Origin of the sequence: Nostoc sp. (assembly GCF_036917465.1) — a bacterium.
In the GTDB taxonomy this organism is placed as follows: Bacteria; Cyanobacteriota; Cyanobacteriia; order Cyanobacteriales; family Nostocaceae; genus Nostoc.
Genome location: NZ_JBALDL010000074.1, coordinates 1 through 57,671 on the forward strand (window position 1 = coordinate 1; position 57,671 = coordinate 57,671).

Annotated in this window: 47 protein-coding genes, 1 tRNA gene and 2 pseudogenes (1 of these 50 running past the window's edge); 20 read left to right on the forward strand and 30 right to left on the reverse strand. The window is 40.6% G+C overall.

The genetic code is table 11. The features are described 5' to 3' along the window. Positions 1-935: 935 nt before the first annotated feature. Positions 936-1,613, forward strand: coding sequence for a potassium channel family protein (locus tag V7K38_RS17635; protein WP_114084009.1), 678 nt, complete (start codon positions 936-938; stop codon positions 1,611-1,613). A 76-nt stretch (positions 1,614-1,689) separates the two neighbouring features. Beyond that, positions 1,690-2,247: a DUF3124 domain-containing protein gene (locus tag V7K38_RS17640; protein WP_334859686.1), complete on the forward strand. Its 558-nt coding sequence runs from the start codon at positions 1,690-1,692 to the stop codon at positions 2,245-2,247. 141 nt (positions 2,248-2,388) lie between these two features. On the opposite strand, the gene V7K38_RS17645 is transcribed toward V7K38_RS17640, so the two are convergent. The 3 genes and pseudogenes from V7K38_RS17645 to V7K38_RS17655 form a co-directional block, all read right to left on the reverse strand. After that, the gene (locus V7K38_RS17645) at positions 2,389-2,742 is read right to left on the reverse strand and encodes a hypothetical protein (protein WP_334859687.1); all 354 of its coding nucleotides are present in this window, start codon (positions 2,740-2,742) and stop codon (positions 2,389-2,391) included. Beyond that, complete coding sequence (locus V7K38_RS17650) at positions 2,732-4,285, reverse strand: cation:proton antiporter (protein WP_334859689.1); 1,554 nt, start codon at positions 4,283-4,285, stop codon at positions 2,732-2,734. The genes V7K38_RS17645 and V7K38_RS17650 overlap by 11 nt, the downstream gene beginning before the upstream one ends. A gap of 330 nt (positions 4,286-4,615) precedes the next feature. Beyond that, positions 4,616-5,143, reverse strand: a pseudogene (locus tag V7K38_RS17655) (DUF389 domain-containing protein); the annotation flags it as partial. A 377-nt stretch (positions 5,144-5,520) separates the two neighbouring features. On the opposite strand from V7K38_RS17655, the gene V7K38_RS17660 reads away from it, so the two are divergent. Beyond that, on the forward strand, positions 5,521-7,080 hold the full coding sequence (locus V7K38_RS17660) for a hypothetical protein (RefSeq protein WP_334859691.1): 1,560 nt from the start codon (positions 5,521-5,523) through the stop codon (positions 7,078-7,080). Between the two features lie 832 nt (positions 7,081-7,912). On the opposite strand, the gene radC is transcribed toward V7K38_RS17660, so the two are convergent. From radC to V7K38_RS17675, 3 genes are all read right to left on the reverse strand, one after another. Next, the gene (gene radC / locus V7K38_RS17665) at positions 7,913-8,644 is read right to left on the reverse strand and encodes a RadC family protein (RefSeq protein ID WP_334859693.1); all 732 of its coding nucleotides are present in this window, start codon (positions 8,642-8,644) and stop codon (positions 7,913-7,915) included. Between the two features lie 300 nt (positions 8,645-8,944). Continuing rightward, positions 8,945-9,883: a phosphoribulokinase gene (locus V7K38_RS17670; protein WP_334859746.1), complete on the reverse strand. Its 939-nt coding sequence runs from the start codon at positions 9,881-9,883 to the stop codon at positions 8,945-8,947. Between the two features lie 274 nt (positions 9,884-10,157). Then, positions 10,158-12,149, reverse strand: a complete 1,992-nt coding sequence (locus V7K38_RS17675; RefSeq protein WP_334859695.1) for an alpha-amylase family glycosyl hydrolase — start codon at positions 12,147-12,149, stop codon at positions 10,158-10,160. A gap of 971 nt (positions 12,150-13,120) precedes the next feature. Here V7K38_RS17675 and V7K38_RS17680 point away from each other — a divergent pair. From V7K38_RS17680 to V7K38_RS17690, 3 genes are all read left to right on the forward strand, one after another. Beyond that, on the forward strand, positions 13,121-13,783 hold the full coding sequence (locus V7K38_RS17680) for a class I SAM-dependent methyltransferase (RefSeq protein WP_334859696.1): 663 nt from the start codon (positions 13,121-13,123) through the stop codon (positions 13,781-13,783). 196 nt (positions 13,784-13,979) lie between these two features. Continuing rightward, positions 13,980-15,359, forward strand: coding sequence for an AAA-like domain-containing protein (locus V7K38_RS17685; RefSeq protein ID WP_334859697.1), 1,380 nt, complete (start codon positions 13,980-13,982; stop codon positions 15,357-15,359). 263 nt (positions 15,360-15,622) lie between these two features. Then, positions 15,623-17,185 (forward strand): AAA-like domain-containing protein, encoded by a 1,563-nt coding sequence (locus V7K38_RS17690; protein WP_334859698.1) that lies wholly within the window; start codon positions 15,623-15,625, stop codon positions 17,183-17,185. Positions 17,186-17,205: 20 nt separating this feature from the next. On the opposite strand, the gene V7K38_RS17695 is transcribed toward V7K38_RS17690, so the two are convergent. From V7K38_RS17695 to V7K38_RS17705, 3 genes are read right to left on the reverse strand one after another with little or no spacing between them, the layout of a single operon-like run. Beyond that, the gene (locus V7K38_RS17695) at positions 17,206-17,622 is read right to left on the reverse strand and encodes a helix-turn-helix domain-containing protein (RefSeq protein WP_334859700.1); all 417 of its coding nucleotides are present in this window, start codon (positions 17,620-17,622) and stop codon (positions 17,206-17,208) included. Next, positions 17,606-17,905, reverse strand: coding sequence for a type II toxin-antitoxin system HigB family toxin (locus tag V7K38_RS17700; protein ID WP_334859701.1), 300 nt, complete (start codon positions 17,903-17,905; stop codon positions 17,606-17,608). Before V7K38_RS17700 ends, V7K38_RS17695 begins: the two co-directional genes overlap by 17 nt. A gap of 39 nt (positions 17,906-17,944) precedes the next feature. Next, positions 17,945-18,184: a type II toxin-antitoxin system HicB family antitoxin gene (locus V7K38_RS17705; RefSeq protein WP_292759850.1), complete on the reverse strand. Its 240-nt coding sequence runs from the start codon at positions 18,182-18,184 to the stop codon at positions 17,945-17,947. A 235-nt stretch (positions 18,185-18,419) separates the two neighbouring features. Here V7K38_RS17705 and recQ point away from each other — a divergent pair, with 235 nt between their 5' ends. The 3 genes from recQ to V7K38_RS17720 all read left to right on the forward strand — a co-directional run bounded on the left by recQ (position 18,420) and on the right by V7K38_RS17720 (position 22,454). Then, positions 18,420-20,582, forward strand: a complete 2,163-nt coding sequence (recQ, locus tag V7K38_RS17710; RefSeq protein ID WP_334859703.1) for a DNA helicase RecQ — start codon at positions 18,420-18,422, stop codon at positions 20,580-20,582. A 93-nt stretch (positions 20,583-20,675) separates the two neighbouring features. Further along, positions 20,676-21,248 (forward strand): Uma2 family endonuclease, encoded by a 573-nt coding sequence (locus tag V7K38_RS17715; RefSeq protein ID WP_334859705.1) that lies wholly within the window; start codon positions 20,676-20,678, stop codon positions 21,246-21,248. A 12-nt stretch (positions 21,249-21,260) separates the two neighbouring features. After that, complete coding sequence (locus tag V7K38_RS17720) at positions 21,261-22,454, forward strand: MFS transporter (protein ID WP_334859706.1); 1,194 nt, start codon at positions 21,261-21,263, stop codon at positions 22,452-22,454. Between the two features lie 43 nt (positions 22,455-22,497). Here the strand turns inward: V7K38_RS17720 and V7K38_RS17725 are convergent, their stop codons facing one another. The 6 genes from V7K38_RS17725 to V7K38_RS17750 all read right to left on the reverse strand — a co-directional run bounded on the left by V7K38_RS17725 (position 22,498) and on the right by V7K38_RS17750 (position 29,985). Continuing rightward, positions 22,498-24,015 (reverse strand): radical SAM/SPASM domain-containing protein, encoded by a 1,518-nt coding sequence (locus tag V7K38_RS17725; protein WP_334859707.1) that lies wholly within the window; start codon positions 24,013-24,015, stop codon positions 22,498-22,500. Further along, on the reverse strand, positions 23,984-26,776 hold the full coding sequence (locus V7K38_RS17730; protein WP_334859708.1) for a tetratricopeptide repeat protein: 2,793 nt from the start codon (positions 26,774-26,776) through the stop codon (positions 23,984-23,986). The genes V7K38_RS17725 and V7K38_RS17730 overlap by 32 nt, the downstream gene beginning before the upstream one ends. 48 nt (positions 26,777-26,824) lie before the next feature. Continuing rightward, positions 26,825-28,483, reverse strand: a complete 1,659-nt coding sequence (locus V7K38_RS17735) for a hypothetical protein (RefSeq protein ID WP_334859709.1) — start codon at positions 28,481-28,483, stop codon at positions 26,825-26,827. Positions 28,484-28,488: 5 nt separating this feature from the next. After that, positions 28,489-29,376 (reverse strand): trypsin-like peptidase domain-containing protein, encoded by an 888-nt coding sequence (locus tag V7K38_RS17740; protein WP_334859710.1) that lies wholly within the window; start codon positions 29,374-29,376, stop codon positions 28,489-28,491. A gap of 6 nt (positions 29,377-29,382) precedes the next feature. Further along, on the reverse strand, positions 29,383-29,724 hold the full coding sequence (locus V7K38_RS17745; protein WP_334859711.1) for a CU044_2847 family protein: 342 nt from the start codon (positions 29,722-29,724) through the stop codon (positions 29,383-29,385). 96 nt (positions 29,725-29,820) lie between these two features. Next, positions 29,821-29,985 (reverse strand): hypothetical protein, encoded by a 165-nt coding sequence (locus tag V7K38_RS17750; protein WP_334859712.1) that lies wholly within the window; start codon positions 29,983-29,985, stop codon positions 29,821-29,823. 517 nt (positions 29,986-30,502) lie between these two features. Between V7K38_RS17750 and V7K38_RS17755 the strand changes: the two genes are divergently transcribed. The 3 genes from V7K38_RS17755 to V7K38_RS17765 all read left to right on the forward strand — a co-directional run bounded on the left by V7K38_RS17755 (position 30,503) and on the right by V7K38_RS17765 (position 33,368). Beyond that, positions 30,503-30,721, forward strand: coding sequence for a hypothetical protein (locus tag V7K38_RS17755; RefSeq protein ID WP_334859713.1), 219 nt, complete (start codon positions 30,503-30,505; stop codon positions 30,719-30,721). Between the two features lie 205 nt (positions 30,722-30,926). After that, a complete protein-coding gene (locus V7K38_RS17760; RefSeq protein WP_334859714.1) occupies positions 30,927-32,876 on the forward strand; it encodes an AMP-dependent synthetase/ligase in 1,950 nt (649 codons plus the stop codon). A 42-nt stretch (positions 32,877-32,918) separates the two neighbouring features. Then, complete coding sequence (locus V7K38_RS17765) at positions 32,919-33,368, forward strand: YlqD family protein (protein ID WP_012412623.1); 450 nt, start codon at positions 32,919-32,921, stop codon at positions 33,366-33,368. Positions 33,369-33,423: 55 nt separating this feature from the next. Here V7K38_RS17765 and V7K38_RS17770 read toward each other — a convergent pair whose 3' ends face one another. Both V7K38_RS17770 and V7K38_RS17775 read right to left on the reverse strand, forming a co-directional pair. Further along, the gene (locus V7K38_RS17770) at positions 33,424-33,948 is read right to left on the reverse strand and encodes a hypothetical protein (RefSeq protein WP_334859715.1); all 525 of its coding nucleotides are present in this window, start codon (positions 33,946-33,948) and stop codon (positions 33,424-33,426) included. A 396-nt stretch (positions 33,949-34,344) separates the two neighbouring features. Further along, positions 34,345-34,485: a hypothetical protein gene (locus tag V7K38_RS17775; protein ID WP_334859716.1), complete on the reverse strand. Its 141-nt coding sequence runs from the start codon at positions 34,483-34,485 to the stop codon at positions 34,345-34,347. Positions 34,486-34,527: 42 nt separating this feature from the next. Between V7K38_RS17775 and V7K38_RS17780 the strand changes: the two genes are divergently transcribed. Continuing rightward, complete coding sequence (locus V7K38_RS17780) at positions 34,528-35,829, forward strand: dihydrolipoamide acetyltransferase family protein (protein WP_334859717.1); 1,302 nt, start codon at positions 34,528-34,530, stop codon at positions 35,827-35,829. A gap of 538 nt (positions 35,830-36,367) precedes the next feature. Here the strand turns inward: V7K38_RS17780 and V7K38_RS17785 are convergent. Then, positions 36,368-37,252 (reverse strand): hypothetical protein, encoded by an 885-nt coding sequence (locus V7K38_RS17785; protein WP_334859718.1) that lies wholly within the window; start codon positions 37,250-37,252, stop codon positions 36,368-36,370. A gap of 50 nt (positions 37,253-37,302) precedes the next feature. Continuing rightward, entirely contained in the window at positions 37,303-38,484 is a 1,182-nt protein-coding gene (locus V7K38_RS17790) for an RtcB family protein (protein ID WP_334859719.1), read from the reverse strand. 450 nt (positions 38,485-38,934) lie between these two features. Here V7K38_RS17790 and V7K38_RS17795 point away from each other — a divergent pair, with 450 nt between their 5' ends. The 4 genes and pseudogenes from V7K38_RS17795 to V7K38_RS17810 all read left to right on the forward strand — a co-directional run. Further along, positions 38,935-39,822 carry a class I SAM-dependent methyltransferase gene (locus V7K38_RS17795; protein WP_334859720.1) on the forward strand — a complete coding sequence of 296 codons (888 nt, stop codon included), beginning with the start codon at positions 38,935-38,937 and terminating at the stop codon, positions 39,820-39,822. Continuing rightward, entirely contained in the window at positions 39,819-40,547 is a 729-nt protein-coding gene (locus V7K38_RS17800; protein WP_334859721.1) for an HAD family hydrolase, read from the forward strand. Before V7K38_RS17795 ends, V7K38_RS17800 begins: the two co-directional genes overlap by 4 nt. Before the next feature lie 65 nt (positions 40,548-40,612). After that, positions 40,613-40,685: transfer RNA gene (locus V7K38_RS17805), tRNA-Ala, on the forward strand. A 670-nt stretch (positions 40,686-41,355) separates the two neighbouring features. Next, positions 41,356-41,640 (forward strand): annotated as a pseudogene (locus V7K38_RS17810) (IS1634 family transposase); the annotation flags it as partial. A 102-nt stretch (positions 41,641-41,742) separates the two neighbouring features. On the opposite strand, the gene V7K38_RS17815 reads toward V7K38_RS17810, so the two are convergent. Both V7K38_RS17815 and V7K38_RS17820 read right to left on the reverse strand, forming a co-directional pair. Then, positions 41,743-42,480, reverse strand: a complete 738-nt coding sequence (locus tag V7K38_RS17815; RefSeq protein ID WP_334859723.1) for a DUF2232 domain-containing protein — start codon at positions 42,478-42,480, stop codon at positions 41,743-41,745. 13 nt (positions 42,481-42,493) lie between these two features. Then, positions 42,494-43,195, reverse strand: a complete 702-nt coding sequence (locus tag V7K38_RS17820; RefSeq protein ID WP_334859747.1) for a Crp/Fnr family transcriptional regulator — start codon at positions 43,193-43,195, stop codon at positions 42,494-42,496. A gap of 682 nt (positions 43,196-43,877) precedes the next feature. On the opposite strand from V7K38_RS17820, the gene V7K38_RS17825 reads away from it, so the two are divergent. Both V7K38_RS17825 and V7K38_RS17830 read left to right on the forward strand, forming a co-directional pair. Beyond that, entirely contained in the window at positions 43,878-48,068 is a 4,191-nt protein-coding gene (locus tag V7K38_RS17825; protein ID WP_334859724.1) for a hypothetical protein, read from the forward strand. A 313-nt stretch (positions 48,069-48,381) separates the two neighbouring features. Beyond that, positions 48,382-49,035 carry a sugar transferase gene (locus V7K38_RS17830; RefSeq protein WP_334859725.1) on the forward strand — a complete coding sequence of 218 codons (654 nt, stop codon included), beginning with the start codon at positions 48,382-48,384 and terminating at the stop codon, positions 49,033-49,035. Between the two features lie 54 nt (positions 49,036-49,089). Here V7K38_RS17830 and V7K38_RS17835 read toward each other — a convergent pair whose 3' ends face one another. The 9 genes from V7K38_RS17835 to V7K38_RS17875 form a co-directional block, all read right to left on the reverse strand. Next, a complete protein-coding gene (locus tag V7K38_RS17835) occupies positions 49,090-49,926 on the reverse strand; it encodes a carbohydrate ABC transporter permease (RefSeq protein ID WP_322640708.1) in 837 nt (278 codons plus the stop codon). A gap of 4 nt (positions 49,927-49,930) precedes the next feature. Next, entirely contained in the window at positions 49,931-50,275 is a 345-nt protein-coding gene (locus V7K38_RS17840; protein WP_334859727.1) for a hypothetical protein, read from the reverse strand. 186 nt (positions 50,276-50,461) lie between these two features. Further along, a complete protein-coding gene (locus V7K38_RS17845; protein ID WP_334859728.1) occupies positions 50,462-50,650 on the reverse strand; it encodes a hypothetical protein in 189 nt (62 codons plus the stop codon). A gap of 228 nt (positions 50,651-50,878) precedes the next feature. Further along, entirely contained in the window at positions 50,879-51,889 is a 1,011-nt protein-coding gene (locus V7K38_RS17850) for a catalase family protein (protein WP_334859729.1), read from the reverse strand. Between the two features lie 36 nt (positions 51,890-51,925). Further along, positions 51,926-52,501 (reverse strand): 5-formyltetrahydrofolate cyclo-ligase, encoded by a 576-nt coding sequence (locus V7K38_RS17855; RefSeq protein ID WP_334859730.1) that lies wholly within the window; start codon positions 52,499-52,501, stop codon positions 51,926-51,928. A 73-nt stretch (positions 52,502-52,574) separates the two neighbouring features. Further along, a complete protein-coding gene (locus V7K38_RS17860; protein ID WP_334859731.1) occupies positions 52,575-53,519 on the reverse strand; it encodes a GDP-L-fucose synthase family protein in 945 nt (314 codons plus the stop codon). Positions 53,520-53,542: 23 nt separating this feature from the next. Next, positions 53,543-54,622 (reverse strand): GDP-mannose 4,6-dehydratase, encoded by a 1,080-nt coding sequence (gene gmd, locus V7K38_RS17865; protein ID WP_334859732.1) that lies wholly within the window; start codon positions 54,620-54,622, stop codon positions 53,543-53,545. A gap of 369 nt (positions 54,623-54,991) precedes the next feature. Then, entirely contained in the window at positions 54,992-55,750 is a 759-nt protein-coding gene (locus V7K38_RS17870) for a sugar transferase (protein ID WP_334859748.1), read from the reverse strand. 99 nt (positions 55,751-55,849) lie between these two features. Then, the gene (locus V7K38_RS17875; RefSeq protein ID WP_334859733.1) at positions 55,850-57,004 is read right to left on the reverse strand and encodes a glycosyltransferase; all 1,155 of its coding nucleotides are present in this window, start codon (positions 57,002-57,004) and stop codon (positions 55,850-55,852) included. A 273-nt stretch (positions 57,005-57,277) separates the two neighbouring features. Between V7K38_RS17875 and V7K38_RS17880 the strand changes: the two genes are divergently transcribed. Further along, positions 57,278-57,671, forward strand: partial view of an NAD-dependent epimerase/dehydratase family protein gene (locus V7K38_RS17880; protein ID WP_334859734.1) — the beginning only. 545 nt of this gene lie beyond the right edge of the window; the window shows 394 of its 939 coding nt (coding positions 1-394); it begins with the start codon at positions 57,278-57,280; its stop codon lies off the right edge, out of view.

A 57,671-nucleotide genomic window follows, 5' to 3' on the forward strand; every position in this document is an offset into this window, starting at 1 on the left:
GTTTGAGGAGATGATGTTATGTTGACTAATTTAGGTCTTTTAGAGTTAGTGTGACTATCTATGTAAAGTTTTGTATCAGCATTCAACATTTCTGGGTTAGCACCTACTCAAGTATTCGACCACCTGAGAGCATACGAGAGGTTATCTCGTTCCGAATGACCATACTATGTACCTTTAGAGTGATGCTATTCGCCGGGTTTATTGGAAGTGCTTGTTGGTCAAATACCCACTTGCCAACTCCTTATCCTTTGCCTTTTGGCTCCAGCGCATTAAGCCTTATTTCGCTGGTTCTTAGTAACGACGATTCAATCACATCTTCAAGCCGAGGCTTTACTCATGGGTACTTTTGCTCGATGCTTACCAACTTAGGCTGTCAGTAATAACACCTTTTCACCCCGCTTCAGGCGTTGATGGCTAGTCTCAAACCTGGGGGTGATGCTTTCACCGTTGCACCTACGGGGTAGGATTTGAGGATAACTACCTCTCACCTACATGGTCATTCAGTTGTCAAGGTTCATACCCTGCGGCTAATCCCCCTAATCCTTAGAGGATTGGTTTCTAGCCAACGATTCGCACGAGTACTATTAAGTCAACGCCACATGCTCCACTTGGGGAGACCCCAAGCAAGACCGCAGTGGCTCCCCTTAAAAAGGGGGACTTTGATTCCGATTCCCCCCTTTTTAAGGGGGGTTAGGGGGGATCTAAGAGTGCCTAAAATCACAGCAAAATACTTGTTCATTCAACCTCTAAGGGGATGGGAGGTTTTGCGTCAGCAAAGCCAGGGTGGGGTGACGCGGATCGTGATGGTAAGTGAGTGAACTCAAGATCGTTTCTTCACAAGGATTTCACGTAAAGTTGACACCAATGACAGTTGTACGCCCCTACTTGCTAACCTATAAAGTGAGGTAAAAAGTCAAAGAGCATTAAGAGTAGCAATGTACGTACTAATAGGTGGAGCCGGCTTAGTGGGCTTAAGTTTAGCCCAAAAACTGGTAGAGCTAGGACATACTGTTGCCGTAATTGACATCGATCCGATCGCTTGTCGCTACGCCCGCGAACAAGTTGGAGCGATGGCTTTTGAAGGCAGTGCTGTAAGTACAGAAGTATTGTTAGAAGCTGGGATTCGCAAAGCAGGTTCCTTGGCAGCTGTCCTCAGAAGTGATGCCTTAAACTTGGCAATGGTAACTCTTGCTAAACACTACGGTGTCACCCATATTTTGAGTCGGATGCGCCACCCCGACTTTGCCGAACCATTGCGGATAGCTGGAGCCAATCATATCATCAGTACTGTTGAATTATCAGTTTCAACAATGGTGAATGCCATTGAGTATCCCCAAGTGGAATCAATGATGCATTTTGAGCAAGGACAGATTGAAGTTTTGAAACTTGCCATCCCAAATAATTGCTATGTTGCTGGGCGTAGCGTTGCCGAAATCGCTCAAGATGCTCGATTCCCTAGTGGTTCGCTAATTATTGGTTATCAATCCCATCCCCACGAAGACTTGATGATTCCTAACGGCAGTACAATACTGGAACCTCATTCAACAGTTTTGATTGTGACTAAACCAGGATCTTTACATCAAGTCATTGATTTTATTGAACAAAGATGTTGAGCGCAATCCCTATCGAAACACTTTATTCGGTGGGATTAGCTACATACGGATAAAAAATGGGGTGTAAATAGTTTTGATGAAACCGTATCTATATATTTTAGCGATCGCTGTTATTTTTCTTACATCTTGTCAATCAACAAATATTCCACCCAAGTCACAACCCGATGCAGTTCAAGCAACCCCTGTTCAAAAAGTAGTGACGCTAGATAAAAATTTTAAGATAGCAAGCGGTCAAACTATTTATGTCCCTGTTTATTCCCATATCTATCATCACAATAAGCAGGAGATTTTCGAGTTAGCAGTTACACTCAGTATTCGGAATACAGATATGACCAATCCGATCGTTATTACTGCTGTGCGCTACTACAACTCAGAGGGGAAATTAATTAAAAAGTATTTAGAGCGCCCTATTCAACTTGATGCCCTAGCTTCTACAGATTTTTTTATAAATAGAAATGATACCAGTGGAGGTTTAGGCGCAAACTTCATTGTCGAGTGGGTAGCTCAAACAGAAATATCCGAACCTATAGTGGAGGCAGTCATGATTGGTACTGACTTTCAACAAGGAATTTCTTTTATCAGTCCTGGTAGAGTGATTAAAAGTCAAAATAATGATAAGCGATCGCCTTCGTAATTTGTAATTCGTAATGACGCTCTCTACGAGACGCTAACGTAATTCGTAATTAAGTTTTTTCTCGTTCCCATGCTCTGTATGAGAATGCATTCATTGAGTCTCTGACTTAATGTTTAACAGGAGGCAGCAGATTTTAATCAATCAGCAAAAGCTCAGAGGTTCACTCACAAAACTCAGAGGTTCACTCACAAAGTTCAGAAGTTCACTCACAAAGCTCAGAGGTTCACTCACAAAGCTCAGAGGTTCATCGACAAAGCTCAGAGGTTCATTCACAAAGCTCAGAGGTTCATCGACAAAGCTCTGAGGTTCACTCACAAAGTTCAGAGGTTCACTCACAAAGCTCAGAGGTTCATTAACAAAGCTCAGAGGTTCATTCACAAAGCTCAGAGGTTCATCGACAAAGCTCAGAGGTTCATTCACAAAGCTCAGAGGTTCATCGACAAAGCCCATACTATTCCCAATGCCCAATGCCCAATGCCCAATATTAATCATCATCTAACTTCAGCAATTGTTCATCAAGATTTTGTACCCGTCCGCGTACAATTTCTTCTGAGAGAATTCGCTTCCGCATCGCCTCATTAAGCGCTCCTTTTTCTGCCAAGAGTAAACGGCGGCGAATGGCATCAAGTTTAGCGCTCTTGCCACTTCCACCTTCCACATCATCAGGACGACGATTATAAAGTTCCCGCAGTATCTTTTCTGCACCGGCAATTCGCACTTGATAAGCTGAACGCATCTCTTCATAAACAGCTTTTGGTAATACCCCTGATTTCAGCAAGCTATCTAATTCATCTTGTGCTGCCTTACCCGTCATCAACTGGGCTTGTAACTCTTCAACCTGTTGTTGAACTTCAGAAAATTTAGATAATTTTAAGCGTTTTACCACCCAAGGCAAACTTAAACCCTGTCCAACTAACGATATCAGTACACTACCGAAAACTAAAGCGATGAGGACATCTCGCCCTGGCAATGTTGCAGGTAAACTCAACGCCAGAGCCATCGATAGCGAACCTTTGATGTTACCGAAAAAGAGTAAATGTTGCCAGCGCAACGGAATTGGACGGTCAATCCAACGAATTCCTGCTAGCAACGGATAGACTGTCAGAACTCGCCCAACTTGATAAGCCAAAACTGCAAATAGAATTGCAGGTAAAGTTCTCCACAGCGTTACCAAGTTTATTTCTACACCAATCAGCAGAAAAATAAAGGTGTTAACAGTAAAACTGGCATATTCCCAGAAACTTAACAAGGTGATGCGACTAGAAGCAGAAGTATTCTGAGAAAGCCCTAGATTCCCGAAAATTAATCCCGCGACAACTACAGCCACCGCACCCGATACCCCAAGAAATTGCCCAACCTGAAAAGTTCCTAATGCAACTGCAACTGTCAGTAACAAGCTGCTAAGGGCATCATCTAAACGGGCGAATACAGGTATACTTAAGTAGCCCAAGACTAACCCTACCAGGCAGCCTCCTAGAGAGATAAATAGCAGTTGTTGGATTCCCTCAACGAAGGTAAGTGAACCTGTGGAATATACTTGCAAAATCAGGTTGAAGGAAACTAGAGCAGCTGCATCATTAAATAAAGTTTCTCCTTCAACGATGGTGGAAAGCCGCGAGGGTACTGGTATTTCCTTAAAGACGGCAATCATGGAAACTGTATCAGTGTTTGCTAGAATTACACCGGCAAATAAGGCAGGTATCCAACTCAGTCCTAGCCCAAATTTCAATAGAGCGGCAATAATCCCACTGGAAAGCACAGCCCCAGGCCCAGCTAGCAGGGCAATTGGTTTAAAGGTGCTGCGTAGACGGCTAACATCTGTATTAATGCCAGCTTCAAAGATGAGAATTGGTAAGAAAAGATTTAAAACTAAGGTTGGATTTAAACCAATCGGACGAGATAACAATTCAGTGATTGGTAAACCTGCCAATACTAAACCCGTCACATAAGGGATTCGCAACCGCCGAGATAGCAGAGCTACACCTGTAGCAACGAGCAAGAGAATAATTGAAACTTTGACTAATTCGGTAACATCCACTATTACAATCTAAAGCGATTTGGACTTCACTGATAGATTCTCACGTTACTGCTGCCAAATTAGCAAGTTTAGGGAACTCCAAAAAATAAATTCTCCAATTTCTGAATTTCACTACAACTTTCCCTCCCCGTAGCGTCCCGTAGGGATGAGATATTTTTTTATTTGGAAGTTCCTTAGAGGATGTTTGAAAAGTTTTTGGCTGTGATTTTAGGCGCTTGTTGATCCCCCCTAACCCCCCTTCTTAAGGGGGGTTAGGGGGGATCAAAGTCCCCCTTTTTAAGGTGGATCTAAAACTTTTTATACCAACAATAGGACTTTTAAAACATCCTCTAAGCCAATCACGCAGATGGGAGGCATGAGGGCAACAGCGATCGCAGTTCCTGCTAAACTACCAGAGATTTTCGTCTCTATTTTGGCGTAACCACTGATACCACCAGCTGCTACCGCAATTCCCAAATCTAACAATGTTGGTCTGGAACGAGCCAGCACTTCACTACCATAACTAGGCAACCCCACCAGCAAACCCAGAGTCGAGGCGATCGCTATTGCTAATACTGCGCCCACTGCTACAGCAACTACTCCCTTGCGAAACAAAGTAATATCTGCTTGCAAAGCACCAAAAGCTAACCCACGAATCGGCAACATGAGAGGGGCAATAATCATTGCGCCGATAATCACGGCCGCACTGTTGGATAATAAACCCAAAGTTGCGATCGCACAGGAGCTAATAATCAAAATTATGTAAGCTGAGTCTAAGGCTGATTCAGCCAGCAACTCTGTTTGTAGCTGTTGGAGTTGTTCTGGCTGCGAACCCCGGCGGCGGAAATTTTTAAATCGGTCTCGAATGTTATTACCCAAGACCTTCCTCCTAAATGCTTGGTTAACTGTAAAATCTTCATTTTCTGCTAACTAAAGTCTTACGTTGAGCCGATGTCATCTGAAAATAGTCAGACGAGAATCAATGCAAAATTATACCAGGAATATGTTTATGGTGTTTGAATCAGCGATCGCCCAGGAAGTCATTATAGCGGTTCTCGTTTACGTGAGGTACACCCGTAAGGACACGGCAGTGCCGTGCCCCTACACCTCGCAATATAATCTTGTACCGCATCTGAATCGGAACCGCTATATAAATAATCTCAAGCAGTTTCTGTTCGTCCTTTCGGTGTCTCTAGGTGTGGCAACATTACTAAGAATTTGTCAAGTCTTGTAGGGTAAATAAGGAACTAGGATCTATGCTTCATCTAACCATGATAAACAAAAACATCATCAAATATACTTCGAGAATCCCTTTGCATTCTCCTTGGCTTATTATCATTATTTTTTCTTTTCTTGGTTTAATAGGTATTCTCAACCATTCGATGTGGCGAGATGAACTAAATCCCTGGCTGATTGTCAGAGATAGTAAATCTTTTGAAGATTTAATTGCAAATATTCATTATGAAGGTCATCCAGTTTTATGGTATTTTTCTTTGGCAATTCTGAGAAAAATACTAGATAATCCTATTATTATGCAAATCTTTCATTTAGCAATTACAGTTACTTCAGTTGCTGTATTTTGTCTACATAGCCCCTTTAATTATAAACAAAAAATCTTGTTTTCATTTGGGTTTTTCCCTTTTTATGAATATCTTTTAATCTCTCGAAATTATGCCTTTAGTATGTTGTTCGTTTTTACATTCTGTAAAGTTTTTTCATCCAGAACAAAAACTTATGCTTATCTGGCAATTTTATTAGGTTTACTAGCCAATAGTAGCGCTTATGGTTTACTTGTATCATTTTCTTTATCATTGACTTTGCTAGCTGAATTTTGTTTTGATAGCGAACATCGCCAGCAGTATTTTAGTCAAAGCCAAAAATACGATTTATTTTTTAGTATTGCAATAATCATATTTTCTTTTATTTTATCTGTTTATATTCTGACTCCTCCAATAGATAGTTATCTTCATGGCGGGTTAAATAATGGTTGGATAGTTCAATTAGATATCCGTCATTTCTTGAGAAGTGTAGGTAGGATATTTGGTAGTTATTTATTAATTATTCCTGCACACAAAAAATGGATAGATTTAATTGTTTGTGCGGTAATTACTTTATTTATTGTAGTTTTAACTTTGCTTAAATTGTCTAAAAAGCCAATTCCTCTCTTTTTCTATATTGTAGGTACTTTTGTCATATTTGCCTTTACATACTTGAGATTTCTGGGTATGCCTCGGCATTTTGGACATTTCTATTTAGTTTTGATAGCGGCTCTGTGGCTGGGAAGTTATTATCAAGACTCTCCAGTTTTACTCAACAAGTTTTCTATTCGTCCAAATTCAATTATATTTGTTCACCAATGGCATCATGTAGTTTTAATGCTAATTCTATATATCCAGTTTGCAGGAGGTATTTATAGTTTTTCTAGAGATTTAATTGTACCATTTTCTGCTAGCCGAGAAACAGCACAATATATTCATAAATCTGGATTAAATAATGAGTTAATTGTTGCCAGCAGAGATGCAAACATGGCTCCTTTGTCGGGTTATTTACATCGAAAGTTTTACTATCCTCAGCTTAAAGGGATGGGAAGCTTTACACTTTTTAAAAAAGGTCGTAAAGATGTCGAACAGGATGAAATATTAAGCCAAATTAATTATCTACTCAAAAATCAAGATGAGCAAAAGAAAATTTTGCTGATTTTAAATAAAAAACTGAATGTCAAGCGCAATGATTTGAAAATTGTTCAGATCAAAGATTTTAAGAGAAGCTGGGTAGATGATGAACGATATTATCTTTATTGGGTAGATGAAGCATAAACTACAGATAGACAAATATCTTTTAGATGTTAAGGATCTCCATCAGGAAAAATGCATCTAAATTAGGACTTACGCAAAACTAGACACTGTAGGGGCAATTCATGAATTGCCCCTACCGGAAAATTTACGGTTAAGTCTCAGAGCCACTGAGAAACCTCACCCTGGTTTTACGACGTAAAACCTGTCCCTCTCCTTAGTAAGGCTACGGTGTACACACATCTCTGTACAAACCAAAAATCCTTGGAGATCCCCCTAAATCCCCCTTAAAAAGGGGGACTTTAAGAGATTTTGCCCCCCCTTTTTAAGGGGGGTTGGGGGGATCAAAAGGCTCTGGGGCAACTCTAGAAGACTTGTGTATACACCGTAGCCAATACATACGGGGAGGGTTAGGGTGGGGTAAAACCTGTCTTCTTGAGCTATTTTCAGACTTATGTGTACACCGTAGCCTTTATAAGGAGAGGGATTGAGGGTGAGGTAAGCCAGAAACATAAACTGTATGTTATTTAATTCTTATTCCTTAGTAAGGCTACGGTGTACACACATCTCTGTACAAACCAAAAATCCTTGGAGATCCCCCTAAATCCCCCTTAAAAAGGGGGACTTTAAGAGATTTTTGCCCCCCCTTTTTAAGGGGGGTTGGGTGGATCAAAAGCCGATGAAGCCACTCTCAAAGACTTGTGTGTACACCATAGCCTTAGTAAGGAGAGGGATTAAAGATAGGAAAGAGTGAGGTTTTTCTTTTGTTTTGGGTAATTCGATGACTTGTGTGTACACGATAGACTAGAAAATAAAGGTTTGGGCTATTTTTTGCGTAAGTCCTGATTGATAATGATTAATCCCCTTGCGGATGTTCATCCCACAAGGTTGTAATTTCGCGTAAACTCTGATGATTGCCATTACCTAAAATTAGATGATCTAGTACCGGAATGCCCAAAAGCTGCGCCCCTGCTAACAACTGGCGCGTTAATTCTATATCTTCCTGGCTAGGTTCAAGGTTCCCAGAAGGATGGTTGTGGGCAACTATTACCCGCGTTGCGCCTTGACGAATAACTTCCCGAAAAATATCACGGGGAGAAGCTAAGGTTTCGGTTGCTGTGCCAATGGTAATTACTTGTGTACCCAGTAAGCGATTTTTGACATCTAATAGCACCACTGCAAAACGTTCTTGTGTCTGCCACATCAAATCTTGACTGAGGGTAGCAGCAGCAGCAAGTGGGCTATCAATTAATGTGCCATCATTGGGTCGAGATAGAAAGGCGCGTTTGCCCAATTCAATTGCTGCTAAGATACTTGTTGCTTTTGCCGGGCCGACACCAGAAATTTGCATCAACTCTGCGGGGCTAACTTCTCGCAAAACTGCCAAAGGATCGCGTTGATGTTTGCCTAATTCGCTCAAGATATATTGTCCCAAACCCACAGCAGACAGTTTCCCTGGCCCTTGACCAGTGCCTAGAAGAATTGCGATTAACTCGGCTGTAGCTAAAATTTTGGCTCCATGCGTCATTAATCGCTCACGCGGACGCTCATTTGTAGGTAGGTCAGCAATTCTGAGGCAATAGGTCATAAACTAAGAAAATCGTCACCACACATCTAACTATCCTTAGTTATCCCTCGTTTGCTGTCAAAATCACCTTTATTTGAGAAAATCTTTAATTTTGGAGAATTTTATCTCTAATTACTCTGTAGACACACCTTTGATAACACCATCTTCTTAAATATTTGCCACAAGATTTGTATAAAATTGGATTTAGTCTACTAATCGACAAATCAAAAAATAACCTATCGCTGAATTATGCGATCGCACAATTCAGCAGCCCAACACTACACGCGATCGCAAACCCATTAAACCCTTCATCTTCGCTGATTATTGATAAATTTGCGTTGCTTTCAGCATGTGGTAGGTAATAATTAGCTGGGTGAGAGCAAGAGGGTAACTTTGCAAAGTCTCCCCAGTTGTACCAGCAATTTTACCCAGTTCGGGATTACTTTCGCGATCGCAAATATTTCGCAGATGCGGCATATCAGAACAAATAATATGCTCTAGCTTATTCACTTGTTCTAAGGTGGCATGACCATCAACTTCTAACACATCTACCGGCTTACTCATATCCCTGTCTAGCCCCAAGCGAATGGCTGAGTCAGAATTACCATCGCTAGAATTGGTAATTACGGTGAAATCTGGATGGGGAATTGTCGGACGCAGTAGCAGTCGGACATTCAGGTGTCCATTGGTTTCATCATCTTCCTCAATGGGTGGATAGAAACTAATGACTATATCAGACCATTGTCGTTGTGGACGGATGAATTGGGCTGAGTCTGGTTCGCGCTTTTCTAGTTCCGCTAGCACCTGTTCAGGTGTGTAGCCACGCTTTTGCGTATCTCGCTTGACTTTCCACTTAGCCCGTACTTGTTCGGGAGGCGCAAGATAGACTTTAACATCGTAAGAATCACGGGCGGCACGAGTAGAATAACCGAGTAATCCTTCAATAATCACAAATTTACTGGGCTTGATATACTGCGGTGGCTCGAATGTGCCTGTTTTATGGCTGTAAACTGGCTTAAGAATTGGCTGTCCTGTGCGTAGCAGCGACAGGTGTTGCTGCATAATATCTAAGTAGTTGCAATCCGGGTGAAGGGCAGTGATGCCAATTTCTGCACGTTGTTGGCGATCGTAACGGTGGTAATCATCTGTGCAAATGATTGTGACATTTTCTGGGCCGAGTGCCTGAGCGATTCCTCGCGTTAGTGTCGTTTTACCAGCAGCGCTGTCGCCGACAATACCAAGAATTATTGGACGGCTCATCATACCTCCCAGAATATAAGTAATGTTTATTAATAGAATTTCCCTACAATAGTTTTTATTCTAGAAGGGTTTAGGCCAGTAACTCAAGCAAAGCCTTGGTATGCAATATCTCTACATATAAAGATACTGTGCGCTGGTTTATTGCATAATCATTGCAATCTAACTAAATCTACATAACTGATAGAGTCATCTAGTTTCACCCTAGCAATAAAAATAGGTCAGGTTGACGTACCATACCTGACCTAGCATCATCTTTCACTAAGCGGTATCAAGATTAAACTAGAGCGTACACTTTCGCTTCCCAAGGGAAGATACCTTCTCTGCCTACCCATTCTGATGGAACTATCCGCTCTTGAGTAATTTCCTTCCACTGCTTCCCAACTGGGGTTGCAGGCCAATTCGCAACTCTGTACTCAGAAGCAGGAGGAGTACCGTAGTCAGAGAAATTCGCTACTACAACTACTAATTGATCGGCTTTATTACCACGCTGCCAGACTAGAACTCGTTTACCATCATTAAAGTCAACATGAATAAATTGAGTATCATTCACAGCTAAAGCTTCGGAAGTCTTACGCAAGCGAACCAATCTTGCAACGTATTGGAAAATGCGTTGCCGCCAATCATCTTTGACACGGCTGTAGTTAACTGGGTCAATTTGTTTATGGTCATCTGTTGGAGGCAAATCTTGCTGATCGGCAAATTCGTCTCCGGCAAGGATCATGGGAATTCCAACAGAGGTAAGCAGGGATACAAATGCTAACTTAATGCGCGGTTCAGTATTAGCAATTCCATTACTAACCAGGTAGTTGAAGAAACGCTCGTTACCATAACCGCCAACATCATGGGAAGTTATATAGTTGATCGCCTGAGAGCCATCTGTAAAGCCTAAGTTTCGGCAATCAATTAGTTTGCGGATACTCCATTCAAAGCTGGGTTCATCCCAGGCATTCTTACCTAAAATTACTTGTCGGATGATTTGCTTGAACTTTTCATTCCAAAGTCCATCCAGACGATTTTGTTTAATGAGAGATAGGGGTACACTCAACTCTTCGCCAACTACGAGGAAGCGATCGCTACTTCCGCCTCTTTTATCCCAAAGGGTGCGGGCAAAATCCTTAAATTCTTGCAAAAAGTCATAGTTGGCAATATTGTTGACGCTATCTAACCGCAGACCATCAACCCGATAGTATTCTAACCAGTGGGCAATGTGGGCTTTTAAGTATTCACGGGCTGGGACAAGCCGGGATTTTTGCCCAGTAATGGGGTTATAGCCCTCTACCCAATTGTTGTACTTAAATAAATCCCCACCAAAGCCATCTCTTGAACCTTGTTCTGGATCGCCACTAGCCCATTTGATATAAAATTCCAAAAAATTAACGTTATGGTAAGGATTATTCCGCGAGAATGCCATCACTACATCCACAAAAAAGCGTAACCCTTGCTGATGGCAGGCTTTAATTAGATTAGCTAAATCAGTTGAAGCAGTTGGGGCTGACTGGCTATCTGGACGGCCTAAGTCAAAATCTGCGGCAAAATAATTTGCTGTACCATAGCCCCAATTGAGATTATCATCACTGTCTTCTGGTGGCAGAAGTTCTAGGGCATTAATTCCCAGTTCCGCAAGATGAGCGCGGTTCTTCAAGGCGGTGATCATGGGGAAAGTCGGAGCGATCGCTCCTGGTATCAACAGTGCCAGTACATCACGAAATGTCCCAACTCCTTCTTCAATCAATCCATTTGAGTTAATCTTTGTCCAGCGAGTTGGTAATTCGTAAATCACCAATTGATTATTAGTTGGCAGTGTCTCTAAAGGAGCATCGCCTTCCCAATTTACAGTTTGCCCTTGGGGATCGCAGGGAATCAGCGTCCCATTTTGATAAAGGACGACACTTGCCGGATCGGAGCTAGTAACGCCTCCCGACTCTGACGGCGTTGGTGCAGGAAAGCGTCGATCTACAGTGGTCGCTGTTGGATCTGTGCAGTAGAGAGTTTGGTTAATATTAGCAGAACTGTAGGGGTCAGAGTTGCGGACTTTAAACCAGTAAAAGTAAACCTGTCCTTCAGTCAAACCAGACTCTTGAGCCGAAACTTCCCACAATTCTGGGAATTCTGCTGATTGACGAAGTGGAATTTCTTTGAGTTGTGCTAATCTATCTGGGTTTTCGGGAGTCGTGTTGCCAATGTAGAGAGTAGGATCTGTTTCTGAAGCACCGACACGCCACAAGACAAAATGAGTCTTTTTGCGGGTTAATAGATCGATAGGCATTACAAAAACCTCTAGGTCATGAAAGTTTAGCTATGAAGTTCTTACACAATAGTCGAGGCTTATTCCAGACGACAGGTTGAATAGACCTCTTGCATGGAATCAATTGCCCTCACCCTAAATCCCTTTTCCATCCTTGGGCTACGGTGTACACACAAGCCTGAAATAGCTTACTCATCTGGGTTTGAGCGTTAGTTTGACCACACCCTAACCCTCCCCTTTCCAAGGGGAGGGAACTAGATTTCCTGTTTGTCCCCTTTCCAAGGCTACGGTGTACACACAAGTCTTTGAGAGTTGCCTCATAAGCTTTTGATCCCCCCAACCCCCCTTAAAAAGGGGGGCAAAAAGCTCTCAAAGTCCCCCTTTTTAAGGGGGATTTAGGGGGATCTCCAACGATTTTGGGTTTGTACAAAGATGTGTGTACACCGTAGCCTTGGAAAGGGGAGGGAACTAGATTTCCTGTTTCCCCCTTTCCAAGGGGGGATTAAGGGGGGTAATTTGACTTGTGTGTCGTAGCCCATCCTTGGAAGAGGGACTTTGAAATTGCCTCCTTTTCTCCCAATTTTGGGCTACGGGGTACACACAAGTATGACTAGTATAGGTTTCAACTCTTCTAATAGTTTCGTAGGGTGCGTTATGGACACGCCGAAATAACAAATGAGTTCGCCGAAATAACAAATGGGTTCGCCGAAATAACAAATGGGTTCGCCGAAATAACAAATGGGTTCGCCGAAATAACAAATGAGTTCGCCGAAATAACAAATAGGTTCGCTGAAATAACAAATGGGTTCGCCGAAATAACAAATAGGTTCGCTGAAATAACAAATGCGTTCGCTGAAATAACAAATGCGTTGGGATAGCCAAGAGGTCTAATATTTTACTGGTAAGTTTAGAGAAGAGTCTTTGAGAAGCCCACACTTACCCTAAAAGTGGAGTGTGTGGAAGTATCTCACCAAAAATAAAAAACGAACGTTATGACAACTCAAACACTAGGATTGGAACAAAACCTCTATGACTATTTACTATCGGTATCTCTTCGAGAACCAGAGATTTTAAGCCAACTAAGGCAAGAAACAGCCCAGCATCCAGTCGGGAGAATGCAGATAGCCCCCGAACAGGGGCAATTTTTAGCGTTACTAGTGCAGTTGCTAGGAGCTAAGAAAACTTTGGAAATTGGGGTATTTACAGGTTATAGTTCTCTGGTGGTGGCATTGGCGTTACCAAGTGACGGTAAGGTGGTAGCCTGTGATGTGAGTGAGGAATTTACAGCGATCGCTCGGCGTTATTGGCAGCAAGCAGGAGTGACTGATAAAATTCAACTGCACATTGCCCCAGCTTTGGAGACTTTAGATGGTTTACTGGCAACAGGAGAGGCGGGAAGCTTTGATTTTGCTTTCATCGATGCAGACAAGAGTAACTATGATGCTTATTATGAGCGATCGCTGCAATTAGTGCGGTCGGGGGGACTGATTGCGATCGATAATGTTCTCTGGTCAGGTAGGGTTGGCGACCCCCAAGTGCAGGATAATAGAACTAAAAGGATTCGGGCTTTTAATCAAAAGCTCCATCAAGACCAGCGAGTTAGTCTTAGTTTAGTTGCGATCGCAGATGGCTTGACTCTGGCACTGAAAAAGTGATGTCTTTCTCCAGTTTTCTCAAACCCAATCTGCTTAGGTTAATACTTGACCGAGCAAGCTTTTTTAAGTAAGCAGTATCAGAGTCCAAAAAATTTTATCTGTAAAAATTTATTTTTCTTTTTTTAAGTATTTATTCGGTTGTATATTATTAATAGGTCAAAATGGATAAATACATCTCCTAATTGTTTAACCTTTAATGTCAGTAGAAGATATTCTGCAAGCAGTAGAAAGAATTCTGCAAGACAAGCCTCTTGCTTCTATTCAGTGCTTTGTACTCTCTCAATCGTGGTTGGGTAAAACTTACGGTGAAATGGCAGAGGAATCAGGCTACCGTGACAATTATATCAAGGAAGTTGGCTCTGAGTTGTGGCAAGACCTTTCCACAGCGCTGGGAAAAAAAATAACGAAAAAAAATCTGCATTTAGCGTTGAAGAAATACGTGCAAGACAGGATAGACGATCGGGATAATCAGAATCAACAAGAGTTCAGTGAAGAATCTAGCTTAGAAATGGTTTCTCGAAACTTATTTTCAGCTAGTAAGATTGAATTTCCTAGCGGCCCCGTACCACTGGCTTCTCCTCTTTACATCAATCGCCCTCCACTGGAAGAACTTGTTTGTAACGAGATTTTATACCCTGGTTGTTTAATCCGAATTAAAGCACCTAGAAAGACAGGAAAAAGTTCACTGCTCAACCGGATGATTGCTTCTGCTAGAGAGCAAGGTTATCAAATTGTTTATCTGGACTTTCAAGAAGCCGATGAAGACATTTTTGCTTCTCTTGATAAATTTTTGCGTTGGTTTTGTGTCAATGTCAGCAGACAGTTAAATCTCCTTCCCTGTCTAGACGATTTTTGGGATATAGAAATGGGTAGCAAGGTAAGCTGCAAAATCTATTTTGAAGCGTATCTGCTGCAATATATAGATCATAATCCTCTAGTTTTGGCTTTGAATGAAGTTCATCGAGTTTTTGAACATCCCAACATTGCCCAAGACTTTTTGCCAATGCTGCGATTTTGGCACGAACAAGCAAAGCAGGATGAAATCTGGCAAAAACTACGGATGGTGGTAGTTCACACCACAGAAATCTATATTCCACTCAAACTCAATCAATCGCCTTTCAATGTCGGGATAACAATTACGCTGCCACCGTTTACTCTGAATCAGGTACAGAATTTAGCATTGCGTTATGGACTAAATTGGGCAGCAGGCTCCGAAGGGGCAAAACGCCTTGCACCCTTACAAGCAATGGTAGGAGGACATCCCTATTTGGTGAACCTGGCGCTATATCATCTCTGTCAGCAGGAAACGACATTAGAGGTATTACTAGAAACTGCATCTACACCAGTAGGAATTTACAGCCAGCATTTACGAGAACTGTTGAGCTTACTGCAAAAAGAACCAGAATTAATGTCAGCGATGCAACAGGTAATTGCAACCGATGAAAAAGTAGAACTAGACGCGATCGCTGCTTACAAATTAGAAAGTATGGGTTTGGTTAAACTCAACGGTAATCAAGCTCAAGTTATGTGTGAGTTATATCGCCTTTATTTTAGCCAACAACTTGGAAAGCACTAGGATAGTAATGATTCTGGTAAACTATTGAAAGACAAATAATCCAAATAAGTAATTCTCGTTCTTAATATGAATTTTATCAATTGTCTCGATCCCAATTCATTTATTAATACCAATTCGCTATGAAGATGCACTTAATTATTAAGCGAACCGCCAAGTACGCCATCGCGTAGCGTCTCGTAGAGAAGAGAGAAGGAGTAAGAATTAAGTGCAAGCTTACGGAGAATCGGTATAAGAACGAGAACTAATTTAAAATTTTAAATCAAATGAACAATTATCGATACCAAGTTGGCGGCACTTTAACCAGTGATGCTCCTAGCTATGTTGAGCGCAAAGCGGATGTGGAACTTTACGAAGCCTTAAAACACGGTGAATTTTGCTACATCCTGAGCAGTAGGCAAATGGGCAAATCTTCACTTATGGTAAAAACAAAGCATCGTTTGCAACAAGAAGGTTTTAAATGTGTCACCATTGATATGACTAATATTGGTTGCGAAAATATAACTCCAGAGCAGTGGTATAAGGGAGTTGTAGGCGATTTATGGTTGGGTTTTAAACTGTTAGGAAAAGTCAATTTAAAAACATGGTGGCAAGAACAAAATGATATTTCTTTGATTCAGAAACTCAGTCGGTTTATTTCCGAAATTCTGTTAGTTCAGTTTCCTAACGAAAAACTATTTATTTTCGTTGATGAAATTGATAGTATTCTCGGACTCGATTTCTCTGTTGATGATTTTTTTAGCTTGATTCGGTTCTGTTATAATCAACGAGCAATTGATCCAGAGTATGAACGGATTACATTTGCAATTTTTGGTGTTGCTACACCTTCAGACTTAATTTTATATCAAAATCACATTACACCGTTTAATTTTGGTAAAGCCATACGAGTAAATGGTTTTACATTTGAAGAATCTCAACCACTATCGTTAGGATTAGATATTAAAGACAATCATCCCCAGAAAGTTTTGAAAGAAGTATTAGCTTGGACAAAAGGGCAACCATTTCTTACTCAAAAGCTGTGTGGGCTACTTGTCAGTTTATCTCAAGATGATATAGGTAGAACGCTAAAAATTCCCCCTGGCACAGAAGAATTTTGGATAGAAAATGTGGTGCGATCGCATATCATCGAGCAATGGGAATCACAAGATGAACCAGAGCATTTACGGACAATTCGCGATCGCATTCTCAGAAATGAACAAATTGCCGCCAGATTGCTAGGAATTTATCAGCAAATCCTCCAAGGGGTTGAAGTACCAGCCGACGATAGTCGAGAACAAGTAGAATTGTTGCTATCTGGTTTGGTAGTCAAAAAGCAAGGTTTTCTTCAAATCAAAAACCGAATTTATCAAGAAGTTTTCAATTTAGAATGGGTTGGGAAAAAATTAGCTTACTTGCGCCCCTACTACGAAACCTTCAATGCATGGATAGCCTCAAAGGAAAAAGATCAATCTCGTTTATTACGCGGACAAGCCTTAATTGATGCCCAAACCTGGACACATGGCAAAAGCTTGAGCAACTTAGATTATCGATTTCTAGCTGCTAGTGAAGAATTAGATCGGCGAGAAATGCAGCAAGTATTAGAAGCTGAACGCGCGAAAGAAGTTGAAGCACGACTTGCAGAACAACAAAAAAGGCTGGCTCAACAAAAGAAAGCTGCAACAATTGTGACACTTTTACTTGTAGGTATGACAATCAAGTTGGTGATTTCTATAGTGTGGGGAGTGTCGCTTTTACGAAAAATTGATGCTTTAGAATCACAGTTAAAATGTAACCAGCTACAGCATCACGAAAGAGTAATAAATGCAAATTCTCAGTTAGATAGATGCTGAGGCACATTTTGGATTTTAGATTAAATAAAATCAAAAGGCGTTACAGCAAGTCCAGAATAATGGTAATTAAAAAACTTAGCTAGGGACTCGGCTTGAGATTGATTAACTTTCCGTTTTCCATTAACCACTTCTGTAACAATCTCAACAGTTCCAAAAACCCCGATTAAAGAATTTGGTTCCACATCAAACTCATGCATAAGGGATTCCAAAGTAGCCACAGGTTTTGATTCACCCATCGAATAATGACGTTCTTCGTAATTCTCAATCAGAAGAACCAACAACTCAAAAAGCATAGTTTCTGCCTCTGTCAACTCGCCAGACATCATAGCCTCTACTACTGTTAAGGCTCTTTTATACTCCTGTTCTGTTTTAATTGGCTTAGGCTGATACTGAATCAGTAACTCAGGGTAGGTTTGTTGACTAGAAATAGGGGTCATCTTTCCACTTTTCCTTATCGTATTCAGGATGGGTAAGAACGTATTTAATAAAAATTGTCTGGCTAGAATATCTAATGTCTACTATCAAACGATAGTTATTACCTTTGATGTTAAATACTGTAAAGTTACCAACCGCTTCCGCTTTCGGATATCTTTTCTGAACATCTACTAAATTAGACCAGTTCACAGTAGATGCAAACTTATACCAGTCATTGAGAGCATCTTCAGAATCAGCGTGTTGAACCCAGAATTCCCGCAATTTCACTTTGCTGATTACGTGCATCCTTGATAAATTATTTAGCTTTGATACTGGGAAAATTACTCATGCCAAGATACTTAATGGCTTAACAATTAAATCATCTCTAGGAATTGACTGATTATCAGCCCTTAAACTTTCAATATATAATTCAATAGCTTCTGTAATATTCTCGATGGCCTCTTCAAAAGAATCTCCTTGAGAATGACAACCTTTTAGGATTGGACAAAAAGCATGATAACCTCCATCTGATTCTTTTTCCAGAAGAACTGTGTAATTGTAAATTTGTTTATTGTTGTTGTCCATATATTTTCAACTTGTTTGCGATCTTCCTACTTTTACCTCAGCATAATTTCATAATAAAGGCTTTTAAGTTATGTTGCTGAATGCAGTGCGATCGCTGATTTTGCAGCAACTGTCTTGAAAGTTAAGCGATCGCCAACAGAAACGCAAGTCTGACGAAAGCTGCCGAAGATGTGAGTTAAAATGCTGATATCTTTAATAACTACTCACGCAGACAGCCCCGGAAAAAGCGATCGCTATGCTTCAGTATCCCCATCTCGAACAAGCGCTAAAATATCACTTCGGTTACGACCAATTCCGCCCCGGACAACGGCAAATTATCGAAGATGCGCTGCAAAATCGAGATTTAATGGTTGTGATGCCGACTGGTGGGGGAAAATCTTTGTGTTTTCAGCTACCAGCGTTGTTAAAAAATGGACTAACTGTGGTAGTGTCGCCGTTAATTGCTTTGATGCAAGACCAAGTAGAAGCACTGCGAAATAATAATATTAACGCGACATTTCTCAATAGCAGTTTGAATGCTTATCAAGTGCGATCGCGCGAAGAAGCAATCCTCAGTGGTAAAGTCAAATTACTCTACGTCGCCCCGGAACGTCTCCTCAGTGAAAGGTTTCTACCATTTATTGATTTAGTTAAAGAAAAAATCGGTATTTCTAGCTTTGCTATTGATGAAGCGCATTGTGTTTCGGAATGGGGACACGATTTTCGTCCAGAATATCGCCAGTTAAAATCTCTGCGGAAACGCTATCCTGATGTGCCTACCGTCGCTCTCACCGCCACAGCAACCGATCGCGTCCGTAGTGATATCATTCAACAATTAGGGCTAAAGCAACCAAGCATCCATCTTGCCAGTTTTAATCGTGAAAATCTTTATTACGATGTTCGTCCTAAAACTAAATATGCTTACGCTGAATTATTAGAACTAATTCGAGAAACTGAAGGTTCGACAATTATTTATTCTTTAACTCGTAAAAAAGTCGATGAACTCACTTTTAAACTACAAAATGATAAGATTGGTGTTCTGCCTTATCACGCCGGATTAACTGATGAGGAACGTAGTAGTAATCAAACGCGATTTATTCGAGATGATGTCCGAGTGATGGTGGCAACCGTCGCCTTTGGTATGGGAATTAATAAACCCGATGTGCGGCTGGTAGTTCATTTTGATATGCCCAGAAATATCGAAAGTTATTATCAAGAATCGGGTAGAGCCGGGAGAGACGGAGAACCATCTCGGTGTACAATATTTTTCAGTTTTGGTGATGTTAAAACAATTGAATGGAGCATCGATCAAAAAACTGACCCTCAAGAACAGTTGATTGCTAAACAACAATTGCGGCAGATGATCGATTACGCTGAAGGCACTGATTGTCGGCGAACGATTCAACTGGGTTATTTTGGCGAAAGGTTTCCTGGGAATTGCGGTAACTGTGACAATTGTCGTCATCCCAAACCCATGCAAGACTGGACAGTTGAAGCTATGAAGTTTTTATCTTGTGTGGCGCGTTGCAAAGAAAGATTTGGGATGCTACACATAATTGATGTGTTGCGGGGAGCAAAAAAAGACAAAATTATCCAGTACGAACACGATAAACTTTCTACTTATGGTATTGGTAAAGATAGAACTCTAGATGAATGGCGAATGTTGGGGCGATCGCTGTTACATCAAGGGTTAATAGAACAGACTAGCGATGGTTACTCAGTTTTAAAACTAAATGCCTTAAGTTGGCAAGTAATGCGAAAACAACGTACAGTTTCGCTAGCTGTAACCACAGTCCAAAAAATTACCTGGGAACAGGGGAGTGAAAAAGCAGAAGAAGCAGAAGTATTATTACAGAAGTTGCGATCGCTACGCAAACAATTAGCTGATGAGCAATCTGTACCACCTTACGTCATCTTCCACGATTCCACTTTAAAATTGATGGTACAGGTGCAACCCCAAAACTTAGGTGAATTTGCCAAACTTTCTGGTGTAGGTAGTCATAAACTCGCTCAATATGGCGAAAAGTTTATTACAGAAATTTGTGCCTACCGTCAAGAAAAAGGTTTACAAAATAAATCGGCTAAGAATAATTATCTATCCTCTCCCAACTCATCTTCTTACACTGAATTACAGACATTACAATTACATCAACAAGGTTTAAATATCGCTCAAATTGCCCAAAAACGCAACCTTAGTCCGGCAACAGTTAGCAATCATCTAGAAAAACTAATTGGTTTAAATCAGCCAGTTGATTTAAATCGATTAATACCTCTAGAACATCAACAAAAAATTTGGCAAGTTTTAGAAGTACTCGGTGATATTTCCCTCACTCCCATCAAAGAACAGCTAGGTGAAAGCTACACCTTTGATGAAATTCGCTTAGTACGGAGTAAATGGCGGCGGGAAAATCGTAAGTGATAATTTCAGAAAAATGCAAAATTCAGAATCAATTAGTATGAATCCTGAATTCTACTTTTTAAAATGTAAAAGCAAGATTAAAGGAGTTAGCGGATGAGTCAGATGCTTAATACAGGAGTACGTTGGACAACTCAGGATGTGGAACTCTTCCCAGAAAATGAAGGCACACGCTACGAGATAGTTGATGGGGAATTATTTATGACTAGGGCACCTCACTTTAAACATCAGCAAACTTGTGGCAAGATTTTTCGACAACTTGATGTTTGGTCGGAGTCTACTGGTTTAGGAGAAGCTGTAATCAACCCTGGCGTTTTGTTTTCAGAATCAGATAATGTGATTCCTGATGTAGTTTGGGCTACTAAAGAAACCTTGACGCTAACATTGGATGAAGCGGGACATTTAACTGGCGCACCAGATTTAGTAGTCGAAGTATTGTCTGCTAGCAAGGAAGACCTAAGACGAGATAAGGAAGCTAAACTTAAACTTTATTCTTCCAGAGGAGTAAAAGAATATTGGATAGCTGATTGGCGATCGCGTAAACTAGAGGTCTATCGACGCGAACAAAGTCAACTTAACTTGGTAGCAACCTTATTTAGTAATGATAATATAATTTCTCCGCTATTACCTGGTTTTAGCTGTACCGTAGACCAGTTTTTTCCTGTATAAATTTTAGGTTGAATGGAAAAACCAATACCAACTAACACATTAACTAAAGTCCAGGTACTGATTATGGCGATCGCAGCTGGTGTCTGTGTTGCTAACATTTATTATAATCAGCCAATCCTCAAAGATATTGCATCTTCTTTTGGAGTCAGTGAAGGCGAAGCGGGTAGCATATCCGTGCTTTCCCAAGTTGGTTACGGTTTTGGGCTTTTCTTTTTAATCCCCTTGGGCGATAAAATCAACAAGAAAAAATTAATTCTTTCCTTACTGGGATGTTTGTTTTGTTTGTTGATACTCATGACATTTTCACAAAACATCATCGAAGTTTGGATCTTAAGCGTAGCAATTGGAATTACGACAGTCTCAGCTCAGGTTATTCTTCCCTTAGCAGCAAGTATAGATAGAGTAACTACAGGCAAAACTGTAGGCAACATTTTTACTGGTATATTAATTGGAGTTTTAGGAGCAAGAGTTTTTAGTGGATATATTACTCAATGGTTGAGTTGGCGTTATGTGTATGGATTTTCCGCAGTAATGGTTTTGATTGTTACTGTCTTACTAAGTATATATTTACCTAATATCAAAAATGAATTTAACGGTTATTACTTGGAATTATTAAGCTCAACAATTCAACAATTTAAACGTTTTTCTTTGTTAAGAGAAGCGTCTTTAATTGGCGGGTTATTGTTTGGTGTATTTTGCTCATTTTGGACGACACTAACTTTTCATTTAAGCGGAGCGCCTTTTAATTTTCAATCTGACACAATTGGGATGTATGGCTTTGTGGCGATCGCAGGTGCATTGATGGCACCAGTTTTTGGTAAACTAGCCGATCGAGGTAACTCGCAACGTTCCCTAACTATTGCTGTATCGTTGGTGATTGCAAGTTTAGTAATTGCTAAAATTGCAGCTAATTCTGCACTGGCGATCGCTGTTGCTGTATTGTTACTAGATATAGGTGTACAGGCAATTCAAGTCACCAATGTAGCGAGGATATACACTCTTGATGCTCAATCGAATAGCCGCATCAACACAGTTTACATTACTATCTATTTTATCGGTGGTGCTGTAGGTACTAGCATTGGTCTACTATGCTGGAATCTTGGTGGCTGGAATTTGGTAACTTGGCAAATGTTAGTTTTTACTTTGCTTGGATTCTTTATTATCGTCAGACCTAAAACGACTACAGCAAAAATAGGTAAAGAATAACACAAAGTAATTAATTTAAGTATAGAGATACAGAGAAGCTAACTTAACTATATTTCAGAAGACGTAAGCCCTCTAAGCGGAGAGCTTCCGGGTATAAAGCTTTGTAAATATTGCAATTTGGAGATTGAATATCATAACGCCCTGTAGCCTTAAACGTAGCCAGAGAGCAACCACCCGTACACCAGTATTTCCATTCACATGTACGACAGCCTTCTTTTTCATCAACGGATAAATTCTGAATACCTGCTTTATCTTGTCGCACAACACTTAAAGGATCTTCACTGTCAATCGAGGATACAGTTTTATGTAGCTGCATCTGACATTTAGCAATTTTCCCTTGATAATCAAATACCAGATAACTTTGCCCAACTCCACAAGTTCGTTTATGAGGAGATGCTAAATTAGCACGGTCAACTAATGAACCTAATAAGCTTCGATTAGGTAATTTCAATTCAATAACTTTGAATGCTGCCAACATTCCCTGAATCATTCTAGATTCTTCTAATTGCAAGTCTTCGTAAGAAGCTGACAGTTCATTCTCACGATAAAAATTTAAACTAAAGGGCAAATTATGCTCTAATATCCATTCAATTAAATCGGGTAATCCTTCTGCATTGCGCCCGCTAATAGTGATAGAAATATCGGGTATAATTCCATTTTTTAATGCAGTTTTTATCCCCCGTTTAACATCTTTAAATGAACCCTTTCCGCCTGCGTAAGTTCGTTGGATATTGTGGAAATCTGATAACCCATCTAGTGAAATCATCAGACGCAGATTTAATGTTTTAAGCATCTCAATAATCTCAGGCGTAATCAATGTTCCATTACTGAGAACAACTCCATCTAATAGAATGCCTCTTTCTTTACTAACAGATTGAGCATACAAATGCAGTTCTTTAATTAAAGGAGAGCATAGTAAGGCTTCTCCTCCGGCATACTTTAGTTTGACGCGGCGGTAATTATTTAAGCTAGCAGAGCAAAATGTAGATTCAATAGCTGCTCTACCTATATCTATTGACATATCCCTTGCTAAATGAGGAAGGTAGCAGTAGTCACATCTTAAGTTACAGCGATCGGTGATATGTAACCATGCTGATAAAGTTTCTGGTATTTCATTTAGGTTAAATGAGCTATTAGTTTTAGGAACAATTAAACGGGCTTGATATAGTTCTTGAATAGCTGCATGTAAATCTATTTGATTAATATGAAAATTATCTATTATGATATCATTTAATTTCTGAGGCTTTGTAAATATATTTAGTATATATAACGCGGATTTATTTAGAACTGCTACTTTATGATTAGTCCCATAGCAAATAGAGTAAGTATCATCTAAATTCATTATTTGCGACTGGGGAGATATCACAAATTCTGTTTCAAATATCCCTAGAGATAATGATATATCTGAGCTTAATTCTGCTAAAGGGGATAAGTCACAGGCACAGTCCCCTCCATCGCAATCGCATTGTCCAGTTGGTATGCAGGTAGAATTGAGAGAAACTAAAATTTTAGGCCGATCAATTTTTTTACTACGCATGAGAAGATGGCTGTTTTGTTGCACGGATTCTAGTCAGGAACATTTGTTGATCGCACCATTCTTTGAGAGCTTTATTATCTTGCCACTGATTTTTAAGTTGCTGGATTAGGGTTTTAGAAAGTTCTATAGGCAACCGTTCAATTTTCTTTTGCAGCAGATTTAACTCATGTTTAATTGAATACGGCCCAAAACCTCCATCCTGGAAGATTTGGGGTATGCCTTGAGCATATTTTGCAAAGGCAAGATCGTAGTTCGCTTGTTGAAAGGCCACATCACCTTCTATCCGTAATATTCGACCAAAGTAGAGTTGATAGGTATTTTGATATGACTGGAAGCGATCGCTAAGTTCTCGTGCATAATCGGAAATATGCTTGTATGCTTTTGCATAATAATCAAACTCTGCTTTCCCTACCAGGCTATCGATGGCATATCGCGTGTCATTGTATTCTAGACTAGTCTGGTAAGAGCGATCGTTTAGTTTGAGAGCTTGTTCTTGTAGCGTGCGATCGCACTTTTGAAACCCAAGAAGCCAATAGACACTGGCAGTTTGGTGCAAAATTCCAGGTAATTCCTCTTCAATTCCGTATTTTTCTGCCAGTTTCAGGCTCTTTTCTAAAGCATCTTGAGCAAGACTTAGCACATTTAGATCCCACTTTACTTGTGTGACATCCCAAACGGCTTCATTTGCTATCTCGGCACTAAACCACTGATTTAAGCCTAACTGAAAGTATGCCCTACACAATATTCGGTTATCATTTTCCTCATTATCGCAACGGCTTAACGCTCCTTCAAGTAGCTGTTTAGCTTTAACATAGTTACCCTCATTTACCGAAATAGTAGCAGAGGCAATTTCGGCATTAGCTATTTCGCGTTCAGTCTCAATGCTCGACCACATATCAATAGCAGCTTTAAAACACTGTTCAGACTTGATATCATTTTTTTGTAGTCCATATAAATATCCCAAGTTATTCTGAATACTAGCCATAACTTGAGTTAAGCCTTTGTTCGGAGTGTCAACTTCCATAGCAGCATCCCAGCCTAGTTTATAATATCTTTCAGCATCGTTAAAATTGTTGAGTTGTCGATAAAGATAACCAAGTAGGTTAGCTACAGGCGGAATAGCTGATGATAGCTTCTTGGCTTGAACTAGAGATAAACACTTTTGCTGATATTGTAAAGCTTCGTCATAAAGATGTAACTTGGCATTCAGCATTCCTAAAACATTGCAAAGGTCTGCTTGATGAGAAGAATCAGAAGATTTTTCAGCTAGCATTACCTCTAACTTTCTCACCTCACTTTCTGTTGTACTTTTGTCTTTCAGCGCATGAACCAGCTTGGCTTCAAAAATAATCAATTTAAATCTCTGATCGGGGTTTAGCTCATTTTCAAACTGTTTAACAACCGCTAATAGTTGATTAACAAAACTAAATTTTTTAGATTGAGTGCGGATCGTATTAGTAACTTCATGCCAAGTGTCAAAGCCTGTTGTCGGATCGGCATATAAAGCATTCCATAGCCATCGTGTAGTATTGAATTCCCGCAGCTGTTTCAGTTCTTCAATCAGAAACTGGATATTAGCTACTTGATGACAATCATCAGAGTAAAGTTGAACCTCCAATATTCTTTTTTGTGGCCCTAGCTGATAATCTTTCTGCTCAAAATATTTGGCAGCAATGCGACTGTCTCGTTTTCTCCATTCAAAATCAGGGTCAATATCTGCCCACACATATTTATCAACCAAGTCGCGCACAATATCATGCAATGATATTTGATTACCATTCATTACGGGTTTAATAAAAAAGTAGCTCTGGGCATCAATAAATAATCTTTGAGCATCTTCTATCGACAGTTCTAATAAATTAGCAATGTCACAACTATCTAATGGATAAATACGTGAAAGCAACAAGGTTAGCCTATCCATTGATGTACGAAGCTGTGTAAGATGTCGAACCATCTCAGCTTCAAATCCACCCATTTTTTCTAACCTGGCTGGAATAGTTTGTATATTTTCACTCTCCAACCAATCGGGAATAACTTCTCGATAAGCATACTCTACTCCAAATTCAATCATGATGGGGCTACCACCAGAAAGAAGAATGATTTTTTGAACTAATTCTTTCCCAAGACTAAAGTGAAGTTGATCTTCCTTAGAAAGAATGTATGTTTGCACATCTTCACGAGTAAATTCCTTTAACTCCAAATAAGTTAATTCTTCTTTTTTTAATGACTTTTCCAAAATTTGACGAGCAATGCTAGGGCGGCCTGCTAAAATAAATACGGCATTATCTAGTTGCTGGCATAGATTACTAATATATTCCCAAACTTCGACTCTTACCTCTGGTTGTCCTAACTTCTCAACTGTATCAATTAGAAATACTAGCCTCTGTTCTTTGGATTTCCGATTAATCTCATCGACTAGAAACTTTTCAAGTTGTCTGCGTTCTTCTTGGTATGCAGTTTGACTGAGGTGGTTTTCATCTTCTCGTAGTTGTCGTAACCGGAGCAGCCATTGTTGATATGTAGTGTCATACAATTGCTTGGCGATTTGAGTGCATAAATCTTCTGCATCATTAAAAATAGGAGTATCGCAATCAATAATTTTACCTGTCCCAAATTGAACTTTCTTTAGGCGGGTTTGTAATTCCCGAAGTAACCAAGTTTTTCCAATCCCGCCTCTACCCTCCACCAAAATAACATGGAGTGTATTAGTTTCTTGAACCACAGAAATAATTCTATTTAGATGTTCTTCACGACCAACAAACTCTAATTTATCTATTTCAGACATAATATTATGACTCCTATTTGATTTATGTAAAAACTCCCAATTCCCTAATTAGTTATTTTGAATAGCTTCATCAAGCTTATGAATTAAATATCTATAGGGTACATCATTATATTCGTCGTTGTGGAGGTAGTAATTTACAAGAAACTGAAATTCCCAGTCATGCTCTACTTCAGATTTAAGCGTAGATAGAAATTCATGGGTTTGTTCTCGGTCTGTATTACGGAATATTCCAATAGTTTCTTCAACAGTTTCATCAAAGAAAGTTCGGCGAAGTTCTTGTCGATATGCAAGACTATCAGCACCATAATTTATAAATCCAGCGTGTTGCTGAAGACTTTGAAAAAAATACTGCATTGACCAAGTTCCTGCCACAGCAGAATCATTTTTGGATTTAAGCTCGTGAACATATTCCCAGCAAATTTGAGCCGCTTCGCTACACAGCTTTTGAAAGCTATCAGGCGAACTTTCTCGAAGAAGACCAATAACTAGCAGCCGCCGGGTCATGCCATCTTTTATAATCGTTTTGTCCCGAGTAAAAATAGATGTCTTTGTCAGTTCAGCATTTAATTTAAAACTATCCTCGCTGAAAGGTAACTGAAATCTTCTAATAGCTTCCTTTAATATCCAATGACCATTTAAGATGGGGAAAATACTTAATTTTTCAATAGATTCATAAAGATGATTATTTTCTTTAGTCAAGCTTTCTTTAATTTGATCTCTGCAATGTCTGAGGGTTCTTTCCCATAATTTGCTGCCGTAGCTCTTTAAAAATAAATTAACTGTATAACCACCACCACGATAAACTTTGAGTGCTTCGGCAATCCCTCCTGGATGTCCACCAGTTAAATATAGCAAATGTCCTGCAAGTAGTGACAAACTTTCCGAAGTCATCTCAATTGGCTTAAGATATTTTGTTGCTGTATCCTGAATTACTTCCCAATTAAAAGGAGAGAGGATGAGTTTAGGAAAAATTCTATCTGAGGGGAGATCGGTAAGACAGCGAGCTGCAATTACAACTCGAAGGCTCTTAGAATTATCTTTAAAAAATTGTAATTCTTTCAAACATTTTTCAATTCTCCACCCCAATTCTTTAAGCTGATCAAAAATTTCGTTCAAACGTTGTTTTTGTGGGGCATTTCCATCAATATCGATTAGCAATACAATACCTTTTTGTCCCTGTGATTGCCATTTAGCCCAATTTCTATGTAATAGTAAACCTAAGCGTTCTCCCCAAGGTAGATCGTGTCCTTCTTCGATCTGAAGATTGAGAGAACTAGCTAATTCCTTTTCTAAGTCTTCAATATTTTGATCGCCAGACATGGAAGCATAAGCGCAACACCATTGTAATTCTTGAAAGCGCTTCTGTATCTGTTTGAGAAATTCTGTTTTTCCGTAACCTTTAGGAGCCGTTATCAGACGATAAGTAGGAGAATTATTTGCTGTAATTTCAGTAATTGCAGCATCTCGATTAGTGAATGGAATTTTATCAGGATCAACTTGTTCTAAAGATTCTTGATTTAGCTGGCTTAATTCTGAATCAGCTTTTTTTATTTCTTCAAATTTATTATCCAGTTGCCTTTGTAATTTGTTTTTATCTACATCATTAACTGTCCATCCTATTTGGTCGCTGATACTTTCAATGTCACTTTTTAAACGGACTATTAGCTGCTCAAGATATTTTTTTCGTAAATCTGAGGAATTTTTCATTGCATTTAAATGGCATTAAGTTCGCTTTCTACTCGACCGAGTTCTTGAAGTATGGTGTTGATTTGCCGTTGAATGATATTGCGATCGCTCGCAGCGAGTGTATAGTTAAGTTGGTTGTAAGCTGCTTCATAGTCACTGCTTAGAGCCTCAAAGCGTTGTTGCAAAGTTTTGATTTTGAGTTGTTGTACCCGGCTGGGGCTATTCTGAGTATGTGCATTTGATGAAATCGGTAAGCTTATTTCATCCCATGCTTTGCTCAATACATCCGCCGGAATCATGAAAGCAGTCTTGATACCTTCTCGCTGTTTCTCCGCCGCCACAGCCATACCAACCACTCCTGCAAGGGTTTCATCCCATATAGGCGCACCGCTAAAGCCTGGTTCTACCCTGTAGCCAGTTACCTTACTATCTTCTAGTTGCACCCATCCCTTTCCTTGCTCGTCTCGCAGCACCCCTGTAGACCAAACGCCATCATTGTGTCCGTAAGGAAAACCGAATATGCGGAAAGGATGCTCCCAGACGTTACTAGCTGATATGAGCTTAATAGGTTGTGCTTCATGAGGCAACTCTCCTTCGATTTGCAACCCAGCAATATCTTCAGGTTCGGAGGTTGATACTTTATTGACAACAGGTTGCCAAAAAACAACTTTAGCTTTTAGCTTTTGGCCCGATACAATTAGGGGAAAATCTAAGTAAATATCATCACTAGGAGCTTCAACTATATCCTCTGGTAAAGATAGAGCCGAGGTAACAACATGAGCGCATGTCAGGATATAATTTCGAGTTCGCCCAGGGACTAAAAAACCTACACCAACTACCGCACCATTCGGATGAAAAATCCGAGCGATCGCTGACCTAAAAGCGGGAATATAATTATCTACAATCGATGCCATCTGTTACTATGCCTTGTTTTGCTTCCATTTCAAGGTAATTTCGTAGTTAGCTTCACCACTTACAGAAGTAAAAATTGCACCCGCAGCAGCATTTAACTTAATACCAAACTTAACTTCTACCTCATCGGCAGGTGTATTAAGCTGACTTAGTTTGATGATAATTGCTGAAGCTACAGGTTGTATTTGATCTAATACTTCATCAAATTTCTTTTTAGCTTCAACTACCATTTGTCCAGCATCCGGTCTAGCAACACGGACAAGAGAATTGCTATTTTCTGGCTCATCAACTTCAGCTAAAAACTTTGTCCCATCTTCTAGAGAAAACTCTACGATCTGTTTACGATTCATGGTGAAACCTGTGATTTTCAATGAATAGTTCAATGTGTAGATAATCAAGATAGATTGCAGAAAAATTTGTACATAATCTTGTTTACCTCTAAATATCTAGGTGGAAATATAAAGTTTGTAGTTAGGACTATAGTCCTGATAAATGCTATGAGCGATGAATCGCTCACTACGAACAATGCTTGCTGTAAACTTTTTCTGGGTCAACCCTAGAAGTTTGTGAAGTTTCTTAATAAACTGACCAACTTTGGGCTGTTTGGGCATTAAAGCTGTTTGGCTCTCATGTAATAGATTTAACAATTAATATATTAATTGTTATATTAGTTATATCTGTAGTCGGACTTCAATTAGTAATTATACTGAGTTAGACCCTGGCAAGGAAACAAAGATGTAGTGGAACCATCAGAATTTCATAAACAAGATCCCCGACTTCTTAAAGAAGTCGGGGATCTGCGGGTTGCAGTGGAAGTATGTACGTACTGTTCAACAAAGTTATGTAGAAATGATAAACACTTACAGCATAATAGTTTCAGCGATTATAGGGGAATGAAGTTAGCGTAGCTCATCGTAGACATCGCTTGACTAAGCTTGACTAAGTAGATGCCTAAACTATGATTTGGAATGCAAAAATATAGGTGTCGGAAAAAAATAAATTTTTCCAATTTGGCAAATAGTCCATCAATTCGGAGAACAATTAGAACAAAAATCAGGACTGAATTTGCAGTATTGACTAGCTGTCAACGAGTAAGCTGTACAATAAGGAAAACTCGTCAATTCAACTTTGGCTGTTTGTAATTTTGAACCATTCCGCGACACTTCATTAAGTTTAGTTTTATCGGCTAGAAGAATAGCTACAAGCTTAGGAAACGCCATGCACGCTGCTGCGTTGATGATCGTTAGCAGTATAGCGTCTATAAAATTCATAGGTAATCATCTCCTGTTAAATATAGGCGTAGGCGTAGCCCGTCGTAGGCATCGCTGTTTTCAGGTGCAAGCATAATATTATGTGTAGAATTGACCTTTAGTCCATCTATTGCTTGCACTCTATGTAAACTAACTTTAACATAAATTTTTGTGAATATAAAGGTGGAATTTCTGGAATTATTATACACAGAAGAGAATGTGGATAATAATGACGGTTATTGTAGCGGAATAACAAAATAAGCTGTAAAAACAATTAGTTTCAGATATTTAGGTAAGGTGTGATGTCAAAAACCCAAACCGCGTCTTCTTTTTTATCTAACATCAGTGAGCAAGAACGTGAGGGCTTAAAGCGGTTGGTAGATTACACAAATGTGGAATCGCTACCAGAAGTTTGGCCTTTAGCGGCTCAACGATTTGGTGATATTGTTGCCCTCCGTAGCCCTCATAGTAAACCAGAAGCTGTGATTACTTATACACACTTAGCGGAACAAATGCAATTATTTGCTGCTGGTTTACAGGCGTTGGGAGTGAAAGTAGGCGATCGCATTTCCTTAATTTCTGACAACAGTCCTCGGTGGTTTATTGCCGATCAAGGCATAATGACTGCTGGAGCAGTTGATGCGGTGCGTAGCTCCCAAGCGGACAAAGAAGAACTGTTGTTTATCATCGCTAATAGCGGCAGTACGGCAATAGTAGTTGAGGATTTAAAGACACTTAAAAAACTGCAAGATCGCATCAAAGATTTATCAATTCAGTTTGCGATCTCACTTTCAGATGAAGCACCAGCGACAGACGAAACCCTAAAGGTGTTGAACTTTGCCCAGTTGATTCAAGTTGGTAAAAATCATAATTTTGTACCAGTTAAACAAAATCGTGACGCTTTAGCAACCCTAATTTACACCTCTGGCACCACAGGTAAACCTAAGGGTGTAATGCTGTCTTATAAAAACTTGATGCACCAAGTAATCACCTTTGGCACAGTATTGCAACCCAATGTCGGCGATATCGTTCTCAGTATTCTACCTTCCTGGCATAGTTACGAGCGAACTGTTGAATATTACCTACTATCTCAAGGTTGCACGCAAGTTTATAGTAACTTGCGCTCTGTCAAAGGAGATTTGAGACAGTTTAAACCAAACTACATGGTGGGTGTACCCCGTTTGTGGGAATCGATTTATGAAGGAGTGCAAAAACAGTTCCGCGAACAACCAGCGAATAAACAACGCCTAGTTAACTTTTTATTGGGCATTAGCGATAAATATATCAAAGCCCAGCGAACTGCTCAGGGATTGGATTTAAATAATCTTCATGCCTCAGCCGTGGAACGATTAGCAGCTAAGATCCAAGCAGCTGCTTTATTACCCCTCCACACCTTGGGAGAACGGCTAGTTTATGCCAAAGTGCGAGAAGCCACAGGCGGACAAGTCAAGCAGATGATTAGCGGTGGTGGTGCGCTTCCTAGACACATCGATAACTTCTTTGAAATTATTGGCGTGCAAATTTTGCAAGGCTATGGTTTGACAGAAACTTCTCCCGTTACCCATGTGCGTCGTCCTTGGCGAAATTTAATTGGCGCATCAGGGCTACCACTCCCCGCCACAGAAGCTAAGATTGTAGATCCTGAAACAAAAGTGCCTCTACCAGTAGAAAAGCGAGGCTTAGTATTGTTGAGGGGCCCACAAATTATGCAAGGCTATTACCAAAATCCCGAAGCCACAGCGAAAGCTATTGATGCGGAAGGTTGGTTTGATAGCGGCGATTTGGGTTGGCTGACACCACAAGAAGATTTGGTGCTAACTGGCAGAGCAAAGGATACGATTGTATTGACTAACGGCGAAAACATCGAGCCACAGCCGATTGAAGATGCTTGTTTGCGATCGCCATACATCGATCAAATTATGCTTGTCGGTCAAGATCAGCGCAGCCTGGGAGCCTTAATTGTCCCCAACGTCGAAGCCATAGAAAAATGGGCGCAGAACGATCCGGCGGCTTCTTCACCTAGTCAAAAAATTGACTGGGAGAGTAGAATGATCCAGGATTTATTTCGGCAAGAATTGAATCGAGAAGTGCAAAATCGTCCAGGCTATCGACCGGATGACCGCATTGGGACATTCAAACTCATTCTAGAACCGTTTTCCATCGAAAATGGTTTGATGACACAAACACTAAAAGTTCGCCGACATGTCGTCACAGAACGCTATCGCGATATTATTGACGGCATGTTTGCCTGATAATTCCACCTCCCAACTGTAAAGAGTGAACGTGAAATATTTATGGATGTCTCCAAATCTAATTTGCTTCTGAAACGCGTCGTTAACGTCAAAGTTATTGTGACTCCCCTGTGGAAAGAGGAAGTACAACAGCAGTTGCAAACCCAGATAAATCAACTCGATCAGCAACTGCAACAGTTAGACGTAGAAGGACAAAGAGCGATCGCAGCAATTCAAAAGCAGAGTCTGCAACCACCCGGCCCCCAGACCCTCCAACAAATTGACAATATTCAACTCCAAGTCAATCAAAAGAAAAGTGAATTTCTAGAGCAAAAAAATCAGTTGCTGCAAAACCTCCAGCAAGTGCAGTTTCTCCAGCAAGATCAAGAAGTCAACCAATTCCAAATGGAAGGCTTTTTCCGAGTAGAAATCGGTGATAACCTGATTAGCAAAATGCAAGTCGAAATCGTTCTGCGCGACGGCGTTGTAGAAGAAATTCGCGGCGACATTTGAATTTGTCATTAGTCCATTGTCATTAGTCATTTGTTTTGTGACTAATGACCAATTACTAATGACAGATGTGATTTAACTTTGTGTGAGAGCGGCTCCCAGCCAAACATTCAACCTGGGAGCCAGCCCAAACTATTTGCCACACTGGAGGAGAGCTAATAAATAGCGATCGCCCAAAGGTAGTCATCTCAACTCGATATTGAATACCAACCGAATCATTACCCCGCTTGATTTGCGTAATCGTCACTAAAGCTTGATTTCGTTGCGGATAAGCTACTTCTACCTTTCGCGTTCCTCCCACTGTTGCTATGTTGTCAAAGGCATTCAGGGCAAGAGTTGCAGGATCGCTACCTTGGAGAGATGAGTTGATATTTTCTAAAGGTATAGTTTTATAATCAAAACGATCTGAGTATGCCACAACCTCTTGAGACTGATGTATTGCTCCCATCTGCTGGGTTTGCCCATAACTGCTAGTCTCAACAATCTGTGCAGATTGCTGGTGTTGGGTAATATATACTCCAGCGCCAGCAGTGGCAAAGATACCCAATATCACAATCAAAAAGAATTTCAGCTTTGCTGACATAAAAGTAAACAGGAATTTCAAATAGGTTTATTACCAATTTTGAATTCTAGATTGAACTGCATCCCATATCCTCTACCTGAAAGAAGCTCTTGTATCTTAAACATTGGGTATGAGGAATATAAAAAATGGCAATCCCATTTAATGACTAAAAACGAGATCGAAATACTGCCTAACCATTGAGGATAGTTCTGTATTATAGACCTCTAAGTTATATTTAGGTTCCTGGGGTTAGGAGTGGGGAGATGAGGGAGCAAGGGGAGAAAGATTAACAATTCAAAATTCAAAATTCAAAATTCAAACATTTTAGACAATTTCAGACGGGGATTTAAACCCCGACTGAAACTGGGGCTACCTGTAAAGGTAGGGGTCTTAAACCCTTTTATTCACGATAAATAACTAATGCCCCATGCCCAATGCCCCATGCCCAATGCCCCATGCCCAATGCCCAATGCCTAATGCCCAATGCCCAATTCCCAACCTAAAATATAAAATCTCCAGTCCAAAACTCTCGCTCCAAGATACAATTCGATCTGACAAAACCTGTTAAAGTCCATAAACCATTGATTTCCAAACCACCCTATGAGCATTCACGAAGTATTTATGCCGGCTCTGAGTTCTACCATGACGGAAGGCAAAATCGTCTCCTGGGTGAAATCGCCAGGGGACAAGGTGGAAAAAGGCGAAACAGTGGTGGTTGTAGAGTCAGATAAGGCCGATATGGATGTAGAAACCTTTTATGAAGGATTTCTTGCCCATATCATAGTTGAAGCTGGTGAAACTGCTCCGGTAGGATCTGCGATCGCTTTCATCGCCGAAACTGAAGCTGAAATTGAACAGGCAAAATCTCTTGCCAATTCCGGCGGCGCTGCTGCTACTACTACCTCTTCCCTTGAACCAGTCCCCGCCACAGCACCAGTTGCAACACCTGCCTTAACGTCTCAAAACGGCTCTAACCACAAAGAAGGAAGGCTTGTAGTTTCACCCCGCGCCCGCAAGTTAGCCAAAGAACTGAAAGTTGATTTAACTACACTCCAAGGCAGTGGCCCCCACGGTCGCATTGTTGCCGAAGATGTAGAAGCATTGTCCAATAAGGGCAAACAACCCGCTCCTGCTCCAGTTGCCCCACCAGCACCTGTACCAACCAGCGCCCCAGTTGCCCCCCCAGCGCCTCGGACACCAGCACCCGCAACCGTAGTAGCGGCTGTTCCTGGTCAAATTGTCCCTCTAACTACCTTCCAAAATGCCGTAGTGCGGAATATGGTAGCCACCATATCCGTGCCCGTCTTCCGTGTCGGTTATACAATTACCACTGATGGGTTAGACAAACTTTATAAACAAATTAAATCCAAAGGCGTGACAATGACAGCGCTACTGGCGAAAGCTGTGGCAGTAACGTTGCAAAAACACCCATTGTTAAATGCTAGTTACTCAGACCAAGGTATTGTTTATCATTCTGATATCAACATTTCCGTAGCAGTAGCGATGGATGATGGCGGATTAATTACACCTGTGCTGCAAAATGCAGACGCAGTAGATATTTATTCTCTATCGCGTAATTGGAAGTCTTTGGTAGAACGTGCCAGGGCAAAACAACTACAGCCCCAAGAATACAACAGTGGTACTTTTACCCTGTCTAATTTGGGAATGTTTGGCGTAGACAAATTTGATGCGATTTTACCGCCTGGACAAGGTTCAATTTTAGCGATCGGGGCATCCCGTCCGCAAGTAGTAGCAACACCCGACGGTTTATTTGGTGTACGGCAACAAATGCAAGTCAATATTACTTCCGACCATCGAATTATTTACGGTGCCCATGCTGCGGCATTCTTGCAAGATTTAGCGAAATTGATTGAGACAAATCCTCAATCTTTAACAATGTAATTTTGAAAAGACACCAAATTTAAATGTTAGCGCTATCAGCGAACAGTAGTTTTTCGTAGAGTAGCGCTAACAATAAATAATACTTACACTTAAATTTTTGATGGACAAACTATAAGAATTTTGGACTGCTATATATTCCTTGCTCGCTTTATGGGTTGTACTCACACCAAAACCGATGTTTAAATCCAAGCCAATCGCCAGTTTGAGTATAACCGAGATCGTATGCATATCCACTCTCCCAAAAAACTGATGGTATAACGTCTACAACCTTCAAGTGTCTCTTGCATAAGTTGTCTGACTTGCTCACCTTTGGGATAACTAATCATTTCTGAGAGCGACTTATCAACCGCAAACATTCCACTAGCTTCCAATCCTAATTTAATAGCTTTTATTTGATTGGATGAAGTAGTACAAAGAATTCGATGCTTATAAGTATAATTATAGCCGCCATAATAGTAGCCATAAATTATGATATGCTACTATATTACCCAACAAAAGTTCTGAAGTATTGCTCTTAACGATAAATTTTTGGTTTTATTTAGCCATTTACACAAAGAACTTGCTTAAGTGTTGCTACAACTTCAACTAAATCTAATTGACTAGCTATTGTTTCTTCTACGGCTTCAGGTTGATTCCATTTTTGATTACCAACTATTAGAAAAATTCTCTCGTCAGGATATTGGTTTTTGAATGCCTTAATCTTTGCTTGAAAAGACTCTACGGTGATATTATAACCATTCTTAATTTCAAACCAATAATCACAAACCCAAAAGTCAGGTGTAAATGTTGTCAATTGATTATCAATAAGTAGTGTAAAAGTTTTAGGTTCATACTCATAAGATAAACCATTCTGTAAAAGCCATAGTGCAAAATTATGCTCGTATGAGCTACGAACATAGTGACCAATATCTTTTCTAAAACCTCCTTTGCCAAATCCTGCTTTAGGGCTAAGTTTCAGACTTCCATTAGCAAAATTCTCTTTACGGACTCTTGATATAGTTGCACGATGAGATATTGATAAAGCTCGACCTGTACGTTGTAGATTAAATTTATATTTAGTTTCTTGAGTATGTTTATATCCCAAGTGAGATATTCTTTGTTGCTCAGATATAAATTTAGCTTTTTCAATTCCGTAAAATTCAATATTAGACTTACCCTGTCTGCAAATACTATGTTCACGTATAGCTCTGGTCTGACGTTTAGCAAGAGTGCCATCAGTTATGTGTGCTTTCTTTAAAGCTTCTGAGCGTAGTTTTCGAGTTTGTGCAGATTGAATATACACAGGATTAGGAATTTGATATTCTTTCATCCTGCGTACAAGGGTGCTTTTGGAAATACCAAGAATAGATGCTGTATCTGCTATGGTGTTTGATAAAAGCAGATGCTCAATTTTTTGCTGAGAGATATTGGTATAATGCTTCATTGAAAGTTGGATTACTCTCTACTAAAGTAATATACCATTTTAGAAGTTTTCTAGCCCTTTACACACACAACTTGTTTCAATGTAGCAACTATTTCAACAAGGTCTGTTTGTTGATTAATTACCTCATCTATCGGCTTATAAGCACCAGGAATTTCATCTAACACACCCTCATCTTTACGGCATTCTACGCCTTGAGTTTGCTCAATCAAATCATCAAGTGTGTAGACATTTTTTGCCTTATTTCTAGACATCAAACGCCCTGCACCATGAGAACAAGAACAGAAGCTGTGGGCATTACCTTTACCTTTAACGATGAAAGATTTTGCCCCCATCGAACCAGGAATAATCCCATAATCTTCAATCTGAGCGCGGACTGCACCCTTACGAGTAACGTATACATCCTCGTCAAAATGCACTTCTTTTTCGGCGTAATTATGATGACAATTAACTTGCAATAAAGGTTTAGTTGCTTTCCCACCTACCAGATGTTTTTCAACTATGTGCTTAAAACGCGCCATCATCACATCGCGGTTGACACGCGCATAGTTTTGTGACCATTGCAAATCATGCCAGTATGCTTGGAATTCTGGCGTACCAGCGACAAAGTGAGCCAAATCAGGGTCAGGTAATTTATTACCTGCCATTTTTGCTAATTCTCTGGCTGTGTGAATATGACACTGGGCGAGTTTATTGCCGATGTTACGCGAACCAGAATGCAGCATTAGCCAAACTTGATTCTCTGTATCAAGGCACACTTCAATAAAGTGATTTCCTCCACCTAGAGAACCCATCTGTTTCATCGCTTTACTTTGTAGGTCTTGCACGCCGCGATGCAAGTCTTTAAAATTATCCCAATATTGCCAGTTGCTAACAGATTTGTCAACGTCTTTGTTTTCGTTGAATCCAGTCGGAATTGTTGCTTCAATATCCAAGCGGATTTTCTTCAGTTTACCTTCTAGTTGTTCGGCGGTAAATGATGTTTTGATAGCGCTCATTCCACAACCAATATCTACACCAACAGCAGCAGGGATAATTGCCTCTTTGGTCGCAATTACAGAACCAACTAAAGCACCTTTTCCTAAATGAACATCTGGCATTAATGCCACGTGCTTAAACACAAATGGTAATGATGCGACATTTTTGGCCATCTTGGTTTCTTCTGACCCTAAAGAGTGATTTGCCCAAGATAATACGGGTGCTGGTGTGGTAATTTCTAACTTTTCGTAGGGCATAATTGTTTCTATTTTGGATTTTAAATTTTAGATTTTGGATTGGGCAAATTATCGGTATGACTTATAAACCATTACCTAGTCAATACTGTTCGGTTAAGGCAAGAGACGCGATAAATCGCCGTCTTTACAATATTTTATCCTTCGCAAAAACGCGATAAATCGCGTTTTTGCAATCTAGAATTTTCATCAAGAAACCTTAATTTAACCGTATTGATTACCTAGTTAGTTGTAACAATTTAAATGTTGTATTGTCTTTCATTTTACCTACTTAATTTTGATGAAGTTGAAGAACTACTTTTGGGCAGTAGCACCTTTATAATACAAATGTAGCTGAAAAGACTACAAGCGTCAAGTACATACCACAGAGAGAAAGCAGATGTTTGCTAAATGTATTAAAATTTGTAAATAAAATCACTTGAGTCTCAATAATCCTTAAACTTCTGACACAATATGGCAGTGCGTCAAGATACAATCTGGGAACGTTTTTTATCTCCTGTAGTGCGTCTTTTGATTGATGAAGACGGGTTACGGCGTTACGCTGATAGTATTGATTGGGAGAAAGAGGGCGATCGCTTCCGACGAGATGATGTCATAATTCCGTTGTACTACAACAGTCAAAATTTTCACGGAATTACAGGCGGATATCTCACTTACAATGCAGCAGTTACTTACGATCCGATTACTCAATATGTTCTTCCGCCTAATGAAACTATTGTCCGTCAGGCTTTAGTTGATGCCGTCAAGGTAAAACCACAACGCATACTCGATTTAGGCTGCGGCACAGGTTCCACTACTTTAATGTTAAAACGGGCTTTCCCCGAAGCGGAAGTTATTGGTTTGGATTTATCACCCTATATGCTGGTAAGGGCAGAAGATAAAGCTAGAAATGCTGGTTTAGATATAGTCTGGCGACATGGAAATGCTGAAAAAACTGGTTTGAGGGATGCAACATTTGACTTAGTGACAGCTTCTTTGCTATTCCACGAAACACCAGATGCGGTTTCCTTAGAAATTTTGCGGGAAAGCTTTAGGTTGCTGGTAACTGGAGGGCAAGTAGTAATTCTAGATGGAAATCAAAAGACTCTCCGGCAGTTAGAATGGCTGAATGATGTTTTTGAGGAGCCATATATTCGTGAGTATGCTGCTGGTAGCGTGGATGCGAATATGGGTGCAGCCGGATTTCAAGCTGTGCGATCGCAGGATGTATGGTGGATAAATCAGGTAACTAGCGGCGTAAAATCGATCGCAACTGAAAATGTCCGTCATTATACTCCCACATCAATAGATAATAATGATTTGGAGGGACTTGGATCTCCAGCATTTGGCATAATCGCATGAGTTTAAAGGCAGTTCTCTTTGATTTTAATGGTGTCATCATTAACGATGAGGCAATCCACCTGCAACTGATAGACGAGATTCTCATTGAAGAAAATCTCCAACCCCAAAAGGTGAGTGAGCGTCAAGCTTCTTTAGGACGCAGCGATCGCGCCTGTTTTGGGCAACTACTCGCTAATCGTGGTAGAGTAGGCGATGAAAAGTATTTAACTCAGTTGTTGTACCGCAAAGCAGAAGCCTATGTGGTGGAATTAGAGAAAATAGAGAAACTGCCTTTATATCCAGGTGTAGAAGATTTAATATTTCAGGTGCGATCGCGCAATCTGAAATTAGGATTAGTCAGTGGCGCTCTTCGCCAAGAAATAGAATTGGTACTCCATCGCGCCAAGCTAGCCCAATACTTTAAAATTATCGTCGCGGGTGATGACATCACCACCAGTAAACCAGAACCCGATGGTTATTTACTGGCGGTGAAACGTCTAAATAAAGAATATCCTGAATTAAACCTTCAACCACACGAGTGTCTGGCAATTGAAGATACTCCAGCCGGGATTGCAGCCGCAAAGCGATCGCAAATGCAAGTAGTTGGTGTAGCGAATACTTACCCATTCCACATGCTCCAGCGCTGCTGTAACTGGACTATTGATTATCTTAGTGATTTGGAACTCGAACGGGTGCAGAAACTTTATTCTCTAAAAGAGCCTCAGCCATCGGCAACTGAATGTTAGAATACTATTTGGTGATGGTGTATTTAGTTAATGAGTAATATTACTCTTGACTTTGCAAAGATTTTGGGGAATTAGCTCAGTTGGTAGAGTGCTGCGATCGCACCGCAGAGGCCATCGGTTCGAATCCGTTATTCTCCATTTGTACATTCGCACATTATATGTCGCATTTCGCAAATTAATGTCGTTTTTCTCAAATTGATGTCGCTGGGACTATTTTTCGGAGTCAATTCGATTATCCTGAGTTTTCGCAAATTAATGTCGTTTGATCTTACCATTGACTACACAATAAGTTATTAATCCAAGTGCATTATTCGATTATTTATATTTGTTCGATCGCAGCACTCCTTTCAACCCTCCCATGATCAGCCCTACTTTATAACCATTTTAAAGTCTTATTAAGACAAGTTAACAACCTATCTTCAACCCACCCCTAGTCGGGATGGTAATTGAAACCCAAAGACATTGCCCTGGCATCAAATACAACCTTTCAACCCACCCCTAGTCGGGATGGTAATTGAAACTAGTTCGTCATGCCAGAGTTACTACGTTTATTAAACTTTCAACCCACCCATAGTCGGGATGTACATTCGCCCATTATATGTCGCAATTTGCAGGTTATTTCAATGGGGTCATAGCAAAGACCACCGTCCGGACTTGGCACAAGTAAAATAATGCTATCAACATTAGACCCGTTAGGGATGCCAATTGCAACAGAAATATTGTCAGGAGAAAAAGCAGATGACCCGCTATATATTCCAGCAATTGAAAGAGTACGCTTAACAATAAAAAAATCAGGATTGCTATATAAGTGTTAACCATTTTGGAGTTTCAGGTTCGCCGCAATCTGGAGCAAAATAAAGAAAAGCTTGCTGGACTTTATGTTGGTAATCCTAAGCGAGAAGCAGCACGTCCAACTGCTGAAATACTTCTTGCTGTATTTAAAGAAATCACGCTGCTGTTGATTGAGGTTAAAAACGAAGTTTATGCTCATTTGACTGCCCTTTCACCCTTACAGCAGCGTCTTCTTATTTTACTTGGATTTTCAACCACCATTTATACTCAGCTTGGTGGTCAATCTTTCACCCCTGAGTAGCCTTTGTTCTAACTCCGGAAAAAATGGGCGAACCAGGAGTCATTATTTAACCAAGGACAAAGGACAAAGGACAAAGGACAAATGACAAATGACAAATGACTATCATTCATAATCCATGAGGACTTGTACCCAGCGCGGTGGACGGGGAATGGGGTTGCCTAGACGTTCAAAAAGCAACCATGCTGCGAGGTGTACGACAAAAAGGTAGATAAAATTGTTGAGTAAAATTAAAGCGATCGCTCCAACTTGAATCAAAAACACATTGGGACTAGCTAACAAACTCAGCTTCAAAAATACCCACTCAATGAACTCAGTAACTTGGGTAATCACATAAATCCATAGGTCTTCACCGGACAAAACAGACAGCAACCACAGCCGAAAGAAAACCCCCAAAGTACCCAACAGCGTACCCAAGGTGATAGAAACAATCCAGGGAACACGACGACGATACCATGTCGCTCCTAAAAGCACGCCCATAAATCCGTAGGGCATGACAAACAACAAACTGCGGGCTGGCCCCATTAGTACCGTCAGCAGTAACCCAGAGGTGAGTGCTGCCATCCATGCCGCACGCTTACCCCAACGCAGATAAACTAGAGCGATCGGCACCGGAAAAAATATCCGCAAAACTGGCCCCAAGGGAAAGTAGAAATTAATAAACCAAATTAAGCTAGCAGTACTGGCTAAAAATGCCGTTTCTACCATCCTTAAGGGCGCATCAGCCTTGAGTTTAGGAGGCATTAACTGCTGTTCTTTGTCTAACCAATGATTGTGGGGAGTTGGAGATTTAGGCGATGGATCTTCCTCCGGTTCATCTGGCAGAGAATCTAAAATACTCATATTTAACAAGTTTCTAAACGATCATTCTTTCCAAAGCTGACAAGTCGGGAATACAAATAGTGTCTTGATCCCGTTTAATCAAGCCTTTTTTTTCTAACCTTGTCAACACTCGTGTTACAGTTTCTCGTGCCAGTCCGCTCAAGCTACTCAATTCCCGATGAGGTAAATTCGGGATTTCGGTTCCTGTTTGCCCTTTTTTTCCCTGTCCTTCTGCCAAAAATAGCAACGTATCTGCCACCCGTGACTGGCTATCAGATTCCCGCAACCGCAATCGGCGATTTACTTGCCGCAAACGTCGCGCCATTAGTTGCGCCAATCGAACTCCTGCCAAGGGTTCTATATGAAGTAACTTGACAAAATCCTGAGCAGGCATACTGCCAATTACCGTTGGGGCCAAGGTAATCACATCTGTGGATCGAGGGACTTCATCTAGCGCTGCCATTTCACCAAACAATTCTCCTTTACCAAGAATATTCAGCGTTACCTCTTTTCCTTCCAAATTGTAGGTGCGAATTTTCACCCATCCGTCCATAATAAAATACACAGAACCACCCCAGTCATTTTCTAGCAGAATCACCTGATTGGCTGGGTGAGTGCGGGTGACAAGATGAATGAGGGCTGATTCCACAGCAGGTTCTGGCAACCCTTGAAAAAAGGGAGCCGAGGCGATCATCCAGGGACTAGCCTGTGCTTGCAAGCTATATCGGTCTTCCATTACGACATTTTTATTCAAGCTGCTATATACACACAACAAACAAGAGCGCCATTTTCAGCCTCAACCATCAAGGCACAGTTCCCTTTGAGAGAGAAAACTAAACTATGCTACATAAGAAAGCGATAAGAACGTTTTTCTGAACAATCTTTACCTATAAGTAAAAACGTGGTAAAAGTTTTGCAAAAAGTAGTTTTTAGCCGGCAGTTGTATTGCTTAGGGGCTAGCTGCACTGCAAACTTGATTAGTTAAAAATATAGGCAAACAACATCAATGATACTAAAGGGAGTAAATTATTGCTCAGGTATTTTACCGATTTTCAAAAATAGGCAACCAATGAGCGGCAAAACTTCTGAATGAAGGCATGAGACAGGAGATTGAGATTTATCTGTTGCTCTCAACCTCATCTAATTGCAAGCAAGCTACAAAATTGCAGGTTTTGGCGCGAGACTTAAATTCCTGTTCGCTTACTTTGGTCGCTGCAAGAGACAGAGCGTAGATTTCTCTCTCTTAGAACTACCTTTTTTGTTAACCAAACCCTGACTGAAGATTGCCACGACTCCCAGTAATCCATAACATAATGACAGTCACAAGTCCAAGCAGTGGCTATTGCCACTCAAAACCTTGGTGATTGTAAAGTAATTGTCACATTAGTGAACATCCGTTTTTAGGTAGGGTAATAAAAGTGACTTCCAGTGCAGATGAAATTCAAAAGCTGATCGCAGACATTGACAACTTACTTGCCAGTGGGGGCAAGCGTTTGTCTAGATTTCTACCTGGTCAGGCGCAGGAGCCTAAAGAGGTTTTAGAACGAATTCGCAACTTCTTGGTGAGGCTCCAAGAAAAAGAAGCATTAGAGAGCGGCATCCCAAATCAGTCTTCTGAAGAACCGCGTTCGCCCTTGGCGTTGGCGGAGCCATCGCCTTTATTAACAAAATTTATTGATCGAGGTTATAACCAGTATCCACTACCGCCTCTCAAACCAAATCAGGAAGAGAGTTCTGTTGTAAGCGGACAATTAAAAAGTGAATTTTCGAGTTTGATCCAGCCATTGCGATCGGAATTAGAAAGGCTGTTGCAAGAGCAAGCCACTCTCATACAGGAAATTCGGCAGCTAGAGCAAAGGCGATTGCAAAACTACTCCTTAGCGCAGCAGTTGACAAATCAGGATCAAATGATTACCGAGTTTTTACAAGTACTCATGAGTCGCCTTGTGCCAACTTTAACGCCACTTTTAGCACCAAGGGGGGAAATTTCTGCCATTTCTTCAGGAGTAATTAATCAGGTAAACTCAGAATCAGCAACCTCTGTAACTCAACCTTTATTAGAATCAGCAGACCGTGTGGAGCAGTTAACCCAGCTAGCTAGAGAGTTGGATCAACGCTTATTATCACTAGATGGGACTGTAAATGTAGTATTTGAGGCACTACAGCGCAATATTAATACTTATTACGAATCACTGTCGCAAGCACTGGCAAGGATGCATAGCAAGGGAATGCAAGGCGAACAGTTGATGTCCAGCTTTCTCAATAATTTGACCCAGCATTTACAGCAACAATCCCCTAATTCTCCATCATCTATCTCAGTAGGAGAATCTGATATATTACCATCATTGCCTGAGCTAGCCGAGATCGCTGCTGAAACTGCGCCCCGACCTTTGGAGCAAATCCTGCCAGAAATTTCATTTCCACCGACAATTAATTCTGAGCAAATCCCGCTAGAAACTTCACCTCCACTGATAATTAATTCTGAGCAACAGGATACGACCCTCACAGAGGATTTAGATGCAGTGCTGTTGCAGCTTGGTATAGACTCGTCTCAATCTTCTGAAACCCCGATCGAATTAACACAAGATATTTCTGCATTAGTTGGTGATGAAGTAGACCAACTTTACGCCAGTTTGTTTGGTACTGGTGATGTTAATAATCTCAGTCTTGATGTAGCCACAAATGACTTATCTGCTTCCACAGCTTTCCAATCAACGTTGAATATCGCTGAGAGTCCATCTGTCCCTCCAACTGAGGATTCTGCGGTTGTGATACCAGATACAGGTATTTCAGCCCAAGAGACTTTAGTAGAAACCACAGACTTATCACCACAGCCACAGGAAGAACTATTTTTTGAAGAGGATACTGACCTCGATTCGCCTTTTAGCTTTCCTACACCACAAACAGACAGTTCCCCCACACAACTCGACCCTCAGCCAGGTAGTTTTTTTGAAGAGGATACTGACTTCGATTCGCCTTTTAGCTCTCCTACACCACAAACAGACAGTTCCCCTACTCAACTTGACACTCAGCTACCAGCTAGTGTTGATACAATTAATACCCTAACTGAGCTATTGCCCGATACAGTTAGTGAGCAAGAAGTGCTGGAAGTAGAAGTTTCATCCTTTGTGGATAGTGGTACAACTACAGCACCAGTTACTCCAGAAGTAGCAGAAATTGCGTTGGCAAAGCCTACCGTTGGCGTAGCCTCTCCAAGAGTTGGTATCGCTCCACCAGAAATATTGATCGACAACGATCAGCCAGAACCGTTTGTAGATAACTACATTGCTGCTTCGCCTCAAGAAAACTTGCTCTATGTTGAGTCAAACCAGTCTCCAGGCGTATCTGATATTTCTTTAGATGAAGAACAGTTGCAGCAATTAGATCGGGATTTAGCTAATTTTGATCGACAGCTAAATTCTGAGTCGCAGCCACCTACCAACTTCGATATTTCCTCGGAACTGATTGATAAAACTCAAGACACAATCCCCACAACTCCCCCTGAGTCGCAAACAGAAAATACCTCAACTGCGACTTTATCCACTTTGGCAGTTCCCCAGGTCGAAACTGAGGAAAAAAAGGAAGTCACAACTCCCATTCAAGACAGTTCTTTACCTTCAATTTCTAACTCCATCAACAATCCAGAAGTTTCGCTCCATGTTGGAGAGTCAGTTTGGTATTTAGGAATTGATTTAGGTACAACAGGAATTTCTGCTACATTATTAAATCGCTCTACTTTTGTTGTACATCCTATATACTGGTCAGCAGAAAATCCGTCGAAAACAAGTTCATTTCAGCAATCATTTCGTTTACCAACAGAGGTTTATCTTCCTACAGCTTCTATACCTCAAGGAGAAAATGAAAGCATCGAAGTCCACGATCAGGCAGTACCTGCGGCTGTTGCTCAAGATAAAACGCCCGATCGCTCGGCTTCCACTCCTACAACAACTAGACCAACAGCAGATTCAACAACAAATAATCTCTACTCGGCACAGTTGAAGCCCTATTTACAAGTAGCTATTCCCTACAAGAGTGAACGGCAAAAATGGGAACCTGTTTTGCAATTAAATGAATTTTCAGCAGGGCCTTTAATTTGGGTTGTGCGATCGCTATCTAAGCTACTATTAACCCTAAAATCTGAAAAAACAAGTACCACCCCTAATTTAATGGCTGCTGCTATTGGGATCGGCGAATCAGATTTTCCGCAGATTATCAATAATATTGCTGGTGTAATTTGCACCTGTCCATCTAGTTGGTCGGAACAATACCGTTTTAACGTGCGGGAAGCTTTACTTACTAGCAAACTTATCCAACATCCACAGCAAGTCTTTTTTGTGGAAGAAGCGATCGCTAGTTTACTCCCAGAACTTGATGCTGCTAACGGTGAGCAAGTAAAATTAAGCCAATCTCAAGGTTCTCAGCCTGCAAAAACTAGCGAACATCCCATTGTTGGTAACACCCTGGTAATTAATATTGGGACAACTGCCACAGAAATGTTGCTAGTCGATGTCCCAGAAAGCCTACTGCAATTGACATACAATGATTTCATGCTCCACGGTTTTGCTTATGCTGGCAAAGGAATTGAACAAGATATTATTTGCCAGCTACTATTGCCACCGAAATCTCGGCAATCACGCAGAGAAACGCAAGATCGCAAAACTACCAGCAGTAATCCTTGGCAATGGCAACCCTCAATTCCCGGTTTAGACCAAATGCGTTGGCAGAGTTTAGGGTTGGAAGAATTACAACTACCTAGAGTCGGAGAACCAGATATCACGGCACGGATTCGCCTCCAGCAGCGTCTAGAGAGTTCTTTACTGGGACAGGCAGTATTAGACGCGGCACTAGCCCTGAAGCTGATTTTGCAACACCAAGATTCTTTTACTCTAGAATTAGCCGATCAGCAATGGATTTTGCAGCGACGAGACTTAGAAAGCCAGGTATTTATCCCCTTTGTGCGCCGCCTGAACCGAGAACTCAACAAAATATTGGTAGCTCGTGGCATCCCCACAGAATCCATTAATCAAGCTATCTTGACTGGTGGCGTGGCTTGTGTTGGGACAGTAAACCGTTGGTTAAGGCAAAAACTCCCTAGTGCCAAGATTATCCAAGATTTATATCTCGGCGAAAATGGTTCTCCTAATTGCAGCCGGGTTGCTTATGGTTTGGCGATGCTGCCTTTACATCCCCAGATATTAGATATACCCAGGCAACAGTACACTGATTATTTCTTATTTACCGAATTGCTGCGATTGCTACCAGAACGCCCCTTATCTTTCGGTGAAGTTATCCAGTTATTTGAGGGTCGCGGGATCAATACTCGCACTTGTCAGGAACGCCTGCTGGCTTTTTTGGAAGGTGAACTGCCTTCGGGATTAATCCCTTCACTTACAGATTCGACTTGGCTAACCCAGAGTTCACAAGAAAATCCTGACTATCAGGCGATCGCCACAACACCACTTTTTGAAAAACAAGGGAGTCTCACCTATCGTCCCAATTCCCAACAACTGTTATTTTTGCGTCGCTATCTAGATGCGATCAAGGCTAGTAATCAGCAATCGCTGGAGGAACCATATACAGTGAATTTCGCCTTAGAGGTTCATTATTGAGACTAGTGCATCACGCTAGAAACAAGAATACTACTCAAAATTCAAAATGCTTACGCTATAAGCATTTTGAATTTTTGGAAGTGTACCTCTAAAACTATCTTTTTTATCTGATGTCAAAAATACTGTAAATTTACAATATGTTACTTTAATTAAAAGATTCTGTAAACTTTGGGTTTACAGCGTTTGTTTCGCTTCTATTTTGTGTAGGTTACTACTCAGTAGTAGCGACAAAAATAGTAAAAACTGCCTATAAGTTATCTCCATATCTACACTACTAATGCAAAAATCCCTGTTGTAAAATAAGTTAGCCTTTGTGAATAATCTTTCTCTTTATTCAATTAATTGTTCGCAACAGCCTTTACATGCGTCAACTTTAAGCGTGAGAAAACGGTTAATTGACATTGTTGGAGCCATTGTGGGGCTGATTATTACATTTATGGTAGCAATTCCTGTAGCGATCGCTACCTTTATTGACAAGCCAAGTCCAATATTTTATTCGCAAATTCGCTGTGGTTTGAACGGAAAAACTTTTCGCATCTGGAAATTCCGTTCGATGATCGTTGATGCCGATAAATTCAAGCATTTGGTAAAAAACCAAGCCAAAGGTCACATCTTTAAATCTATTGACGATCCTCGCATTACCCCTGTGGGTAAGTTTTTGCGGCGTACCAGTTTAGACGAATTTCCCCAATTTTGGAATGTTCTGGTAGGAGACATGAGTTTAGTTGGTACTCGTCCACCCACTCCTGATGAAGTCAGTAATTACGATCCACACCACTGGGAGAGATTACGAGTTAAACCAGGTATGACTGGAGAATGGCAGGCTAATGGTCGTTCGAGTATTTCAGACTTTGAAACCATTGTCAAGATGGATATAGATTATCAACGCAAGTGGTCTGTAACTTATGATCTGAGTCTAATTTTTAAAACTATCTGGGTGGTATTGAAAAAGACTGGTGCTTATTGAATTAGTCATTAGTCATTAGTCATTATCCGCCTTTTCGCATCTCCACTTTTTTATTCAACCTTTGACACCGCTACCAGTTTCCGTGGGAACAATGTAACGTTGTAGAAATAAAAATAATAATAATACTGGAGCGATCGCAATTAGAGAACCCGCAGCTACCAATCTCCAGTCAAGAGAAAATGTCCCCGCTAGCTTGGCGACTCCTAAAGGAAGAGTGTATAAATTTTCGTCTTGGATGACAATTAAAGGCCACAAAAAGTCACTCCAAGCACCAATGAATACAAAAATAGCTAAAGTTACCAATGCTGGGCGAACTGCCGGTAACATTATATGCCACCACAATCCTAACTCTGAACTGCCATCCATTCGGGCGGCTTCTTCTATCTCTTTCGGGACACTCATAAAAGCTTGGCGTAACAGAAAAATGCCAAAGGCAGAAGCTAAACTAGGAAAAATCATCCCTAAATAACTATTCGTCAAACCCAACTGGACTGTCAAAATATAAAGGGGAATCATCACGATTTGGAAGGGAATCATAATCGTCGAGACAATCGCTACAAAAATCCAGTCTCGCCCTACAAATGACAATCTTGCCAAGGGATAGGCAGCTAAAGCGCAAAATAGTAGATTTAAGCCAACCGTTAGCACTGATACCAAAGTACTGTTATACAGGTATTGCCCAAAGGGTAGAGAGTTCCACACACTAACAAAATTATCTAGTGTCGGTTGACTAGGTAATAACTGTGGCGGCGACTGTAAGATATTTTCCGTAGGCGATTTCAAGGCTGTGCTAACTAGCCACAGTAAAGGAAAGAGCATCACCAGTGCGATCGCTCCCAATAGCGCATACATTAGCAGATTTTGCGATCGGGATTTTTTCCAGTTCAGCATTTGATTAATAATTTTCTGAGTTTTGTAAATATTTCGTTTTTAATGTATGTCTAGCTCTAGTTTTAATAATATTTAATTGGTCAACTTGCATCAATAATCTGTCTAGAATTTGAGTTTCTTCCTTTGACAAGTTATTTTCAGAATTTTTAATTAGTAACTCCTGTAATTGTATTTGGGATTTGGCAAATAAAGAGCTTTCTGCTAAAGCTTGCAACTCATCTTGGCTTAAACCAATCAATAATTTAGAATCTATAGATAAGTTAGTTAGTTGTTGGTAATTTTCTAAATCTAACAGTACTCCAACTTTATCTACCTGTGCGTTAGTGACATACTGAACTGAGTCAGACATAGGTTTACTTGATGATTTGATTAATTTTATCTTAACCTATCATCAAAAATCTGGTTAAAGCAATTCACCTAATTCTGTTATAGAATTTATTCAGGTATGAGTCTAATTAAGTTTCTTCACTTTCCGAACTCCCTAATTCTTCTAGCACATCAAAGAAGTCGTTCATTAGTTTTGCATCAAATTCTTTTACATCACTCCATGTTTGACGATATCTTGTGCCTCATAATAAGAAATACTCAAAGCCTTTTTTAAAATTCCAATTGATTTGGCTTTTGAATAATTACTCAATCTCAAGAACTTAATAACAGATTCTTTATCTGCGGATTCAATCAACATATTATTCAGCTTTTCAGTTAGTTCACTATCTTCATCCATAAGTTTGTCTCAAATTGACAAAAGGTATTGTGTTGCATAAATTAAACATTTATCAGATTTTTTGAGCTATTATCCGCATAAAAATCATCTCCAGCAGTCCTAAAATCATTTGTTAAAAACAAGATTCCTGACTTCTTAGAGAAGTCGGGAATCTGAAGCTTTCAAATTTCATTAATCAGATATAATTGCTAGAAACTGAGATACTGGTTTGAAGCTAATTTACAGTGGTTAATCTTCAAGCGCTACATAAGGTTGTGGTTCCCGCGAACGTTGGGCAATTTGTTCTCGTCGGTACTTTGCAAGTTCGCTATAAAGCCTCTTGCGAGAGAGATTGACACTGCCAACAGGCTCATGGTCTAGCAATGTATGCCAAGGGGAAAACAGCGAACCCTCATCTAAACGTTTGCGTTCTTCAAAGTCAAATTTCTGACTGAAAATGCGGACAGTTGCAACTTTAATAAATGGTGAATCTGCTTCTTGCCATTCTATAACATGGTCTTCAATCGGCGTTTTTTCATCATCTACATAAAACTGAATGAAGAAGTCAAAAGATGCTTCTCGACCTTCTTCAGTCAAATATTTGACTATTGTTTCCCGGAGATAATTTTCTGATTCGGGAAGTGTTTCGGGTGGTTGTTCCGGCTGTTGAGATTTGACAGATAGTTTTACAATGCGATTCCCAAACTTAAATGGAGCCATACTCCAATATTGAATCAAAAGCGGATTTCCGACTTTATTGCTGCCAATTTTTTGTAAGATTGCAAAGGCGTAACCAAGTTCCTGCAAGCGCTCTGGGCTAAGTTGTCCGCTCCCGGCTCTGGAAAGATCGGCGTAATCACGAACATCTTTGGTCAAGAAAATCGGATAATTGTTGAGGATAAAATCTTGAGTTTTTTCTTCATCATCCAGTACTTTTTGCCCGTCTACATTCATCACCTTGATGGCGATACCGCGAACATCCGGCTGGCTATCGGAGGTGAATTCACCACGCTTTTTAGGCGAACCACCACTAGAGAAACGAATCCATGCAGGATAGGTTTGGGGCGTTTTGAACAAACCTACTCTCAAGTCTTCAGGAAGATTGGGTTCAATAATAAACTCTCCTCCAAGGAGTCCATGACTTTTGCTATGAATTTGGCGGAGGTCTGGGCCTGTTTTTTGTTGAGCTTGGAGACTATTTGCAATAATCTCGTCAATTATTGCTTCCTGCTCAGTGGTAGATGATGTTGGGTTAGTCATAAATATTTGATGATGTGTCTTCATCATCCTGAATCCTTAGCCTTTCCTAGTCAATCCGGTTTCCGTAGAAACAGCTTGTAATGGTTTATCCCAAGATTCAATAAGTATTTGAGACAAATAGGCGAAATCAAAGACAATTCCGATAGTCGGCTTTGTCTGCCACTGCGGTAAACTGAGCAAGCGATCGTAATATCCGCCGCCATAACCTAAACGATATCCTTGATAGTCACAAGCTACACTGGGGACAAGAATCAAATCTACTTCGGCAGCATCTAAGATGCGAGCGTCGGGGTGTGGTTCAGTAATGCCATAAGCGCCACTTTGGACAGAATCGCCAGGTGTCCAAATATGCCAACACAGGGATTTATCAACGCAGCGAGGAAATCCCCAACGGTATTTGGTGTTTGCAAATAGTGGACTGAGGTCAGGTTCTTGGCGAAAGCTAAAATACGCAAGTATTGTTTTTGCTTGGGTGAATAAAGTAGAGTTTTGTAAATGAGAGCATAAGCGATCGCTTTTTTCTCTCCATTCTCCAACGGACATTGATTGACGTGTTTTAAGTAGAGTGCGGCGTAGTTCTGTTTTATTTAATTGATGATTAACTTTGTCCATAAAAATTTATACCGTCAAACAAATAAGCTGGGCATCGCCCAGCTTATAAGAGCCTACATTAACTAATACATTGTTATGCAGCGTGTTGACGATACCACTCAATGGTATTCTTTAACCCTTCCTCAAAGCCCACCTGAGCAGTGAAGTTAAAGGCTTGTTTTGCCCGTTCAGTATCCAAACAACGGCGGGGTTGACCATTAGGCTTGTCAGTTTGCCAAACAATCTCACCCTTAAACTCCATTAATTTACAAATTAGAGTTATTAAATCAAGGATGGAGATTTCGTAACCCGTTCCCAAGTTAACTGGTTCCAAGTCGTTATAGAATTGAGTTCCCATAACAATTCCCCGTGCTGCATCTTCTGAATACAGAAACTCGCGGGTAGGACTGCCATCACCCCAAACTGGGAGTTGCTTTTCTCCGTTAATTTGGGCTTCGTGAACTTTGCGAATTAAGGCTGGAATAACGTGGGAACTTCCAGGGTCAAAGTTATCTTCTGGGCCATATAAATTCACTGGCAGTAGGTAAATTCCATTAAAACCGTACTGCTGGCGGTAAGATTGCAATTGAACTAAAAGCGCTTTTTTAGCAATTCCGTAAGGGGCATTAGTTTCTTCTGGGTAGCCATTCCAAAGATCGTCTTCTTTAAATGGCACTGGGGTAAATTTAGGATAGGCGCAGATAGTGCCAACACAAACAAATTTTTCTACTCCAGCTTGATAGGCAGCGTGAATTAGGTGCGTACCCATGATCAAGTTATCGTAAAACAACTCTGCGGGTTTTTCACGGTTTAGACCGATGCCACCCACATGAGCCGCTAAGTGGATAATTATGTCTTGTTGATCAACTGCCCGTTGGCTATTTTCCCATACACGTAGATCGCAATCGCGCGATCGCACTATTGTAATCTTCTCACGATCGGCCCCTGCTTTACACAGTTGATCTATCACCTGACGACCTAGAAATCCCGACCCACCAGTGACGAGAATTCGTTGATTTTTTAGTTCTAAGGCGGTCATATTTTTATCCTCTATGGTGCAAATCAGAAGTGTAAAGCGCCCAGTTGTTGACGAATAGTTGCAATATCTAATGGAAATTGCGAACCATTTCCGTTGGGTGAAGTGTGACCCAATGCCTGTAAATCTGCTTCTACCATTAAGGAAACTAATTCTTCAAAGGTTACTGATGTTTTCCAGCCCAAATTCTGCCGTGCTTTGGTGGCATCACCAATCAGTAATTCTACCTCAGATGGACGGAGGTAACGCTCATCAAACTCTACGTAATCTTGCCAATTGAGATTTACGTAATTAAATGCTAGTTCTAAAAACTCTCGCACTGAGTGGGTTTCACCAGTAGCAATTACGTAATCGTCTGGCTGATCTTTCTGCAACATCAACCACATTGCTTTCACGTAATCCTTTGCATAGCCCCAATCTCGCTTTGCGTCTAAATTACCCATGTAAATCTTTTTCTGCTTACCAGCAACTATACCAGCCACGGCTCTAGTAATTTTGCGGGTTACAAAGGTTTCGCCTCGTCGTGGTGACTCATGGTTAAAAAGTATGCCGTTACAAGCAAACAAATCGTAAGACTCACGATAATTTACAGTTTGCCAGTGGGCGTAAACTTTTGCACAGGCGTAAGGACTACGGGGATAAAAGGGTGTTGTTTCAGTCTGAGGTATTGCTTGTACCAAACCGTACATTTCTGAAGAACCCGCTTGGTAAAATCGCACCTGAATTCCAGTCCGGTGCTGGTAGTCTCGAATTGCTTCCAACAGACGTAGCGTACCCATTCCTACAGCATCCACCGTATATTCTGGTGAATCAAAGCTGACTCTGACATGGGATTGAGCGCCGAGGTTGTAAATCTCTACTGGCTTGACTTCTTCTAAAATGCGTCGCAGCGTCGTACCATCTGTCAAGTCACCGTAGTGAAGAAACAACCGCACCCCGTCTTTGTGGGGGTCTTCGTAAATGTGATCGATGCGGTCTGTATTGAAGGTAGAAGTCCGGCGAATGATGCCATGAACCTCATAACCTTGTTCCAGCAAAAACTCACTCAGATATGAACCATCTTGACCAGTGATACCAGTAATCAACGCTCGCTTCTGTTGCGTCATGCTCAATTATCCCTTATTGTCTTTGATTAAAAAGTTACAGCCAATCTGATACAACCTAGCAGCTAATTGCTAAATTTCCTAATGGTAAACCTACGAGTTCTTGTTGTTATGAGGCTTTTTCACGTAAATAAATATACTTAATAAAAAATACTTTAACACTTAAGTTAAACCTTCAATATAGACAAACATTGTTTAAGTATGTATATTTTTCTTTTACCAGATAGATGAAGATTATTTTTGTGCCTATTGTTTTTTTAGTCAAAATTTCATATATATCTGGTTTTGTGAAGACTGAATAAAATGTTAGATACCTAAGATTAGATTTTTAGGGGCATTAATTGCCCCACAAAATCGGTTCTAAGTATTTACTCAGTATGCACCGTTATTTTTGGGCAGAATAACTACATCAACAGTTTTCAAGATGATCCATAAATCAAGCCAAAAAGTCCTAAATTTGACGTAATGCAGGTCTATTTGGACTCGCCGGGGGTAAGGAATATCATTACGCCCGGATACCTGCCACAAACCAGTAATTCCTGGGCGGATTGTTAAAATTTTATCAATGTAACAACCATATTTTGGCAGTTCTTCTGCTACTAAGGGTCGAGGTCCGACTACACTCATGTCCCCTTTTAAAACGTTCCAGAACTGGGGAAATTCATCCAAGCTAGTAATTCGCAAAAATTGACCAATTTTGGTAATTCGAGGGTCTTGTTTTAGCTTAAAACTGCTTTCAAATTCTTGTCGCAATTCGGGCGATGTTTCCATCATTTGCATGAGGATTTCGTCTGCATTGCTTACCATTGTTCGGAATTTAATACAATTAAACGCTTCGTAATTTTTTCCTACCCGTTCCTGGACATAAAAAATCGGGCCTTCTGAACTGAGACCAATCAGCAAGGACAAGATTAAGTAGACGGGGAAAAACAAAATTAACACCGACAGCGAAAACATTATGTCGAACAGTCGTTTGGCAAACTCTCCGTTTAAGCCCTGAAAAGATAAACCTTTGGGCTTAACTTTTGGCGCCTTTGTTTTTTGACCGCGTTTTAAGAAAGTACGCGTAGACGCTCTAGTGTCTTGCCGTACGCCTCGCTTGCCGGAGAGGAGTGAGCTCTGGGCAGTCATCATACTCCTTAATAATCCACACCACACATAGTCCCAATATTAAAGCCAAAATGATGTGCTTCTGGGGGGAAATTGCCAAAAGCCTAAAAAAATAAGACGTTAACCAAGACCATCATTCTGAAAACGGTCTTTTTCGTTGCATTTGTTTACAAAATCTAGATAACGATCTGCAAAGATTTGCGGTGAAAACTGCGCGGCGTGCGATCGCATATACTCGGAACTGAATGAACCCTCATACATTTCAAACTTTTCTACTGCCTCCACTAAAGCCGCCTCTGTTTGCGTCTTGAAGAATATACCTGTCCCTGTATCCACACAAGAGCGGATATCTCGTACTGTTTCTAAAGCACCTCCTGCACCGTAGGCAATCACTGGCGTGCCGCAGGCTTGTGCCTCCACTAGGGCAATCCCAAAATCTTCACAAGCTGCATATACAAACGCCTTAGCCCTAGACATATATTTTTTTACCACATTATCGGGTTGCCATCCCAGTATTTGGATATTGGAGTTTGCCATCTCGCGGATCTTTTTCATTTCATCTCCTGTACCAATGATTACTAGTGGTCGTTTTAGTTGATTAAAAGCCTTGACAATCAACGATATTTGCTTGTAACTCACTAATCGGGAAACTGTCAGGTAGAAGTCCTCTTTCTCAGACAGAAATGGGAATTCCGCGATATTCACTGGTGGGTAAATGACTGTTGCTTCTCGCCGATAGCAACGCCAAATCCGCCGAGCTGTATGTTGCGAGTTAGCAATGAAGTAATCAACACGATTGGCACTCAATACATCCCACTGACGCAAACGATGTAATAAATATCGCGTCACCCACCCAGGTAAACCACTACCCAGTTTGCTGTAGCGCAGATAGTCAAAAGTCAAGTCCCAGGCATAGCGCATAGGGCTGTGACAGTAGCAAATATGCATCTGTTCGGGAGTGGTAAGGATTCCTTTGGCAACTGCGTGAGATGAAGACAGAATTATGTCATAATCCCGCAGATCAAGTTGTTCAATTGCCAATGGCCACAAAGGCAGGTATTTTTGTATACCGTTGCGAGCAGATGGAAAGTTCTGGAGAAACGTCTTGCCAATCTGACGCTTATATAAATAACTTTCTCTATTGCTAGATTCAAAATCGATCAAAGCATACAAATCAGCATCAATGTGATTCAAAATTTCTCGGACAACGAGTTCGGAACCACCGGTGGCTTTGGGTGTCAGCCACTCATGAACCAGAGCATATTTCAAGGGCACAGCTAAACAATTCAAAATTCAAAATTCAAAATTCAAAATTGAAGATAGTTTTTTTAGACTCCGACTGAAAAGTTTCCCTTTGTGATTAATTAACGGGAAGCGCCCCAGATTAGCACACAAGACGCAATCTTTCTTTCAGAGGTTCCAGATGGATGATAACCTCAGATTGGGCATGGGGCATGGGGCATTAGGTATTATCTCCTCCATCTACCCGACTCCTCACTCCCCACTCCCTACTCTTGTAACAACAACTGATATAGAAAGGGTGAATTTATGCGAATTCTGATTATGGGTGGTACTCGGTTCATTGGTGTCTATTTAACTCAATTACTAGTGGAGCAGGGACATGAGGTGGTGCTGTTCAATCGTGGAAATCGACCAGCACCTTCTTTACAGGGAGTAGGACAAATTATAGGCGATCGCACTGACCCTACCCAATTAAAAGCAAAGTTATCACAAGAAAGCTTTGATGTCATTTTTGACAACAACGCACGGGAACTTACTGATACTCAACCACTGGCAGAAATTTTTCAAGAAGGAGTGCAACATTTTGTGTATATGAGTTCTGCGGGAGTGTATCTCAAATCCGATCAATTGCCCCATATAGAAGGCGATCCGGTAGATCCTAAAAGTCGGCATAAGGGTAAGCATGAAACAGAAGCTTATC

What these genes read in the sequence shown, in the direction of transcription:
- recQ (WP_334859703.1), top strand. Translation starts at nt 18,420, where the DNA reads ATGCTTCAGTATCCCCATCTCGAACAAGCGCTAAAATATCACTTCGGT.
- V7K38_RS17660 (WP_334859691.1), top strand. Translation starts at nt 5,521, where the DNA reads ATGCTTCATCTAACCATGATAAACAAAAACATCATCAAATATACTTCG.
- V7K38_RS17815 (WP_334859723.1), bottom strand. Translation starts at nt 42,480, where the DNA reads ATGAGTATTTTAGATTCTCTGCCAGATGAACCGGAGGAAGATCCATCG.
- V7K38_RS17795 (WP_334859720.1), top strand. Translation starts at nt 38,935, where the DNA reads ATGGCAGTGCGTCAAGATACAATCTGGGAACGTTTTTTATCTCCTGTA.
- V7K38_RS17835 (WP_322640708.1), bottom strand. Translation starts at nt 49,926, where the DNA reads ATGCTGAACTGGAAAAAATCCCGATCGCAAAATCTGCTAATGTATGCG.
- V7K38_RS17785 (WP_334859718.1), bottom strand. Translation starts at nt 37,252, where the DNA reads ATGAAGCATTATACCAATATCTCTCAGCAAAAAATTGAGCATCTGCTT.
- V7K38_RS17715 (WP_334859705.1), top strand. Translation starts at nt 20,676, where the DNA reads ATGAGTCAGATGCTTAATACAGGAGTACGTTGGACAACTCAGGATGTG.
- V7K38_RS17765 (WP_012412623.1), top strand. Translation starts at nt 32,919, where the DNA reads ATGGATGTCTCCAAATCTAATTTGCTTCTGAAACGCGTCGTTAACGTC.
- V7K38_RS17670 (WP_334859746.1), bottom strand. Translation starts at nt 9,883, where the DNA reads ATGAGCCGTCCAATAATTCTTGGTATTGTCGGCGACAGCGCTGCTGGT.
- V7K38_RS17780 (WP_334859717.1), top strand. Translation starts at nt 34,528, where the DNA reads ATGAGCATTCACGAAGTATTTATGCCGGCTCTGAGTTCTACCATGACG.
- V7K38_RS17730 (WP_334859708.1), bottom strand. Translation starts at nt 26,776, where the DNA reads ATGTCTGAAATAGATAAATTAGAGTTTGTTGGTCGTGAAGAACATCTA.
- V7K38_RS17840 (WP_334859727.1), bottom strand. Translation starts at nt 50,275, where the DNA reads ATGTCTGACTCAGTTCAGTATGTCACTAACGCACAGGTAGATAAAGTT.
- V7K38_RS17790 (WP_334859719.1), bottom strand. Translation starts at nt 38,484, where the DNA reads ATGCCCTACGAAAAGTTAGAAATTACCACACCAGCACCCGTATTATCT.
- V7K38_RS17740 (WP_334859710.1), bottom strand. Translation starts at nt 29,376, where the DNA reads ATGGCATCGATTGTAGATAATTATATTCCCGCTTTTAGGTCAGCGATC.
- V7K38_RS17640 (WP_334859686.1), top strand. Translation starts at nt 1,690, where the DNA reads ATGAAACCGTATCTATATATTTTAGCGATCGCTGTTATTTTTCTTACA.
- V7K38_RS17700 (WP_334859701.1), bottom strand. Translation starts at nt 17,905, where the DNA reads ATGCACGTAATCAGCAAAGTGAAATTGCGGGAATTCTGGGTTCAACAC.
- V7K38_RS17745 (WP_334859711.1), bottom strand. Translation starts at nt 29,724, where the DNA reads ATGAATCGTAAACAGATCGTAGAGTTTTCTCTAGAAGATGGGACAAAG.
- V7K38_RS17850 (WP_334859729.1), bottom strand. Translation starts at nt 51,889, where the DNA reads ATGACTAACCCAACATCATCTACCACTGAGCAGGAAGCAATAATTGAC.
- V7K38_RS17845 (WP_334859728.1), bottom strand. Translation starts at nt 50,650, where the DNA reads ATGGATGAAGATAGTGAACTAACTGAAAAGCTGAATAATATGTTGATT.
- V7K38_RS17820 (WP_334859747.1), bottom strand. Translation starts at nt 43,195, where the DNA reads ATGGAAGACCGATATAGCTTGCAAGCACAGGCTAGTCCCTGGATGATC.
- V7K38_RS17735 (WP_334859709.1), bottom strand. Translation starts at nt 28,483, where the DNA reads ATGAAAAATTCCTCAGATTTACGAAAAAAATATCTTGAGCAGCTAATA.
- V7K38_RS17770 (WP_334859715.1), bottom strand. Translation starts at nt 33,948, where the DNA reads ATGTCAGCAAAGCTGAAATTCTTTTTGATTGTGATATTGGGTATCTTT.
- V7K38_RS17685 (WP_334859697.1), top strand. Translation starts at nt 13,980, where the DNA reads ATGTCAGTAGAAGATATTCTGCAAGCAGTAGAAAGAATTCTGCAAGAC.
- V7K38_RS17675 (WP_334859695.1), bottom strand. Translation starts at nt 12,149, where the DNA reads ATGCCTATCGATCTATTAACCCGCAAAAAGACTCATTTTGTCTTGTGG.
- V7K38_RS17760 (WP_334859714.1), top strand. Translation starts at nt 30,927, where the DNA reads ATGTCAAAAACCCAAACCGCGTCTTCTTTTTTATCTAACATCAGTGAG.
- V7K38_RS17635 (WP_114084009.1), top strand. Translation starts at nt 936, where the DNA reads ATGTACGTACTAATAGGTGGAGCCGGCTTAGTGGGCTTAAGTTTAGCC.
- V7K38_RS17870 (WP_334859748.1), bottom strand. Translation starts at nt 55,750, where the DNA reads ATGACTGCCCAGAGCTCACTCCTCTCCGGCAAGCGAGGCGTACGGCAA.
- V7K38_RS17800 (WP_334859721.1), top strand. Translation starts at nt 39,819, where the DNA reads ATGAGTTTAAAGGCAGTTCTCTTTGATTTTAATGGTGTCATCATTAAC.
- V7K38_RS17705 (WP_292759850.1), bottom strand. Translation starts at nt 18,184, where the DNA reads ATGGACAACAACAATAAACAAATTTACAATTACACAGTTCTTCTGGAA.
- V7K38_RS17680 (WP_334859696.1), top strand. Translation starts at nt 13,121, where the DNA reads ATGACAACTCAAACACTAGGATTGGAACAAAACCTCTATGACTATTTA.
- gmd (WP_334859732.1), bottom strand. Translation starts at nt 54,622, where the DNA reads ATGACGCAACAGAAGCGAGCGTTGATTACTGGTATCACTGGTCAAGAT.
- V7K38_RS17855 (WP_334859730.1), bottom strand. Translation starts at nt 52,501, where the DNA reads ATGGACAAAGTTAATCATCAATTAAATAAAACAGAACTACGCCGCACT.
- V7K38_RS17720 (WP_334859706.1), top strand. Translation starts at nt 21,261, where the DNA reads ATGGAAAAACCAATACCAACTAACACATTAACTAAAGTCCAGGTACTG.
- V7K38_RS17645 (WP_334859687.1), bottom strand. Translation starts at nt 2,742, where the DNA reads ATGATGATTAATATTGGGCATTGGGCATTGGGCATTGGGAATAGTATG.
- V7K38_RS17695 (WP_334859700.1), bottom strand. Translation starts at nt 17,622, where the DNA reads ATGACCCCTATTTCTAGTCAACAAACCTACCCTGAGTTACTGATTCAG.
- V7K38_RS17860 (WP_334859731.1), bottom strand. Translation starts at nt 53,519, where the DNA reads ATGACCGCCTTAGAACTAAAAAATCAACGAATTCTCGTCACTGGTGGG.
- radC (WP_334859693.1), bottom strand. Translation starts at nt 8,644, where the DNA reads ATGACCTATTGCCTCAGAATTGCTGACCTACCTACAAATGAGCGTCCG.
- V7K38_RS17750 (WP_334859712.1), bottom strand. Translation starts at nt 29,985, where the DNA reads ATGCCCAAACAGCCCAAAGTTGGTCAGTTTATTAAGAAACTTCACAAA.
- V7K38_RS17690 (WP_334859698.1), top strand. Translation starts at nt 15,623, where the DNA reads ATGAACAATTATCGATACCAAGTTGGCGGCACTTTAACCAGTGATGCT.